The following is a 57,671-nucleotide window of genomic DNA, read 5'->3' as shown; positions in this document are numbered from 1 at the left end:
GAAGTTCGGCCAGGCCGTCAAGCGCTTCTTCAAGAACTACGTGAAGTTCAGCGGCCGCGCCTCACGCAGCGAGTTCTGGTGGGCGACACTGTTCTGCGTGCTCATTGCGCTCGTGCCTTATATTCTCTTCATCATCGGAGCTGTCATGATGGCGGTCTCAGCCTCCGCCGATCCCTACGGGGGCGGCGCGCCCTCCGGTGGCGGCGCTGCGCTGATGGGTATCGGCGGAGTCCTCTTGGGGTTGATCTTCCTTGCGACGCTCGTGCCGTCGATCTCCGTCTCCTGGCGTCGCCTCCATGATGCCGGCTTCTCCGGTCTGTTCTACCTGCTCACTCTGACCTCTATCGGCGCAATCGTCGTCATCGTCATGACGATCATGCCGCCCAAGCCCGAGGGCCAGCGCTACGACAACTGACTCCCCGGCCCTTGAATTGTTGATGGTCGGCCAGCTTTTTCATCTTCATCGTCACCGATGAGATGATCTGCTGGCCGACCATTCTGTACGCAATCACTACTGATGAAAGTCACTATGTCCTACGACGCGAACGCAGCATACAATTCCGACTCCGACGTGCCCGGCCCAGGAATGCCTGGCGGGCAGGGCTATGACGGGCTCGAGTATGGCGGATCGCCCCGCGGTGCCGCCAGTCCCGACGACCTCTCGCTTCCCCTCTACGGCGCGACCTTCGGCCAGGCCGTCAAACGTTTCTTCAAGAACTACGTGAAGTTCTCGGGACGTGCTTCACGCAGCGAGTTCTGGTTCGCTTACCTCTTCACGATCCTCGTGGGAATCATCCCCATGATTCTGGGGTTTGCCGGGTCGATGATCGCCACGCTCTCGGCATCGGGGGACTCCTACAACTCAACCCCTCCGGCTGGCGCGACTGCCCTCATGGCCACTGCCGGAATTCTGTTGCTGGTCACCTTCTTGGCCACGATCATTCCGTACATTGCAGTCTGTTGGCGACGTCTGCACGACGCAAACCTCGCCGGACCCTTCTATTTCCTCTTGCTGATTCCCTTCTTCGGCGTCATCATCTTCATCGTCCTGATGGTCATGGAGCCGAAGCCTGAAGGGCAGCGATTCGACCGCTGAGTCCGGCGCCTGAATTCAGCTGAAGCATCACGCCACGTTGCTGACAGCTCCTACAGCTGCACGACCATCACGCCCCGTTGGCTTCATCTCACACCGCTGCAACGGTATGAAATGAGGCTAGCGGGGCGTGATGCTGTCTGCGGCTCGACGTTGCGCACCGTCACCGAGGCGGCCCGACGGTGCACGCCCCACCGACGCACCGTCACCGAGGCGGTTCGACGCTGCGCACCTCACCGACGCACCGTCACCGAGGGGGTGCGGAGGGTCAGGAGCGCCGGACGGTCCGCACGAACGACGTGGCCATCGCGACGAAGACGACTGTCCACACGACCAGGCCGACCCAGAACCAGTGCAGGCCGATCCACTCGATCCCCGGCAGGCGGTCCGAGCGTCCCAGAAGTATGCTCGCCACCGCGTACATGCCCACGGGGAAGACCATGCTCCACAGTCCGGCCGAGTACCCCATCGGCAAGCGGTGGACGAAGTGCCGCCAAATTCCAGCGGCAATGAGAGCCGGGACGAGCCACGTGGCGATCGCCCACAGCAGCGTCGACGAACCACCGACGACGATGCGAGTGGCATCGATGACCGGAGAGTTCTCCAGCTCGAGGATCCGCGAACCCGCAACGATCGTGATCGCCAGAGCGCCCATCGTCACCCAGTACGGTGCATCGAGATGCTCGGGCCCGAAGCGATGCCGCAGCACCCGCACACCGATCGCGATCGCGCAGACGGCATAGAGGGCCACCCCCACGGCCCACATGACGACAGCAGTCAGAGTGAGGAACACGATGAAGCCTGCCGGGGCGGACTCGGTCCCCGCGGTCTCCAGCGCGAGGCTCGAAGCGACGACTGCGACGGACTGAGCCGCGACAACCCAGACCAGCCACGTGCCGTTGACGCCCTTCGACACTGGGCGAAGGCTCGAGCCGAGGACCGCGGTGAAGGGAATCCCGTACCCGAGCGCCAGCCACAGGACGATGCCGATGGCGAAGAGAATGAGCGCAGGTCCCACCATCCCGCGGCCGATCAGAGCTGTGGCCAACACATTCGTGCCCGCCACCGCGGTGAAGAATCCGAAGGCGCGTCGCGGATCATGAAGATCGGTGCGCACGGCGTCTCGACAGCGGACCACTCGAATGAGAGTCAGGGCGATGAAGAACAGATAGAGGGCGACGGCCAGCCAGAACAGGACGTCGCTGAGCAGATGCAGCCCCTTGAGCTGAGCGCCGATCGAAACGATCCCGGTGGCCATCACCGAGGCGAAGCACCCGGGCGCAAGAGTCGACGGACTCAGCCCCCAGGCCCTGTGCCGCTGTATGCGACCGTGTTCCGCTGTACTCATCCGCTCCTCGACCCATCTGCACCGTCGTTCATTTCAACTTTAGTACTCCAACGGGGCTGTCACTCCTGCGGGACGGTGCCGCCCGCGCAGCCTCCCGCCGGCAGCGCGATCAGTGTGCGATTGGCGACAGTCACTTTCTCCGAGGCTCGAATCCATGAGAAAATACACCAGTGTTACCTATTGGTAACTTAAGGTCCGTCTGCCTGCGTTCATGTCGCCGTTCGTCGTCGGTGGCGTAGTCTGCAGGCACATGGGCGGCGCGCTCGCACCCGGAAGATCCGAGGCGACGCGAGTGCAGGCAAGCGAACACAGACATGTGGGAACGAACGATGGGGAGCCATGGCCATGGAGAGCGCAACCGAGACTCTCGCCGAGGACGCAGGCACCGACGAGAAGTCGATCGCGGTGCACAGCTGGTCCATGTCCGGCAAGCAGGGCGAGGTCTTCGATGACGTCGACCTCGAGATCCCGGCAGGCGGACTCGCGATCGTGCGTGGACCCGCCGGCAGCGGCAAGACCTCTCTGCTCCTGTCCCTGGCTGGAAGGATGCGGGTGACGAGCGGGGAGGGCCGCCTCGGCGAACTCGATCTCCGCAAGCAGGCGCGAGCCGTGCGCGGTCGCGTCGCGGTCGGACATGTCGACGGTCTGACCGATCTCGAGAACGACTTCACCGTGGCGCAGCACGTTGCCGAACGTCAGATCATGCTGCAGCCCTGGTACAAGCCGTGGGTGTCGAAGTCATCGCTGCGTGAGGTCATCGACCTCATCCGCGAGACCCTCCAGTCGGCGACGGAGTTCATCGACGAACAGCCCGAAGGGGCGTTCTCGACCACAGATGCCCAACGTGCCGACTTCCTCATCGACGATGACGGTGAGGTCTTCGTCTCAGAGCTCAGCGAGCTGCAGAAGTTCTTCCTCGAATTCGGGCTGGCCTGCCTGAGCCGACCGCCCATCGTCGTCATCGACAATATCGACTACCTGCGCGAATCCGACGATCGAGCGCGCGCGTGGGCCGGCATCCTCATCTATCAGCAGCTGCGGAAGACTCGCGATCCGGACGATCCGCTCACGGTCATCGTCTCCTGTGAGGACTCGGGCGAATTCGACATCGCGAGCCGCTCTCTGGGATCCAATGCAGAACCGACCGCCGTGATCGAACTGGAGCTGCCGGCCGGTCACCCGCCCCATCGGCACTCCCGACATTGATGATCACCCGGCCGCCCGTGCCCTCACCGGCACCCTCGCCGAGGCTGCCGCCCCGCGGTCCGACCACGATCCCGACCGCATCCGCACCGAACGTCCCGCCCCTTGATTTCGAATCCGAGGAGATTCCCGTATGTTCTCCCTTCCCTGGTTAGAGCTCTCACGGTTCAAACGACACACGATCACGCGCCTGGCGATGATCGTCATCGCCGTCATCCCCGCCATCTACGGCGGCCTCTACCTGGCCTCGAACTGGAACCCCACCGACCACCTCGACCAGCTGCAGGCTGCAGTGGTCAACGAGGACACCGGGGCGAAGAAACCGAATTCCGATGGCGAGTCCTTGCACGCCGGTGATGAGCTCGTCGATGAGATCACTCCGAAGGGCGAAGGCGGATTCGGCTGGGCGGACGTGAGCCAAGAGGAAGCCGATGAGGGTCTGGCCGAAGGCAAGTACTTCGCGGTCCTCGAGATCCCCTCGGATTTCTCCGAGCGTTTGGTGTCCACCGGCGGCGATGATCCGGAACGGGCCGGACTGCAGCTGCGCACCGACGACGCTCACAACTTCATCGTCGGCCAGGTGGCCGGCACCGTGCTCAACGAGATCAAGTCGGGACTCAACCAAACGACCACTGCCGAGTACGTCAACGAGGTCTACCTCGGCTTCAACGACATCCACTCGCAGACGGAGAAGGCCGCTGACGGTTCGGCCGAACTGCATGACGGCACGGTCGACCTCCACGACGGCACCGGTGAACTCGTCGACGGCGCCACCGAACTCGACAAGGGCGTGGGTACGCTGCGCTCGGGACTCATCGATCTCGACAAGGGCGCAGGGGAGCTGAAGAAGGGCAGCGGCGACCTCGCCGACGGTGCCGATACCCTGGCGAAATCCACCACCGAGGCGAAGAACGGGTCGAAGAAACTCGCCGATGGCGCCGGCCAGGTCGCCGACGGCACCTCCGAGCTGCGCGATACCGCGGATGAGTCCACGAAGAAGGCTGAGGACGTCAAGCGCAAGGCCGATGACGTCGTCGACGGGGCGCGCCCTAAGCTCGAGCAGGCCGAGGGAGACTTCGACGACGCCCGCACCACCGTGCGCGGAGACATGGACGACCGGATCAAACAGCTCCAGGAGGACTATCCGGACGACCCGAATGTCAAGAAGCTCGCCGAGGATGCGGACAGCCTCGGCGACGATCTCGACAAGGCCCACCAGCGGGCTTCCGATGCGAAGGACGAGGCCAAGAGCCTCGAGGACAAACTGACAGATGCCGTCGACGGGGTGATGGAGAAGATCCGGACCGCGGATAAGAAGATCGGTCAGCTCGACGACGGAGCACAGAAGGTCGCCACCGGAGCCGATGACCTCCACTCCGGCCTGATCAAACTTGACGCCGGTGCCGGAAAACTTGCCGCGGGCGCCGGCGACCTTCATGACGGTGCCGTCCAGCTCAAGGACGGCACCGCGAAGGCCAAGAACGGAGCCGACGACCTCAAGGACGGCTCCTCGCGACTCGTCGACGGGGCGACCGAGCTCGACAAGGGGGCCGGCAAGCTCGTCGACGGTTCGGGTGAACTCGCCGACGGTCTGGAAAAGGGCCTCGAACAGATCCCGACCTATGACAAGAACGACCGCGACCATCGTTCCGATGTCGTGGCCGTGCCCGTCGACGCGGATAAGGTCAAGGACAATGCCGTCGATGCCTACGGCGAAGGTCTGGCAGCCTTCTTCGTGTCTCTGGCCCTGTGGATCGGCGGCATGATCACCTACATGGTCCTCAACGCCATTCCCTACCGTGCGCTCGCCTCATCGGCGTCGTCGACGAGAATCGCGTGGGCCGGATACGTGCCGGGTCTGCTCTTCGGAATCGCGCAGGTCGCAGTGCTCTACCTCGTGCTCACCTTTGCCCTCGACTTCTCGGCAGGGGCCTGGCTGTGGACGCTGCTGTTCTCGATCCTCGTGGCCGCGAGCTTCCACGCCGTGCACCAACTGTGTGTGGCCGCCCTCGGTGGTGTCGGCAGGCTCATCGCGCTCGTGCTGCTGATGATCCAGATCGCCTCGGCCGGAGGCACCTATCCGGTGCAGACCGCTCCGGGGATCTTCCAGATCATCTCGCCGTTCCTGCCGATGACGCATGCGGTCAACGGACTGAGGACCCTGATCGCCGGCGGGGACATGTTCATCGCCGCGCAGGCAGCGGTGGTGCTGCTGCTCATGACTCTGATCTGTCTGGCGGCGACCGTCGTCGTCTGCAGCCGCAAACGCATGGTCACGCTCACCCAGCTCCACCCGAGCCTGAGCCTGTAGGGCCGGGGGCGGGGGCCGGCCGCGCCAAGGGGTGCGGGCGCGTTCGGACCCGAATTCCCGCTCGCCCGCGACGACTCACGCTGTCCTGCAGCGTTCAGTCGAGGTAGCGCAGGTACCGGTGCGGATCGTGGAGGAACCGGCGCCAGTAGTCGACCATGTCGAGATCCTCCCACGAGGATTCGCGCAGCCCCCAGTCGCCGACTTCGACGATCTTCGCCCCTTCGGCGCGGGCGAGGATGGGGGAGTGGGTGGCCATGACGGTCTGCAGTCCTTTGCGCTGACGCTCACGGATGAGCTGGAGAAGGGCCAACGAGGCGGTGAAGGACAGCGCGCTCTCGGGCTCGTCGAGGATCCACAGTCCGAGGTCCATGAACCGGCTCGTGAGCATGTCGATGAACATCTCACCGTGCGACCGCTGGGAGTAGACGTGGCCGCGCAGGGACCCGATGTCCATGAGGTAGGCCATGTTCTCGTGCATCGTCTCGGCACGGAGGAAGAAGCCGCTCCGATTCGTCGTCGCTCCGCGCACGATCTGCAGGTGTTCGCTCAGCTCGGGGGCCGCCTCGGCGTGATCACGCACTTCCCACCCGGAGCCGCCGCCATGCGGGAGGTCCAGTGCCGTGGCGATGGCCTCGCTGAGCGTGGACTTGCCCGAACCGTTCTCCCGACGAAGACGGTCGTACGTTCGAACTCGAATCCCTCCAGGGCGTCGCGGACAGCCGGCAGTTCGCGCAGCCACGGGCTCAGCTCCGGCGGCGAGTGGGCATGTTCGGCCACCGAACGCAGCGGCAGATCGATTCGCGGATCCATGTCTGCGACGGTACCGGTCGGCACTGACGTCACTGAGGGCCGGCCGCCTCGGCGCCCGCCCTATCCGAGGGCCAACCGCACGGCGAGGATGATGAGCACGATCGCAATGATGACGTCGAGGACCTGCCACACGCGCGGGCGGGCCAGGTACCGGGAGAGCCCGCGGGCCCCGTAGCCGATGGCGAGGAACCAGCTGATCGAGCCGAGTATCGCCCCGATCGTGAACGGCCAGACATTGCCCTCACCCTGCTGATTCGCCAGATTGCCGAGCATGACGACGGTGTCGAGGTAGACGCCGGGATTGAGGAACGTCAGCGCCAGCGTGGTGAGGATGACCGACTTGAGGCTGCGCTGATGCGTGTCCGCCTCGAGCCCGGTGGCAGTGCGCGCCGACTTCAGGCTGGTCCAGGCGAACCAGAGCAGGTAAGCCACTCCCAGCCACCGCAGGATCTCCAGCGCCCAGGGTGCCAGGAGCACGATCGCCCCGATGCCCACGGTGCCCGCGCCGATGAGGAGGACGTCGGCGAGGATGCAGATGGCCACGACGACGCCGAGGTGTTCGCGTCGGATTCCCTGCCTGAGCACGAGTGCGTTCTGCGGTCCGACGGCGATGATGAGCGACCAGCCGGCGAGGATGCCGGCGATGAGATGAGTGAGCACGGGTTCAAGAGTAGAGACAGCTCGGTCATAAGAAAAACAACAGAATACGCATCTGATGCACAATTGCTTCATGAACATCGATCACGTCAAAGCACTCGCCGCCGCCGTCGATGAAGGCACCGTCGAAGGGGCGGCCTTCGTCCTCGGCATCACCGCCTCGGCAGCCAGCCAGCGCATCCGCACCCTCGAGTCCCGCCTCGGGCAGGTCCTCATCCGACGGACGAATCCGATCACCGTCACCGAGGCGGGGCAGGCGATCCTCCGCTACGCCCGGCAGGTCGAGCTCCTGGAAGCCGAGGCGCTCGACCGCCTGCACGGCATCGACGCCGACGCCTCCGGTGCCGGATCCGCCGCTGTGCGACGTGAGCCCACCGTGCTGCGGGTGGGTGTGAACGCCGATTCGATGGCGACGTGGTTCCGCCCGATCTTCGCCGAGGCGGCCGGCTGGGACGATGTCGTCCTCCGCATCGAGATGGTCGACCAGGACAAGGCGCTGCCGTTGTTGGCGTCGGGGGAGGTGCTCGGCACGATCACCTCGACGGCGACCGGCGGGTACGGGACGACGGTCGTTGAGCTCGGGGCGATGCGCTACGTCGCCGTGGCCGAACGGTCCCTGTTCGAGCGGCACTCCACCGGCACCGAGGCGGATCTGCTGCGGCTGCCGATGGTGAACTTCGGGCAGGACGACGACCTGCAGTTCGAGTTCCTCCGCCGGTGCGGGGTCGAAGGGCGGCCGCCGATGTCGGTCGTCCCGGGTTCAGCAGAGTTCGCTGCCGCGGTGGAGGCGGGTCTCGGCTGGGGGATGGTTCCGGTCATGCAGCTCGATGGGCTGGACGCCGACCTCGTCGAGATCGGTGAGAACCCGCATATCGACGTCCCGCTGTACTGGCACCACTGGACCTTGGCCTCTGACAAGCTCTCCCGACTGACACGGGCGCTGCAGACGGCGGCCGCGGCGATGCGGTGAGCGGTCGCCATCCGCGAGGTGAGTTTCGGCAGGTTTGACGAGACGAGCGTGCCGTTCAGCCGTTGATGAGCCTGTCGATCGTCCACCTGATCTGTTCATGGATCGCGTCAACGGTCGTGGTCTCCGGCTTGATGATCGCGTGCAGGCTGAGGCCGTCGATGGTGGTGAAGAGCAGGGTGGCTGCCGGTTTCACCTCGGCGGAGTTGATGCGCCCTTCGCCGGCGAGCTGATTCAGCCAGCGATGCAGGGCGTCATAGGTGACGTCGTGGGCGTGCTGGAGGAGCCGGTGGGAGACTGCGCGCTTCTCCGGGCCGAGGGCATGCAGGTGCATGCCGAACCACACTTCGAGCTGGATGTCCCGCTGCTCATGAGTCGGCAGGAACTGGGAGCAGCATTCATAGAGCCGGTCGGCAGGGTCGATCGTCGTGTCGGTGATCGAGAAGTCGTTGACGACGGTATCGAAGGCGCGTCGCGTGACGGCTTCGTGGAGGTCGGACTGCGTTGGGAAGTAGTGCCGCAGGGTGGAGGGTCCCACTCCGGCTTCCCGGGCGACGGCGCGCACACTGAGGTTCGCCTTCCCGGGCTCTGCCCCCTCGGCCAAGCGAATGGCTGCGGCGATGATGTCATCTCGCTTCGACACCCAGTCCCCCTTCGTCCTTGACAGCGCTCGTCTTTCTCACTGTATAGTACATTGTACTAGTACGGTGTGCCAGGGCGTTGAAGCGACGCGGCAGGGACAGTGTGCTCATCCGACCAGAGGACCCGAACGAAAGAAGAGAGCCCTCATGATCGACAGCCTGCAGGAATTCGCCGGAAACATCCCCGACTGGCTGCAGTGGGCGGGCATTCTGCTCGTCTCCGCCATCCCGTTCGTCGAGTCGTACTTCGGCGCGGTCATCGGAGTTGCGATCGGTCTGCATCCGGTCGTCGCGATCATCATGGCCATCATCGGCAATGTCATCTCGATGCTCGTCTTCGTCTATGGAGCCGGCGCTATCCGGGACAGGGCGACGAAGAACAAGGACGTCGAGGAGAAGCCCAAACGGCAGCGGCTCAAGCGCATGTTCGACAACTTCGGCGTACCGGGAGTCTCGCTGCTCGGCCAGACTCTCCTGCCCTCTCAGATCACGTCCTCGGCGATGGTCGGCTTCGGTGCGAACCGCAATGCCGTGGCCTTCTGGCAGGTCATTTCGATCATCCTCTGGGGCGTCCTCTTCGGAGTGCTCGCCACCCTGGGCATCGAGCTCGCTCTGCGGTGAGTCTCCGGTGGCCGGTCCGGCTGTGATGCTCCTATAGATGTCAAACTGTTTCGAGCAGATATTTTCGGTACTCATCAGCTAATTCGTCATTGCGAGTCAGTCCGCGTTCGAGCCGTGAGATCGTGGTCTCCCACGTACTGAAATACTCGGCAACTGTCTTCAGCGTTATCTTCCTCGACTTCCGCAACGGCCGCAGATCGTCAATTGTTGGCACGGCAGGTGGATCGGTGATCAGGGAATACACCTCGTTGGCGACGTATCGCTTCAGGCACCGCATGCTTTCCTTCTTTGTCTTGCCCTCTGCTATCCGACGGGCCACATACTCCTTCGTGCGCGGATCATTAGACATCCTGGACTTCACGATGTCGTACAGCGCACTGTTGGCCTGCCTGTCACCACCCCGGTTGAGCCTGTGGCGATTCGTTTTCCCCGACGAGGCTTGCAACGGACTGGTCCCGCACAGGGCCGCGAACGCAGCCTTCGACGTAATGCGCTCCGGGTTCTCGCCCGCGGTCACTAGCAACCTGGCAGCGGAGACCGGGCCGATGCCCTTCGCCGCTGCTAGTGCGGGGGCGACGTCTTTCGTGAGGGCATCGAGTTGGTCGTACGCGGTGTCGATCTCGTCGGTGAGGAACTCGATACGCAGTGACAGCCGGCGCAGGGCTATTCCGAGGTGATCATCGATGACTGGTTGGGTTGCGATGAGGGCGGCGTGGAGGTCATCACCGGTCAGTCCGGCGTATTGCTCCCGGACGACGGCTGGTGCGGTGGTGAGGAAATGGATGATCTGTGTGGTGGCGGCTGTGCGTGCCTTCATCGCGGTCGTCCGGGCCTTCAAGAGCATGCGGATGCCGTCGATGGCTCCGCCGAGGAGCTTGGGGACTGGGAGGTCATCGCCGTCGGCGGCGACGGTCTTGGCTGCGGAGTAGGCGTCGATGGGGTCAGACTTCCCGCCCCGGCGGGTTTGTCTGTTGGGACGAATGACTTCCTTGACGGTGATGTTGTGTGTGCGCAGGTAGGCGGTGATGCCGGCACCGTAGGAGGCGGTGCCTTCGATACCGATGGCGATGATGGTGCCGAAGGTGAGGACGAAGTCGAGCAGTGCTTGGTATCCGGTGCTGGTGGTGGGGAATTCTTTGTCGGCGAGTTTCTTGCCGACTTCGTTGATGATGCCGACGTGGTTCGTGTTCTGGTGGGTGTCGATACCGGCGTACACATTCGGTTGTGGTGCTGTCATGATGGTGTCTGCCTCTTCCATTGGACTGGTGGGGGTGAGGGCCAGTCGGTCGGGCAGACAGGACGTAGACGAGACTCCGTGGTCGCGGAGTCACGCTCCTATGAGGTCATGTCCCCACCGGCTGGTTCTCTTCGGTGGGTGACAAAGCTCCCGGTGGACTGATCACAGGAAAGACACCACGGGGTGGGTCAGTCAGAGCCTGGGTCACACCCGGAACCTGTCTCTAACATTCTCTACGTCAGTGCCTCCGCCTAGACTGGCCCCATGACGGAATCCACCCCGACATCCCCACCCGTTTCCGACGCAGCAGACGACTTCGCCGCCTCCGCACAGTCGATCCTCGCCGAGCTCACCGCGAACCCGAACGCACAGTTCCGCGACGGCCAGCTCGAGTCGATCCGTGACCTCGTCCAGGGCAAGAAACGCGTCCTCGTCGTCCAGCGCACCGGCTGGGGAAAGTCGGCCGTCTACTTCGTCGCCACCCGCATGCTCCGGGCCGCAGGCACCGGTCCCAGCCTCATCATCTCCCCGCTGCTGGCGCTCATGCGCGACCAGATCGCCGCCGCCGAACGCGCAGGAGTCCGCGCCGCCAGCCTCAACTCCTCGAACGTCACCGAATGGGACTCGGTCCTCGAAGACCTGCGGGCCGGCAGCCTCGACGTCCTCCTCGTCTCCCCGGAGCGGCTGAACAACCCGCAGTTCCGCGACGAAGTCCTGCCCCAGCTCCTGGCGTTCCTCGGCCTCATCGTCGTCGACGAAGCCCACTGCATCTCCGACTGGGGGCATGACTTCCGCCCCGACTACCGCCGCATCGGCCGGATCCTCTCCGAACTGCCGCACAACACCCCGGTGCTCGCGACGACGGCGACCGCGAACTCCCGCGTCGTCGCCGACGTCGCCGAACAGCTCGGCGACGACACCACCGTCGTCCGGGGCGAACTCGCCCGTGATTCGCTGCGCCTCGGAGTTCTGCCCGGACTCGACGCCAGCGCCCGCATCGCCTGGCTGGCATCCCACCTCAATGACTTCACCGGGTCCGGAATCGTCTACACACTCACCGTCTCCGCCGCCGAGGACATCACCAGGATGCTGCGCGAACAGGGCCACGAGGTCCGCGCCTACACCGGCCGGACGGATGCCGAGGAACGCGCCGAACTCGAGGGCCAGCTCAAGGACAACCGCCTCAAGGCGCTCGTGGCCACCTCGGCGCTGGGCATGGGATTCGACAAACCCGACCTGGGATTCGTCATCCACATCGGCGCGCCGTCCTCGGCCGTGGCCTACTACCAGCAGGTCGGACGCGCCGGCCGTGCCACCGATTCCGCCGATGTCCTTCTTCTGCCCGGTGCCGAGGATGAGCGGATCTGGGAGTACTTCGCGACCGCGTCGATGCCGAACCAGGACGACGCGAACGCCGTGCTCGCAGCCCTCGCCGAGGCGGACGCACCCCTGTCCGTGGCCCGCTTGGAAACGCTGGTCGGAACCAAGCGCTCCCGCCTCAACCTGCTGCTCAAGACCCTCGAGGTCGAAGACGCCGTGACCAAGGTCAAGGGCGGGTATGTGTCGACCGGGCTGGGGTGGACCTATGACCGGGACCGGTATGAGAAGGTCGCGGCCGTCCGCGCCGAAGAGGCCCAAGCCATGCTCGACTACGAAGCGACCGGGCAGTGCCGGATGGAGTTCCTCATCCGTCAGCTCGACGACCCCGATCCCCAGCCGTGCGGGCGCTGCGACAACTGCGCCGGAGTGTGGTTCTCTGCCGAGATCTCCGACGAACAGCGCCAGGCTGCGGCCGGGAACCTCCATAAGATCGGTCTGCCCATCGAACCGCGCAGCACCTGGCCCAGCGGGCTGGCCAATATCGGCGTCCCGCTCAAGGGCCGGATTCCCGCCGAAGAACTCGCCGAGGAAGGGCGTGCCATCGCCCGCCTTTCTGACCTCGGACAGGGGCAGACCCTGCGATCGTTCCTCGCCCCCGATGCCCCCGACGCTGAGGTGCCCGGCCAGATCGGCAAATGGTGCCTCGAAGTGCTGGCTCAGTGGGATTGGAAAACACGGCCCGAGGTGGTCGTGTCGATCCCGAGTGCCCGTCGTCCCGTGACCGTGCGCTCCCTGGCCGCCAATCTCGCCTCAGCCGGGCGCCTCACCGACGGTGGCGAGCTGCTGCAAGTCGGCGACCACGGCACCCCGGACGTCAACAGTGCCTTCCGCGTCAAAGACCTCTATGAGGCCTTCGTCGTTCCACCCGAGGTCGAAGAGGCCGTGGCCGGGAAGTCAGTGCTGCTCGTCGATGACGAGGTCGTCTCCCGGTGGACGATGACGGTGTGCGCACGACTGCTGCGGAGGGCGGGAGCCACCTCGGTGTTGCCGTTCGCGCTCGCGCTGCGGGCCTGAGCCGTATGGCTCACGCGCGACGAAGGTCTCGGAGCAGCCTCGGCGTCGACCACCGTCCGACCTGCCCGGCCCACACCGCCCACGGGTAGGACAAGCGGATGTGGAAGTAATTGACGTACTCTGCCACCGCGAACAGCCAGACGACCACGACGACGAAAGCGCTGACGCTCGGGCCCGGCCACGTGACGGCGATGCCGATTGCACTGCCAACAAGAACAATCGGATCGAGAATGCGCAGACCCCGATAGAGATGGGCGACCGCACGCGGAATCGGTCCGGGCAGAGAGTTCCGGGCGATGAGCCAATAGACCCCGCCCTGGACGAGCACGAAGAGCAGCGGGGACAATGCGAACCACAATGCCGACTCGGCGCCGTCGGAGGTGATGAACGGAAGAGCCGTCGGCACCACAGCAAAGACCACCGCGGCAGCGATCTCCCCGAGCCCCAGGCTGAGGAATCGCCGCCGCAGCGGTTCAAAACGATCGGTGTCGGTCACGGTCGGATCAGTGACTGCCGCAGAGCAGCCGACCGAAACAGTGCCGGGCCGCCTCGGTGTCGGTCACAGATTCTGCTGCAGCTGGAACGTTGCCCCTTCTGGATCGGTGACGGTGACGATGCGTCCATAGGGGGAGTCTTCGGGACCGTCGAGCACTGTTCCTCCGAGCTCGGTCACCTTCGCAGCCGCGGCGTCGGCATCTTCGACATTGAAGTAGGTGCGCCAGTAGGAATTCTTCGCCCACTGGCTGGCATCGCAGATCCCGGCCACGGCATCGTCGCCATCGCCGTGCGTTGAGTACGGGAAGCCGTCCATCGGAGTGATGTCGAAGGAGAAGACCTTGCCGTAGAACTCGTTCGCCGCCTGGTAGTCCGTTGTCATGAGTTCGAACCACACGGGGGTGCCCGGGGTGAGCGGAGTCGCGAAGCCGGAGAACTCACCGGGCTGCCACATGCCGATAGGCGATCCCGTCGGATCAACGACAACGGCCATCTGTCCGAGCGGACCGACAGGCATGGGACCCACGACATCGGCTGCCCCGGCGGTCAGTGCTGCCTGGTGGACGCCGGCGATGTCTCCAGTGTGCAGGTACGTCGACCAGGCTGTGGGCATCTCCGGGCTCGGGGAACCGTCCATGTTCATGGCTCGCATGGCACCGCCGACGTCGCCTCCGTCCTTACGGATCATGTGGTAGTGGCCGAAGTCCTCACCCATGTCGGTGAATTCCCAGCCGAAGAGCTGGTTGTAGAAGTTCTGGGCCGCCTCGAAATCCTGACAGACATAGTCGATCCAGATGGGCTGGCCTTCACGGGGGTTGGCAGGCATTGCTTCTCCTCTTGTGGTGGGGTGGAGGTGAGTTGCACTTGTCGGTGCCGACGGCAGGGGGATGACCCTACTGCCAGGCGCGCGTGAAATCCGCGAAACAGTCGGTCAGCGCCGCCTGCAGAAGCGGACCGAAGGTCACGCGCCCGACCCCGAGCTCAGCGAGCTGAGAGAGGTCGAGTTCTTCGGGCACCGCGCCCTTGATCGGGTGCGCGGTGACATTGAGCGGCAGAGTGATCTGCGCGAGGATCGACTTGAGCGTGCCCACATCGGGAAGCCGGACGGGGTAGACGGAGTCCGCACCCGCCTCGGTGCACAGACGAAGACGACGGACCACCTCGGCGGTGGGGTCATCGAAATCGTTCGGGTACTTGAACACATCGGTTCGGGCATTGATGACGACGTGGACCCGCTGAGCGTCGGCGGCCTGGCGCAGGCTCCAGATGTATTCGGCGTGCTCCTCGGGGCTGCGCATGCTGCCGCGGCTGTGGACGGTGTCCTCGATGTTCACCCCCACAGCACCGGCTTCGAGGAGGCCGGCGATGAGTTCGGGTGCGGGGGTGTCGTAGCCGGATTCGAGGTCGGCGGTGACGGGCACATTCACCGCCGAGGTGATGCGTGAGATCCCCTCGAGAGCCTGTTCGAGCGTCATGTTCTCCCCATCGGCGTGGCCGAGGGAATCGGCCAGCGGGTGCGAGCCGATGCTCAGGGCATTGAAGCCGACATCGACCATGGCACGGGCCGACCAGGCATCCCAGACGGTCGGCAGCACGAGGGGGTCGTCCTGATGATGTCCCTGCAGAAGAGTGAAAGCGCGTTCGGCGAGAACAGTGAAATCGACCATGGACAACACTGTTCCACCCTTGAGGCGCGACACGCCAGGAGTCGGACGGGTTCACCAGAAGGTTTCAGCCTGAAGGCGGTGATAGCGTGAACGTCATCCGAGGTTGTCTCATGGAGGGACCGAGGTGACTGGGTCCGGCAGTATCCGCGTGTCGCCCAAACCCGAACGGGTGTGGGCATTGCTCGCCATGCTCGCCGGACTGCTCGTGGTCCTCGTCGAAATCCCCGCAGCCCTCGCCTCCGAAGGCACCTATTCGTTCACGCACCAGTCGATCAGCCATCTGGGAATGACCGGGTGCGGAGACTGGGTCGACACCGACGATCCCGAAGACGTGTGCTCACCGGCCCACCCCCTCGTCAACGCCGTGTCCATTCTCTCCGGATCGATCCTCGCGGTCATCGCCTTCGTCTGGCACGACTGGATCGCCCCGACAGTCTGGGGCCGGTGCGGGTCGTTCCTCCTCGCCGCCGGCGGAATGCTCCTGGCAGCCACCGGAATGGTCCCGGCGGATATCGACCTCACTCTGCACGCGGTCTTCGGCTTCGGCGGTGCCGTGGTGCAGAATCTCGGTCTGTTGGCCGTCGGCATCGCAGTGCTGCGATGGCCGGAGAAGAGGTGGATCGGGCCGGCCGAATTCGGCGGTCTGACGCTCGGGCTGGCGGCGTTCGGACTCGCCGGAACTCTGCTCATGTCCCTCCCCGAAGGGTGGAATCTGCCGGTCGGCCTCATCGAGAGGACCGCCTCCTACCCGTTCCTCGCCTGGTTCGTCCTTGCCGGGTGGATGCAGCTGCGCGATGCCGCGCGTAGGAGGCGTGAGCTGGAAGCCGGGGCTTGAGCCGGGAAGGCTGAAGGAACTTACAGCCGCGGGGTCCGCGGCGGCACGTCACGACGGTCACCGGTGGCTTCGAAGGCTGCGGCGATCTCGATGAGGGCGGAATCGTCCCACCCTCTGCCGGCGATCGTCAGGCCCACCGGGATCCCGGTGTCGGACATCGTGCCCATCGGCACCGTCACCGACGGAATCCCCAGATGCCGGGGCACGAGGTTGCCGTTGGCCACCCAGGTGCCGTTGCGCCACCCGAGATCCGCCGACGCTTCGTTGACGTCCATGTCCGCCGGTCCCACATCGGCCATCGCCGGGAAGACCACCGCATCAAGACCGTGTTCGTCCATCCATCCCTCGAGGTCGACACGACGAGTCTCCTCGAGCCCGCGCACACCGGATTCGAGCTCCGGAATATCCGTGACCGTCGCGTACCCATTGGTCCGCACCTGCTCGGGGTAGGTGGCGATGTCATCGTCGAAACCGTCATAGCGGTCCGGCAGTGCACCGGGTGGATGGGGGAAGATCAACGCTCCGTCCACCTCGGCGAGGGTGGAAAGATTCGGGTCGCCGTTCGCGGCGAGGAAATCGTCCCACGCCCATGAGGACAGGTCGTTGATCTCCCGATCCAGGTAGTCGGCGGTGACGAAGCCGCGGGTCGCGATCGTCGGTGCACCGGGCCGGTCGCCCTCGTAGTTGCTCACCACCGGGAAGTCCGTGGCGACCACCTCGGCGCCGGCGGCTTCGAGATCGGCCCGGGCAGCCTCCCAAACCTCCATCACCGAGGCGCGGGTAACGACCGGCTGCCCCGTGGGCCCACCGATTCCGCCGTCCGGATTCGTGCCCGCCTCATCGTCGGCGTTGATGTACATCCTGGGCACACCGAGGCGCTTGCCCGCGAGCACGGACCGTGCGGCCTCATTCGATCCGGGCAGCAGCGCGGCATAGGAGTCCGGGCGCACGGCGCTGGATTTCGGGATATCCACCCACGGTTGCACACGCCAGAAATCCCCTCGGGTCTTGCCGTCGTCGGCGACGATGACGTCGAGGACCTCGGCCAGATCGGCCATCGTGCGGGTGTGGGGGACGACGACGTCCATGGTCGGAACCAACGGCCAGTTCCCGCGCACGCTGATCACCCCGCGCGAAGGAGTGTAGGCGATGAGCGCATTGTGCGAGGCCGGTGCCCGACCGGATGACCAGGTCTCCTCGCCGAGACCGAAGGCTGCGAAGCTCGCCGTCGTGGCCGTGCCGGAACCGTTCGACGACCCGGAGGCGAAGGCACTGGTGAGCCAGTCGGCGTTGTACGGGCTTTCGGCGCGCCCGTAGAGTCCGCGCTGCATGCCCCCGTTGGCCATCGGGGGCATGTTCGTCAGGCCCAAGCAGATGGCGCCGCCGGCGCGCAGCCGTTCGATCGTGAACGCATCCTTCTGCGCAATGAGGTCGGCGAACGCCGGAGAGCCCGAGGCCACGGTGAGGCCGGCGACCATGTAGCTGTCCTTCGCGGTGTACGGGATCCCGTCGAGGGGGCCCAGCGTCTGACCGGTCGCGCGTCGTTCGTCGGAGGCGGCCGCCTCGGCGAGTGACTGCGGGTTGGCCACGATCACGGAGTTGAGTTTCGTGTCGGTGTCGGGGCCGTCGTAGGCGGCGATCCGGTCCTGATAGGCCTCGACGAGCTCCACCGAGGTGGTGCTGCCGTCTTCGAGCGCGGCTCGCAGATCGGCGATGGACGCTTCGACGACATCGAACTTCGACATGATCATCCTCCGGGCACTGGGCACTGGGCTGTGGGTGGGGCACTCGGCAGTGAGTACGCGATTCGGGTGTGTTCCCGTCCAGGCTAGCGCTGATCAAGTCGCGCCGCTCTGCGGATTTCGTTGCCGACGCTTGGTGGGTGCGGCTTCTGCAGTCGGTTGGAATGGAGTCGATCGACGGTGGAAGCGGCGGATGGGCTCGGTACGATCGGGGCATGACGGTCAACGCGATCATTCTCACCGGCGGTCGTTCTCGTCGCTTCGCCGGTGTGCACAAGCCAGGCGTCGAGGTGGGCGGACAGACGACGATCTCGCGGATCCTCGGCAGCATCCGCGGCGCGGCCGCTGGGGTCGAGGTGTGGGTGGCCGGTCCCGCGGAGGGACTCGCGGAAGCGGAGCAGGAAGGCGTCCACGTCGTGCGGGAGGAACCCGCGTTCGCCGGTCCCTTGGCCGGGATCGCAGCCGCCGTTGCGGCGATGCCGACGGGGGCAGCCGATGTCACTCTCGTCCTCGCAGGGGACATGCCGATGATCACTGCGGGCCACCTCGGCGAGCTCATCCGCACCTGCCGTGAAACCGGCCGGCCGACCACGGGCACCGACGATCGGGGGAAGACGCAGTTCCTCTGCGCGGCATGGCCGACCGATCTGCTGCTCGCTCGCCTCGCCGAGATCGGCGATCCCACCGACGGTGCGGTCAAACTCCTCTTCGCGGGTCTCGAACCGGCTGTGGTCGCCGTCGACCCGGACGTGGTGAGCGATTTCGACACGACAGCCGAGCTCGAACGGATTCGAGCCCGGCTGCGGTGATTGCTGCGGCGGCCGATGCAATGGTCGTTGGGTCGGTCGTCACTGTCGCCGATTCGGGCGGCCGTCACCACGGATGGTGACGGCCGCCTCGGCGCGGGGATGCGTCAGTCGTCGATCTGCGTCTGTTCGACGGCTTCGACGGCTTCCTCGGGGGTCAGGCGGCAGGCGATGCCGACGTAGAAGACGATGATCGAGAAGATCACGGTGACGATCTCGCCGACGATGAAGCCCATGAGGTCGAGTCCGCCGCCGTAGTGGCCGATGAGGCTGAGGACGACGAGACCTGCCATCCACAGGATCATCCACCAGCCCGACCGCATCTTCAGATCCGGCAGGCGGGACTTGTCCTTGGCGAAGATGTGGTGGGCGATCATCACGACGTAGCCGATGGCCACGGCGAGGAAGAGCTTCCAGTTCGTCTCCCATCCCGTCCAGTAGACGATGAGGTTCGCGCAGACGAAGCCGATGATCGGCAGCACGTCACCGCCGGGCAGCTTGAACGGACGTTCCTGCTCGGGCAGCTGACGGCGCAGTGCCGCAACCACGACGGGTCCGGTGGCGAAGGAGAGCACCGTGCCCGAGGTGATGAACCCGACGAGCTTCGCCCACGACGGGAACGGCAGGAACATGATGCACGAGACGATGAAGACCACGAGCAGCGAGACCCACGGCACGCCGTGCTTGTTGAGCTTCGCCAGGGCGCGCGGTGCGTTGCCGACCTTCGCCTGCGAGTACGACAGGCGCGGGGCCAGGGCGGTGTAGATGAGGCCGGTGTCGGCGGGGGAGATGATCGCATCACCGTAGAGGATGATCGCCAGCCAGACGGCACCCAGCAGCAGGGAGATCTCGGCCAGCGGTCCCGCATCATTGGTGAACGCGAGGTTCGCCCAGCCGTCCTTGAGCAGGTCGGTGGGCAGGGCGCCGATGAACGCTGCCTGCAGGAGGATGTAGATGAGACCGGTGACGAGGATCGACCCGATGACGGCGAAGGGCACGTTCTTCTGCGGGTTCGTCGTCTCGCCGGCGAACTCCACGCCTTGCCGGAAGCCGAGGTAGGAGAAGACGATGCCGGCCGCGGGCAGGGCCGCGAGGATCGGGGCGACGCCGTTGGGGGCGAAGCCGCCGAACTGCTGCGAAGTGAAGTGGCCGGGGTTGAACGCCAGGGCGAAGAACACGACGATGACGAGCAGGATGACGGCGAGCTTCCACCACACGAGGACGTTGTTGAAGCGGGCGAACAGCGAGACCCCGTAGAGGTTGATGATGCTGAAGACGAGCATGAGCGCAATCGACACCGCGATGCCGGGGCCGGTGAGGACGGCGACGTCGTCGACGGTGTGCATGAGCCAGGGCAGATAGCTCGAGGCGTACTGCACGGCGGCCATGACTTCGATCGGCACCGTCGCAGCGACAGACAGCCACGTGATCCAGCCGGAGGTGAAGCTCGCGAAGGAGCCGAACGAGAAGTGCGGGAAGCGGATGACGCCGCCGGCGACGGGGAACATCACGCCGAGCTCGGCGTAGTTGAGCGCCACGAAGATCATCATCACCGCGCCCAGGGCCCACGAGATCAACGAGGCGGGTCCGACCATCACGGAGGCGTTGAAGGCTCCGAAGAGCCAACCGGATCCGATGATCGAGCCGACCCCTGTGAACAGCAGGCCGATCTTTCCGATATCTCGTTTCAGTCCCTTGTCGTTGCGGACATCGACCCTCATCGGCCTGCTCGGTCTGCCGGCACCGGAGGCCGCAGCTCCGGGTGTCGGGGGATTTATGGTGGACATCTTTGCCCCTTCGTTTGCGAAACCATTTTCGACTGTTGAAGTGTGCTCCGCTCAAACAGTGATGTCAATCACCGATTCGGCCGGATCTGGGCATTTCCGGGTGTCCTTATATACATCAGGTGACCAGCGAAAATACTCAGATTACACAGCGCTGGAATTCGATTTCCGGGATTGGATCCAATCGGATGAGGGCGCAGAGATCGTTACCGGCTTCAATGCCGAAAACACGGATATCTGCAGCAAGGAGAAATGTCTCATTGGATCCGATCGACGAGGATTCTCACAGATTTCCCTCAGCCTGGAACGGCCGCTGTGTAAGGTGATGGCCAAGGATTGCAATTGAGTTGCGATTTCCCGGACCTCCCGCGCGTCGTGCCGACGCAGACACTGGAGAAGCGGAATCTCGCGTGAGACAGGGAGGCGCGGATGACCCACGATCCGGCTCGCAGCGCCGCAATCGCGGCCGAGCTGCGGGCGCGCATCATCGGCGGTCAGCTGCCTCCCGGCGCACGCATCCGGCAGGAGGAGATCGCCGCCGAGTTCGGTGTCAGCAGGATCCCGATCCGCGAGGCGCTGCGCAGCCTTGCGGACTCGGGGCTGATCACCCTGATCCCGTCGACGGGAGCGTGGGTGACCGAGCTCAGCCTCGACGAGTGCCGCGAGGTCTATCTCATGCGCGAGCGCCTCGAACCGCTGCTGCTGTCCATGGCGATGCCCGATCACACGCCGGAAGCGATGGCCGAGTTCCTTCACCTCGCCGAGGCAGTCGAAGCCGCGAGTTCAGCCGGGGAGTTCCTCGAGTGCGACCGTGCCTTCCATCGCGCGATCATGGCAGTGCCCCATGCGACTCGTCTGACCGAGACGGTCGACCATCTGTGGAACCTCAGCCACTACTACCGCCGGCGACTGCTGACCATGGAGGCGGGCGGCCGCAAGGACGACATCTTCGCCGAACACCGGATGGTCCTCCGTGCGATCGAGATCGGAGACGCCGAGTCCGCCGAGACGACCCTGGCCGCCCATATCCGCCACACCCGTCGCCGCGTCGAAGCGGATCCGCAGCTGTTCGAACGCGGCTGAGTCGGCTGACCCTCAGCCTTGGCGGGCCTTGAACTTCGGATTCTTCTTGTTGATGACGAAGACGCGGCCGCGGCGACGGACCACCTGAGAGCCGGGCTGTGACTTCAGGGAGCGCAGGGAACGACGAACCTTCATGAGCGTGACTCCTTAGTGAGAATGAGTATCATTAACGATGATACTACGGTCTCCAGCGAAGGGAAGCGAATGCAGAAATCGTCCGAGCCTGCTTGTGGGCGGGTGGTCAAAGGGATCGAGGCGATCGCGGTCGTCGGACTCTGCGCAGCCGAGCGGCGTCGATATGCGATGCGGCTGGCAGGAGCACGCGGCTATGTCTTCGTGCCCGCGGAGCAGACCGCGCAGGGCATCGAGACCATCGACCGCCTCGTCGATCTGATCGGCCTGGCCTCTGGTGTGCACGGCTTCGTGCTCGAATACGACGATGGCACGTGCTGCGCGGAGATCATCGGAGCCTTGAGCGCCCCGGAGACGCGGGCTGTCCTCACCGATCTCGTCTGTGTGCTCGACCCCGTGTGCCTGCCCGGAGATCTTGAGAGCGAAGACCGTGCCGCGGTGCTCGTGGATCAGGTCGAATTCGCCTCGACGCTCGCTCTGCTGAAAGCCGATATCTCCGACCTGGCCGGGATCGCCGACGCCCTCGGCCTCATCGAGCACTTGGCCCCCGAGGCCGGACAGTACCTCATCGACGGAGATGACGTGCACGGGCCGTGGTGCTGGAACTTCGGCGAGGGGCCTCCGGCAGCCGGATGGACGGCGATCCTCAATTCGGAGTTTCGGCCCCCGAGCCGACCAGGGCGCGTCAGTGCCTGCCGCTTCGAACAGGCGCGGCCCTTCCATCCGCAGCGTCTGCAGGCGGTGCTCACCGCAGCGCTCGGCGAAGACTGCTGGGGTCGCATCGTACGATCGGCCGGGTTCGCCAGACTGGCGTCACGACTCTATGTGACAGCCCATTGGGACCAAGCGGTGACGCGTCTGCTCCTGTCGCCGATGCCTGCCGACCCTGTCGCGGGCGGGGGAGTGGAGCTGCTGGCCTGGGGTCAGGATCTCGCATTCATCGGCCTCGACCTCGACGAGGCGGGACTGTGCGAAGCGCTCGACCGTGCCGTTCTCACCGACGCCGAACTGCTCGCCGGACCGATGGCCTGGCTGGAATACCCCGACGAATTCCCTGCCTGGGACTCCGCACGACGGCCCGGAGGCTGACGGGCGAGCGGCCCGGCTCAACCGGCCGCGCCGGCCCGGCAGTCGGCGCACAGGCCGAAGATCTCGAAGACGTGATGCGTGATCTCGAACCCGTTCGAGTCCGCCACGGTGCGCATCCATTCCTCGCTCGGCGGGTCGATCTCGACGGCCGTGCCGCACCGTTCGCAGACGAGATGGTGGTGATGCTCGGACTGGGAGCAGGCGCGGAAGAGCTGGGTCTCGGCGATGGTGATCGTATCGGCGTCCCCGCTGCGACTGAGCGCATTGAGCTGCCGGTACACGGTGGCGAGGCCGACGCTCGCGCCGTCGTCCTCGAGCCGCCGGTGGAGCTGCTTGGCGGAGACGAAGCGGGTCTCGGATTCCAGGGCGTCGCGAATGAGGGCCTTCTGCGCGGTGCTCCGCGTCTGCTTCTGCGGGGATGCCATGGGAGCCCTCCTCGGTCGGGCGGTGGAGTCCGCATATGCGTGAGCGTGCATATGCGGGAGAAATAATGAAACACGTTACCATTAACGGGCGATTCGAGCGCGCGAGCACAGGAGGCGATATGGGCGGATCCAAGCGCAGGCCAGCGATACCGGTCATCCTGCTCACCGGCTACCTCGGTGCCGGGAAGACGAGCCTGCTCAATCACCTGCTGCGCCACCCCGATGCCCGCATCGGCGTCATCGTCAACGACTTCGGCGACCTCAATATCGATGCCGGCCTCGTCGTCGGCCAGGTCGACGAGCCGCTCTCGATCGCCGGCGGTTGCGTCTGCTGCCTGACCGATGACTCCGAGCTCGAGGATGCCCTCGTGGCGATGACGGATCCTGGTCTGCGCCTGGACGCGATCATCGTCGAAGCCAGCGGGTTCGCCGAACCGCTGACCCTGGCGCGCATGGTCACGCGCATGGGCCGGCACCGGTTCCACCTCGGTGGGGTCATCGACGTCGTCGACGCGACCATGCATTTCCGGACCGTCGACACCTCGGCCCTGCCGCCGATGCGCTACGCGGCCACGACCCTGGTCGTCGTCAACAAACTCGACCAGATCCCCGAGGCGGAGCGTGACGCCGCGGTCGCCGCCGTCCGCGACCGCGTCCACCAGCGCAACCCGCGCGTGATCGTCATCGGCACGAGCCGTGCCCGACTCGACCCCACCCTGATCTTCGACCCGGGCGAGGCCGATCGCAGATCCGCACACCCTCGCCGAGGCGGTGCCGCAGCGGGCGCGGAACCGATCCAGCCCGAACTGCCGATCAGGGAACTGATGCGTCAGGCCTACGCCGAGGCGGCCGTCGCGCAGGCGGCCGACGACGGAGCATCCGCGGAGACGCTGCCGCACCGGCACGCCCGGTCGGTCACCGTCACCGGCCGCGGATGTGCGGACCCGAATCAGGTGATGGACTTCGTCGAGGACCTGCCGCCCGGGGTCTACCGCGTGAAGGGCACCGTGCAGGTCGCCGTGGGATCCGGCCGGCGCCGCTTCGGTGTGCAGGCCGTCGGCCCGAACGTCTACGTCTCCGAAACGAACGACACCGACCGGCAGGAGGCCGACAGTGTCCTCGTCGTCATCGGTGAGGACTTCGACGCCGAGGCGGCCCGCTCCACTCTCGCCGCCGCGCTCAATCCCGCGGCCATGAGTTCCGCACGGGCCGAGCGACTCCTCCACCACGTGCGTCTGCACAGCTGAGCGCGAGGCAATCCTCCGGTTCTCCTCCGTGTTTCCTGAGGGCGGTCTGGAGGTCAGCACCCGCGCCGAGCAGCAGCGGCCGATCCTAGGGTCGAAGTGTGTTCCACCGATCGCCCGAAAGGGTCGCGGCCCAACCGGTCGAGGCCGACCGGAAGCGGCAGGGAGAAATCATTCCTTTGGGGGACACCGTTGACATCTTTCGGGTGATCCGCTGAGGCGTTTCGCTTGGAAGACTGACTGGAACGCCCTTCTCAACCCCCGAACCCGGAGGAACCCGTGTCCCTGATCACCCGGATGAGCCTGAAGAACCGCCTCATCGTCGGACTGCTCACCCTCGTGATCGCTGTCTTCGGCATCGTCGCGACGACCTCTCTCAACCAGGAGACGATGCCCTCGGTCGACCTGCCCAGCACCTCGGTGCAGGCGACCGTCCCCGGTGCCTCACCCGAGGTCGTCGAGGAGACCGTGACGAAACCCCTGGAGACCGCGCTCGAGGGGATCGGCGAGCTCGAATCGCTGACCACCTCCACCTCGTCGGGAATGATGACCGCCGAGGTCACCTGGCCCTTCGGCAAGGGCTCCGAGAAGATGACCGACTCGATCCGCTCCGCCGTGGACGGGGCGAAGGCGAACCTGCCCGACGACGCCGAGGTCGAGGTCCTGTCCTATCAGATGGATGACGTTCCGGTGTCGATGTTCGCCGTCTCCGGCGGGGATCCGACCACCCTCGGCGACCGCCTCGAGTCCGACCTCGTGCCCGAACTCCGCGCCCTCGACGGAGTCTCGAACGTCGAGGTCACCGGCCAGGACGAACAGCGGGTCACCATCACCTTCCGTCCCGAGGACGTCGCGGAGAAGAACGTCGTCGAATCCTCCGTCCCCGAAGAGCTCGAGGCCGCCGGTGCGGTCGTCCCGGCCGGTCGCAGCGCCCAGGGAGAGACCTCGATGGCCGTCGAGGTCGGCACCGAGGTCGACGCCGTCGACCAGATCGAGAAGACCCCTCTGCGCACCGCCGACGGCACAGTGCTGCTCGGTGACGTCGCCGACGTCGACCTCGACTCGATCGAGAAGACCTCACTGTCCCGCGCCGACGGCAAGGACTCCGTGACCGTATCGGTGACCAAGGACCAGGACGCCAATGTCGTCGACGTCTCCCACAAGGTCGCAGACACCCTTGACCGGGTGGGCCCGAAGCTCGGAGACGACACTGAATTCTCGACGATCTTCGACCAGGCCCCGGAGATCGAGAAGTCGATCCACGACCTCTCCGTCGAAGGCGGACTCGGCCTGATCTTCGCGATCTTCGTCATCCTCGCCTTCCTCGGCTCCTTCCGCTCGACCATCGTCGCCGCGATCTCGATCCCGATGTCGCTGCTCATCGCGATGATCGGACTCCAGATCGGCGACTACACCCTCAACATCCTCACCTTGGGTGCCCTGACGATCGCCGTCGGTCGCGTCGTCGACGACTCCATCGTCGTCATCGAGAACATCAGGAGGCGCCAGGGCACGAGCGACCTGAGCGTCGAGGACATCGTCGCTAGCGTCAAACAGGTTGCCGGGGCCATCACCGCCTCGACTCTGACCACTGTCGCGGTGTTCCTGCCCATCGCCTTCGTCGACGGCATCGCCGGACAGCTCTTCCGACCCTTCTCCGTCACCGTCTCCCTCGCGCTGCTCGCCTCCCTCGTCGTCGCACTGACGATCGTCCCGGTCTTCAGCTACTGGGTGCTGCGCCGCAGCCCCAAACCGCTCTCACCCAAACGGCAGGCGGCAACCGACCGCAGCTTCGAACTCTGGGCCGCCAAACAGCACCGGCGGTCCGTGGCGCGTGCCGAACGCCGGCAGAAGACGATCGAGAAGAAGAACGCCAAACGCGGCGCCAAGGGCAAGGATCTGCTGCCGGATGCGACTGTCGAACCCGTCGTCTCACCGGCACCGGGTGACGGTGAGGCCTCCGGGCGGGTCGACCGTCTCCAGCAGCGCAGCCTGCCTGCGATTCTCTCCGCCCTGCACCACCCTTGGCGGACCATCGCTTTCTCCGTCGTCATCTTCATCGTCACGATGATGGGCGCGACCTTCCTCAAGACCGACCTGCTCGGTTCCGCCGGAGCCAACTCGCTCTACATCACCCAGACCCTGCCGGCGGGCGCCTCGCTCGAAGCCGGAGATAAGGCCGCGAAGCGCATCGAAGCCGTCCTCGCCGACGACCCGGACGTCGAAACGTACTCGACGACGGTCAACGGACCCGAAGCCGGGGCCGAGAACCAGTTCAACATCACCCTGGCTGAGGATTCCGAGGCCGAGGTCGCGACGAACCGGATCCGGACTCAGCTGGAGGACCTCGGAAAGGACGCCGGTGACATCGACGTTCAGGACGCCGGCGGATCCGTCAGCGAAGATGTCGAGGTCACGCTCTCGGGAACCGATCTCGGCGCGCTGCGCAAAGCCGCCGACGAGGTGACGAAGACGATGGCGGACACGAACGGAGTCCAGACCGCGCGCAATGACCTCGCCGCCGACCAGCCGGTCATCGAAGTCGACGTCGACCGGGAGAAGGCCGCCGACTACGGCTTTAGCCAGGCCGAGGTCGGTCAGGCCGTCGCCGCGGCACTGCATGGCACCGAGGCGGGAACGCTGACACTCGAAGGCAAGGAACGCGACATCTTCCTCGCCCCGACCCACCGGAATGCGACCCCGGACGAGATCCGCGCCCTCGAACTGCCCGTCACCGAGGTGCAGACGCAGAACGCGCAGGAAGACGCCACCGACCGGGTCGAGGAGAAGACCGAAGCCCGCGCCGAGGAGGCCAAACGCAAGGCCGCAGACGAATCGGCAGAGCAGCTCGAGTCTGCCCGCGATGCCCGTGACGATGCCGCTGACCAGCTCGAAGAAGCCCGCAAGGCGCTGCGCGATGCCCAGAACCCGCCACCTGCCCCGAGCCCCGATGAGATGGCGGCCGACCAGGTGGAGCAGGCCCGCGAAGGCGTCGAACAGGCCGAGAAGGGACTGAAAGAGGCCAACGACGCCATCGATGACCTCGTCGACGGTCAGCGTGAACAGGAGCAGAGCCAGGAGGAGGAAGAGAGCCTCGCCGACGAGCAGGCTGCCATCCCCGACATCAAGGGTGAACCGATCACCGTCGATGAGATCGCGACGGTGAAGAAGACCGAGACCCCGGCGACGATCGACCGTGCCGATGGGGATCGGAAGGTCACGGTGTTCGCAACCCCGGCCGACGGACAGTTGGAGACCGTGACCGCCGCGGCCACCGACCTGACCGAGTCCATGGATCTGCCCGACGGCGTCAGCTTCGACGTCGGCGGAGCCAGCCAGGAGCAGGCGGAGTCCTTCGGCCAGCTCGGGGCGGCCATGGCCGTGGCGATCGTGCTCGTGTTCCTCGTGATGATCGCGACGTTCCGCAGCTTCGTCCAGCCGCTCATCCTGCTCGTGTCGATCCCCTTCGCAGCGACAGGAGCCGTGCTGCTCCTGCTGGCGACCGGCACACCGTTGGGCATTCCCTCGCTCATCGGTCTGCTCATGCTCATCGGCATCGTCGTGACCAACGCGATCGTGCTCATCGACCTCATCAACAAGCTGCGTGAGGACGGTTTGGAACTGATGGACGCGATCGTCCACGGCACCCGACTGCGCCTGCGCCCGATCCTCATGACCGCCGCCGCAACGATCTTCGCCCTCGTGCCGATGTCGCTGGGGCTCACCGGTGGGGGAGTCTTCATCTCGCAGCCGCTGGCCATCGTCGTCATCGGCGGGCTCACCTCATCGACGGTCCTCACCCTCATCCTCGTCCCCGCCCTCTACCTCCTCGTCGAACGACGCAAGGAGACCCGGGCAGCCCACCGGGAGGAGAAGCGTGCGAAGAAGCGTGCGGCCGATGCGGACAGGATCGAAGCCGAAACCGCCGAGGTGGCCCAGCGCCCCGAAAAGAAGTGACCCCTCACCTGCTACCTGACGGCGCCCCAGCAACCTGGCGCCAAGTTGCTGGGGACCCGTCAGGTAGTAAGTAGGGAGTGGTTAGGCTTCGGTGAGGCCGGGAAGTGCCGCGGCGGCGAACCGGATGTGCTCCTCGGTCACCCGGGCCGCTTCCTCTGTGTCACCGGCGACGATCGCCTCCATGATCTGGTGGTGCTGAGCCTGCAGCTGGGACATGAGCACCTGCGGATCGTCGACTCTGTTGAATGAGTCGAAGATCGACGTGCGCATCGAGGTGCGGATCGCTCCCGTGAGGTCGGAGAACAGCTGGTTGCCCGCCGCCTGTGCGATGGCGACGTGGAACGCGGTGTCCGCATCGTTGAAGACTTCGAGGCTGACGCCGGGGGTGTCCATCATGGCGAGCTGAGCATTGATGGCGGCCAGAGAGTCCTTGTCGGCACGCGTGGCCGCAAGGATCGAGCTCGAGCGCTCCAATTGGATGCGCGTCTCCGTCACATCGTCGAGGCTGAAGTTCGCCAAGGCGACGTGAAGGCGGAGGAAGCGGGTGAGGGCGGCCGAGGGCATCGCGGCGATGAAGGTGCCGGCGCCGCGGCCCGACCCTCCAGAGGAGCGGACGACGCCGAGGCTCTCGAGCACCCGCAGGGCCTCGCGGACGCTGGCCCGGCTGACGCCGAGCTTCGTCGCCAGATCGCGTTCGGCGGGCAGGGGGTCACCGACGGTGAGCGAGCCGGCCATGATCTGCTCTTCGATGGCGTCGATGACGAGCTCATAGGTGCTCGGCCGGTTCACGGGCTTCCACGGTGTGCCCTTGTCCTCGGTCATGGTCTCCTCCATCGGATCATCATTTCACGTCCTCTTCGCTCATCCGCCCGCTGCCCGGTCGAGCATCCGCCGTCAGCCTGGTCGCACGTCAGCCCGCTGCCTGCACCACCGTTCGGCCGCCTCGTCGAGGATTTCCTGACCGTGTGCTTGACGCAGATCACATTGCGGTCCTATGCTCAGATTAATGGTCTGACCTCATAAAGGCCATACTGAACAATTCGATCATTCGAGTTCGGAGCGCGTTCACAGGGGAACGGACCCACCGTGGGCAAGCCCGGCTGTGTTGGAGAAACCATGTACACACCCGAAATCGCGCCGGTGGCCGACAGCCTTCTGTGGTCGTCGCTCCTGGCGATCCTGCCGCTGCTGACGATCTTCATCACCCTCGGCGCACTGAAATGGAAGGCCCACTGGGCCGGTCTGACCGCGGTCGGCGTCGCCCTCGTCGTGGCCATCGCCGCGTACGGAATGCCCGTCGGCCTCGCCGCGCTGTCGGCGACGCAGGGATTCGCCTTCGGCCTGTTCCCGATCATGTGGATCGTCATCACCGCGATCTGGCTCTACGAACTCACCGTGCGCTCGGGGCACTTCGAAGACCTGCGACTGGTCATCAACGTCATCTCCGATGACCCGCGCATCCAGGCCATCATTATCGCCTTCTGCTTCGGCGGCCTCCTCGAGGCACTCGCAGGGTTCGGCGCCCCGGTGGCGATCACCGGTGTCATGCTCGTGGCCGTGGGCTTCACCGCCATGCGCGCCGCGGTCGTCGTCCTCGTCGCGAACACCGCTCCCGTGGCCTTCGGCGCCATCGCCATCCCGATCCTCACCGCCGGCACACTCACCGGCATCGACTATCAGGACATCGGTGCGATGGTCGGTCACCAGACCCCGTTCCTCGCCGCGGTCGTCCCGCTCTTCCTCGTCATGCTCGTCGACGGTCGTCGCGGACTCCGTCAGATCTGGCCGCTCGCCCTGGTCGTCGGCATCGTCTTCGGTGCCGCACAGTACGTGTCGTCGAACTTCCTCTCCGTCGAACTCACCGACATCATCGCCTCCCTCGTCGGCCTCGCCGCCGTCGTCATCATGCTCCGGTTCTGGAAGCCCAAGGGCGGACAGGACGCACTCGGCCGTATGGCCGACGAGCGTGAGCACGAAGGCGCTGACGCTCCTGACGCCGGCAGCGCATCGGCGGCAGTGGCCACCGATGTGAAGAAGGAGACCGCGCCGCTGACCGGGCCCCGGGTGTTCCTCGCGCTCTTCCCCTACCTGCTCGTCATCGTGATCTTCTCCGTGGCGAAGCTCGTGCCGGCGCTCAACAATTGGCTGGCATCGACCGATGTGAAGATCCCCTGGCCGGGATTGGACGGGAACATCCTCAATGCCGCCGGCGAGGTGTCGGAGAGCACGATCTACAACTTCCAGTGGCTGTCCTCGCCGGGCACGCTGCTGCTCATCTCCGGCATCATCGTCGCCATCGTCTACAAGATGACGGCCAAGGAGGCCCTCGATGTCCTCATCGTCAATGTCGTGAAGATGCGGTTCTCGATCCTCACGGTCGGTTCGGTGCTCGCCTTGGCCTATGTCATGAACCTGTCGGGGCAGACGATCACCATCGGCACGTGGATCGCCGGCACCGGCGCCTTCTTCGCCTTCCTCTCACCGATCCTCGGCTGGTTGGGCACCGCAGTCACCGGTTCGGACACCTCGGCCAACGCGCTGTTCGCCACGTTGCAGCAGACTGCGGCGCATGAGGCCGGGCTTGACCCGCTGCTCCTCGTGGCCGCGAACAGCTCCGGCGGCGTCCTGGGCAAGATGGTCAGCCCGCAGAACCTCACGATCGCTGCCACCGCTGTCGGTCTGCTGGGCAGGGAAGCGTCGATCTTCCGCCGGGTCATCGGCTGGTCGCTGGGGCTGCTGGTCGTCATGTGTCTGCTCGTCGGTCTCCAGTCCACCGTCCTGTCGTGGATGATTCCCTCGTCCTGACACCGGCGGCACCCGACCACCCCCACCCCGACCAGCCCCAACCCACCCGCATCGCATCCCCGGCAACACCAGCTCTTCAGCTACAGAAAGGACCGACAGACATGGTCAAGAGACAGATTCCGCAGCCTGCCGAGATCTTCGAACTCATGAAGTTCAAGAAGTTCGAGCTCGACCCGAAGAAGCGCCGTCTGGAGAACGCCCTGACGATCGAGGACCTGCGCGCGATCGCGAAGCGTCGGACCCCGGCCGCGGCCTTCGACTACACCGACGGGGCCGCCGAAGGCGAGATCTCGATGGAGCGGTCGGTGCAGTCGTTCCGCGATATCGAGTTCCACCCCTCGATCCTCAAAGACGTCACACACGTCGACACCTCCACCCAGATCATGGGCGGCAGCTCGGCGATGCCCTTCGGCATCGCCCCGACCGGCTTCACCCGACTCATGCAGACCGAGGGTGAGACCGCCGGTGCCGGTGCCGCCGGCGCCGCAGGCATCCCGTTCACTCTCTCGACCTTGGGCACGACCTCGATCGAGGACGTGAAGACGGCCAATCCGCACGGACGCAACTGGTTCCAGCTCTACGTGATGAAGCAGCGCGACATCTCCTACGGTCTCGTCGAGCGGGCGAAGAATGCCGGCTTCGACACGCTGTTCTTCACCGTCGATGCTCCCGTGGCCGGGGCTCGTCTGCGCGATACGCGCAACGGGTTCTCCATTCCGCCGCAGCTGACTCCGCAGACGATTCTCAACGCGATCCCGCGTCCCTGGTGGTGGTGGGACTTCCTGACCACCCCGAAGCTCGAGTTCGCCTCCCTGTCGGAGACCGGCGGCACCGTCGGAGAGCTCCTCGATTCCGCGATGGACCCGTCGATCGACTTCGACGATCTCGCCGAGATCCGCGCCATGTGGCCCGGGAAGTTCTCCGTCAAGGGCGTGCAGACGCTCGAGGACGCGAAGAAGCTCGCCGACCTCGGTGTCGACTCGATCGTCCTGTCCAATCACGGCGGACGTCAGCTCGACCGGGCACCCGTGCCCTTCGAACTCCTCCCCGAGGTGGCTCGTGAGGTCGGCAAGGACGTGGAGATCATCATCGACACCGGCATCCGCAACGGCGCCGACATCGTCGCCTCGCTCGCCCTCGGCGCCGACTTCACCCTCATCGGCCGTGCCTACCTCTTCGGGCTCATGGCCGGCGGTCGAGCAGGTGTGGATCGGACGATCGAGATCCTCGGTGAGCAGGTCGAGCGCACCATGCGCCTGCTCCAGGTGGCCGACGTCTCCGAGCTCAACCCGGGACATGTCACCCAGTTGCGTCAATTCAACCGAGACGAGCGTGCGGAGATCATCAGCTCCCGTCCGGCCAAGGGCTGATTCGCCGAGGCGGCCCCGCCGGGGGCGCCCAGATCACCGAGGCGGCCCCGCCGGGGTCGCCCGGATGGCTCCATAGGCAGAGAACGGACGGCCGGCAGCGAGAAGTATCGTCGTTGCCGGCCGTTCGTTCCGGGCTCAGGTGATCACTTGCCGAATTCGTCCTCGATGCGGTCGAGGACGTTCGTGGCGGAGTAGTAATCGAGGCGGAATGAGTCGAGGCCCATCGGGTAGACGGCATCGTTCTTCACCGCCGGTGTGCTCTCGACCAGCGAGTCTTTCGCGTACGACGCGGCGGTCTTCTCGTTGGCGTTGAACAGGAACACGGATTCGCCGGTGACGGCCTTCGACAGGTTCTCACCGGTGACTTCGACGATATCGGCACGTTTGCCCATTTCTCCTTGGCCGGCTGTGCCTTCGGGGACCTCGGCGAGTTCGAAGCCGACTTCTTGGAGGAGCTTGCCCTGAGCGGATTCCGGTGTCCAGATGTTCGCGCTGGCCCCGGATCCTCCGCCCTTGGCCTTCTCGTTGAAGATCATGCCGGTGACCGGCTGCTTCGGGGCGTCGATGGCGGACTTGACCTCCTCGGCGCGGGAACCGAATTCGTCGTTGACCTTCTTCGCCTCATCCTCGTGGCCGGTGATCTCACCGAGCTTGGTGGTGACCTCCTGCCAGTCCTTGTCGCCGTAGTCGATGACGACGGTCGGGGCGATGTCGCTGAGCTGATCGTAGATGGCGTTCGCCGAGTCCTGGCCGGTCTTCGAGACCACGATGAGGTCGGGTTCTTCGGCGAGCACGGCCTCGACATCGGGGTCGCCCTGGTAGAGGGCCTTGACGTCCTTCTCCTTCGCGACGTCGCTCCACTGCGTGAAGAAGCCTTGGTCGTCGGCAACGGGGGAATTTGGCATGGTGGCACCGGAGGCGGTGACCGGTGCGTCGACGGCGAGGAGGCTGCCGGTGAGAGTCACCGAGGTGGAGACGACCGATTCGGGCGCCTCGTCGATGGTCACTTCGTGGCCGGCGTCGTCCGTGATCGTCAGCGGCCATTGACCGTCGGCAGCGGCGTCGCCATTGCCGGGTTCGGAGGAGCCGGACCCTCCGCAGGCGCTGAGGCTGAGAGCGGTGGCGACGGCGACGGCGGCAAGGGCGCTTCTGCTGTCGAGTGTGATGCGGGACATAGGGGCCTTTCGAGAATGTTCGCTTGTGAAGATGAGCCTAACCTAAGTAGTCCGAGGAAACTGCATTCGTGGTGAGATTTTGCGGACGGTGCGGTGTGTCGAGCGGGAGTGAACACTTAGGGTAGGCTCATCTTCGTGAAATCGACTCTGAAGAATCGGGCGGTCGCTGTGGCCGCCTCAGCTCTGACCATTGCCCTGCTCGCTGTCGGCTGTGCCGCTGATGAGGACAAAGGGTCCGGGGGCGAGACCGGGAACAAGGACGTCGCCACCGGCGGCGAGGCCTTCGGCACTGCTGATGAGGAGACTGCGAAGCTCGGCAGCGATGCCGAGGCCGGGGTCTTCCCGCGGACGGTCAAGCATGCCAATGGCACGACGGAGATCGAGAAGAAGCCTGAGCGCGTCGTCGTCCTCGATACGGGAGAGCTCGACGATGTCCTGTCGCTGGGCATCACACCCGTCGGCATGGTGACGACCGAAGGTGCCAGCCCGGTGCCGAGCTACCTCGAAGACCAGGTCAAGGGAGTCGAGACGGTCGGCACGATTCAGGAGCTTGATCTCGAGAAGATCGCCTCACTCGAACCCGACCTCATCCTCGGCAGTCAGCTGCGCGCCGACAAACTCTATGACGAACTCGACTCCATTGCTCCGACGGTGTTCTCGATCCGGCCCGGGTTCCCGTGGAAGGAGAACTTCCGCCTCGTCGGTGAGGCGATGGGCATGGAGAAGGAGACCGATGCGGCACTGACAGACTATGCCGAGGAGGCGAAGAGCCTCAACGAGTCCGTCGACGGCGACCCCACGATCTCACTCGTGCGCTTCATGCCCGAGCGTCTGCGGCTGTACGCGAATCAGTCGCTCATCGGCGTCATCCTCCACGATGCCGGGTTCAAGCGCCCGACGAACCAGGACGTCGACGAGCTCGCCGTCGAGATCTCTCCGGAGAACCTCGATCAGGCCGGAGGCGACTTCATCTTCTTTACCAGCTACGGCGATCCGGAGGCGACGGGGGAGAAGAAGGCCCTCGCGTCGAGCCAATGGAAGGGTCTCGAAGCGGTCAAGGACGGCAAGGCCATCCGCGTCAATGACGATGTCTGGTTCCTCGGCCTCGGCCCGACCGGGGCCGGTCAGATCCTCGATGATCTGGAGGACCACCTCGGCGAGTGAATCTCCGAGAGATTTCGCAGTGACGGCGAAGAAATCGCCTCTATGCTGACTCTCATCATCTGACTCGGAGAGGTCACCATGGGATCAGCAGCCCCTGCGAGAGGCGACGACGGGTGCGTCGGGGAACTCGACCGGAATTTCAAAAGGCGCGAAAGCGGCCCATCGGGCAGTGCTGCGGTCACTCCTCTCGTTGTCATCGCCGGGGTGCCCGGGGCGGGCAAGACCGAAGCGCTCAGAGCATTGCGGGGCCGATCGCCTCGGGTGCGGTCGGCGGACCCGGAGAACATTCGACCTCGGCTGCGTCAGTGGATGCCGTGGTTGCCGTACGCGCTCGTTCGACCGATTCTTCACACGATTGCCCACCTCCGCATGCTTGGGCTCATGCTCAACAAGGGTGGCGGACCGCTGGTCGTCCATGATCCGGGCACTCGCCGATGGAGTCGCCGGCTCATTGTGAGCCTTGCAGGAATTCTCGGATATCGACCGATGATTGTCTTCATCGATACGGATCGAGATTCCGCGCTTCGCGGTCAGGCGCAGCGGAAGAGGCTTGTCAGGCGACGCGCCTTCGACCGACATTGGAGGCGCTGGGTCAATCTGCGCGAACGCATCTTTCGTGGTGACAGCCTCGGTGACGGTGAGTCCTGGGTTCGTGTCGTGCTGTCGCATCGGGACGCTGTTGTCGATGATGTTCTCGGCCTGCTCGACACCGCAGCAGCCCTCTGAAAAGAATTTCTCTCCGTCCGGAATAAAGTCGGCCTCACCAAAGTTGAGTCTAGTGTACGCAACTTTGATGAGGTCGACTTGACGGTCGAAACCTCGAAGAGAATACTTGAGTCCAGTTGGCTCAATGTGTGCGGTCGAGTGGTTCTGCTCGTGAACGGAGCCGCCCGATCGCACACATTCGAGTCGAAGGAACTCACGAACAAAGGAGAGAACGCTATGGCACGTGCAGTTGGAATCGACCTCGGAACCACGAACTCCGTCGTCACTGTCCTCGAAGGCGGTGACCCCAAGGTCATCGCGAACGCGGAAGGCGGTCGTACGACCCCGTCCGTCGTCGCAGTCAACAAGAACGGCGACTCCCTCGTCGGCGAGATCGCCAAGCGCCAGGCTGTCACGAACATCAAGAACACCGTCGCCTCGGTCAAGCGCCACATGGGCACCGACTGGTCCACCGAGATCGGCGGCAAGAAGATGACGGCCCCCGAAGTCTCGGCCCGCATCCTCCAGAAGCTCAAGCACGACGCTGAAGAGTACCTGCAGGAGAAGGTCACCGACGCGGTGATCACCGTTCCCGCATACTTCAACGACGCCGAGCGTCAGGCCACGAAGGACGCCGGTGAGATCGCCGGACTCAACGTCTCGCGCATCATCAACGAGCCCACCGCCGCTGCTCTGGCCTACGGCCTCGAGCGCGGCAAGGAAGATGAGCTCATCCTCGTCTTCGACCTCGGCGGCGGCACCTTCGACGTGTCCCTGCTCGAAGTCGGCAAGGACGAAGACGACTTCTCCACCATTCAGGTCCGTGCGACCTCCGGTGACAACCGCCTCGGCGGTGACGACTGGGACCAGCGCATCGTCGACTGGCTCGTCGAGCAGGTCAAGAACAACTACGGTGTGGACCTGACCAAGGACGCCACCGCTCTCCAGCGCCTCAAGGAAGCTTCGGAGCAGGCCAAGAAGGAACTGTCCTCGGCCACCAGCACGAACATCTCGCTGCAGTACCTGTCGATGAGCGAGAACGGACCCATCCACCTGGATGAGAGCCTCACCCGCGCGAAGTTCGAGGACCTGACCAAGGACCTCCTCGAGCGCACCAAGGCTCCGTTCCACGCAGTCATGAAGGACGCAGGCGTGTCCGTCTCGGACATCGACCACGTCGTCCTCGTCGGCGGCTCGACCCGCATGCCCGGCGTATCCGCAGTCGTCACCGAACTCACCGGCGGCAAGGAGCCCAACAAGGGCGTCAACCCCGATGAGGTCGTCGCGATCGGTGCCGCCGTGCAGGCCGGTGTCCTCGTGGGTGAGCGCAAGGACGTCCTGCTCATCGACGTCACCCCGCTCTCGCTCGGACTCGAGACCAAGGGCGGCGTGATGACCAAGCTCATCGAGCGCAACACCCCGATCCCGACCAAGCGTTCGGAGACCTTCACCACCGCTGAGGACAACCAGCCCTCCGTGTCGATCCAGGTCTTCCAGGGTGAGCGCGAGTTCACTCGCGACAACAAGAACCTCGGCACCTTCGAGCTGACCGGCATCGCTCCGGCTCCGCGCGGTGTGCCGCAGATCGAGGTCGCCTTCGACATCGACGCCAACGGCATCGTCCACGTGTCGGCCACCGACAAGGGCACCGGCACTGAGCAGTCGATGACGATCACCGGCGGTTCCGCACTGCCGAAGGAAGACATCGACCGCATGGTCCGTGAGGCCGAGGAGCACGCAGAAGAGGACAAGAAGCGCCGTGAGGCCGCCGACGTCCGCAACAATGCGGAGAACCTCGCCTACCAGACCGAGAAGCTGCTGACCGACAACGCGGACAAGCTGCCCGAAGAGGTCAAGACCGAGATGCAGGGCGATGTCGACGCCGTCAAGGAAGCCCTCAAGGGTGAAGACGACGATGCAGTGAAGACCGCCTACGACAAGCTCGTCGAGAACCAGCAGAAGATCGGCGAAGCCATCTACAACCAGCAGGGCGGTGCCGAAGGCGCCGAGGCTGCCGGTGAGGGTGCAGCCGATGCGAGCGCCGATGACGATGTCGTCGACGCCGAGGTTGTCGACGAAGAGGATGAGGAGAAGAAGTAATGACTTCTGAGGGCAACGATCAGTCGTCCGAGGAGCCAGGCTTCACTTTCAGTGACAAGCGCCGGGTCGACCCGAACACCGGCGAGGTCCGTCCCGAGGCCGACGCTCAGTCGGCCTCGGCCGAGGCCGGCGAGGAGCCGACCGTGGATCCGAACCTGGATCCGAACGCCGAGCAAGCGGAAGAATCCGCAGCCGATGCCAGCGACCTCGGTGTCGACATCCCCGCCGATGCTTCGGGCCTCGAAGACACGGAGCCGGCGGCCGAGCCCGAACCGGGTTCGGAGGCCGCAGCGTACCTGGCCGACCTCAAGCGCATCAACGCTGAGTACGCGGCCTACCGGATGCGTGCCGATCGGGAACGTGAGCGTGCGGCCCTCGGCGGCACGATCAAGGTCGTCGAGGCGCTCATCCCCGTGCTCGACGAGGTCAAGCTCGCGCAGGAGAACGGCGATGTCAGCGGGCCTTTCGAGACCCACGTGAACAAGCTCGTCGACTCGCTGAACAAGCTCGGCGTCGAACAGTACGGAGAAGTCGGCGATGAGTTCGACCCGAACGTCCACGAGGCGCTCATGCAGCAGCCTTCGGACGAGGTCGAGACCCCGACGCTCTTCCTGGTCATGCAGCCGGGATACCGGATCGGGGAGCGCATCATCCGCGCCGCCCGCGTCGGTGTCCAGCAGCCGGAGGACTGAAAGACCATGATCGCCGAGGCGGCTCCCGGTCCCGTACGTCAGTGAACTGACGTACGGGGGTGCGGGGCCACCTCGGCGGCGGTCCGGATCTTCGGGGCACTGACCCCGGGGATGCGGATTGTGAGGAGACAAGTGAATACAGTGCTGACAAGATTGTTTGGAAGGGAAGGAGGTGCCAGGTGAATACCGGACCTCAGAATGATTGGTTCGACAAGGACTTCTACAAGACCCTCGGCGTCTCCAAGGATGCTTCTGACGCCGAGATCAAGAAGGCCTATCGCAAGCTCGCGCGCAAGTATCACCCGGATGCCAACCCCGGTGATGAGAAGGCCGAGGAGAAGTTCAAAGAGATCGGGCAGGCGCATCAGGTGCTGTCCGACAAGGAATCGCGTGCCCAGTACGACCAGGTCCGCGCCATGGGCGGCGGTGCCCGGTTCAGTGCCGGCGCCGGCGGACCCGGCGGTGCTGGCGGCGGTGGATTCGACGACGTGTTCTCCGACCTCTTCGGAGGCGGCGGACGCACCCGGACCCGCACGACCTACGGCGGCGGGGGCGACGTGCCTCCGGACCTGGCGGATCTGCTCGGCGGATTCGGCGGCGGAGGCTTCGGCGGTGGCGGATACGGCGGCTACCAGCCTCCGGTCAAGGGTGGAGACATCAAGTCGACCACGACGCTGTCGTTCACCGAAGCGATCGATGGCGCCTCGGTGAAGCTGAACATGCCCAGCGGAAAACCGCTGACGGTGCGCACCCCGATCGGAGTCAAGGACGGGCAGAAGATCCGTCTGGCCGGCAAGGGCAAACCGAGCCCGAACGGCGGTGACGCCGGCGACGTGATCCTGACGGTGAACGTGAAACCGCACCCCGTGTTCACCCGCGACGGTGACAACCTGCGCATGGAACTGCCTGTCAGCTTCGACGAGGCGGCCCTCGGCGCAGAGATCAAGGTGCCGACCCTGGGCGGAATGCCGGTCAAGGTCAAGGTCGCCGCAGGGACGCCTTCGGGCCGGACGTTGCGAGTGCGCGGCAAGGGTGTGAAGACGAAGAAGGGCACCGGTGATCTGCTGGCGACAGTCGAGATCGTGGCGCCGAAGAATCTGTCCGACGAGGCGAAGGCGGCGGTCGAGTCGTTCAAGGCTGCGACAGAGGGTGAGGATCCTCGAGCCGGTCTGCTGGATCGGGCGAAGGCCAGTTGAGGTGGTGAAGCACAATGCACATTTCGTCGAGTGCGGCGGTGTATGTCATCTCGGTGGCCGCGGAACTGGCGGGGATGCACCCGCAGACGCTGCGGCAATATGACCGTCTGGGTCTCGTCACTCCCGAACGCACTGCGGGTCGGGGGCGACGCTACTCCGGGAGAGACATCGCCAAGCTGCGACTGATCCAACAGCTGTCCCAGGACGAGGGAGTCAACCTCGTCGGGATCAAGAAAATCATTGATCTGCAGAATCAGGTCGATGCGCTCAAACACCGCAATGAGGAGCTCGAGGCCGAGGTCCGATCGCGGATGACTGCGCAGGAACGCGAAGCTCGCGTCTTCGCCGCCGGCACTGTGGGTGGCGACGTCGTCTCGATCTCGCGCGGGCGGCGTCCGCAGGGGCGGCCCGAACCAGGGGCCCTGGTGCTGTACAACAGGTACCGACGCGGCTGAGCCGGTGGCAACCGACCAGATAGAGCAGACACAACGCCAAGATGGAGCGCGAACCCTTTCGGGTTCGCGCTCCGTCCGTCTGTTCTGAAGTTCGACGATTGCTTCTCAACGTGGTCCAGAGAATCGCAGATGTTGTGCGACACTGATTTCTGTGAACGAGAATGAGAAGGTCAGACAAGTCGCCGACAGCGCTGATGCTGCGGCACAAGAGGCCGCCGACAGCCGTTGGTTCGAGCGCGTAGCCCGCGCGGGCTTCATCGCCAATGGATTGGTCCACAGCATCCTCGGCGCGACGGCTGTGGCCATCGGACTCGGTCAAGGCGGTGGCGAAGCTGATCAGGCCGGTGCCATCGGACAGATCGCTGCGCAGCCGTTCGGCATGGTGCTCATCATCATCTGCTCCCTCGGCTGTGCGCTGATGGCCCTGTGGTGCCTGGTCAACGCCTTCTTCGGCTCGGCGTCGCTGCGTGGTGCAGGGACTCGGGACCCGCAGCATAAGCAGGGGCGGAGGCAGTGGATCGATTTCTTCAAAATGGTCGGTTCAGCCATCGCCTACGTGGTGGTTGCGGCGACCTTCTCCCAATTCGTCTTCGGTGGGGGAGCGGACTCGGGCAAGTCGAGTGCCCAGGCATCAACGACTGTGGCGAAGGCGCCTGGCGGGCTGTTCATTCTCATGGCCGTCGGTGCTGTGATTGCGATCATCGGCATCGCATTCTGTGTCAACGGTCTGCGCCGGAAGTGGAAAGATGAGCTGCGTCGGCCGCGAGGTGCTCTCACCCGCTTCCTCGTCGGATTCACCGGGGTCGTGGGATACCTGGGCAAGGGAGTGACCCTGCTGGCGGTAGGCATCCTCGTCGTGGTCTCGGCGGCTACCGGGGACCCTGAGGAATTCACCGGCATCGATGGGGCCCTGAAGGGGATGCGCGATCAGCCGTTCGGACCGTATCTGCTCCTGGCTGTGGGCATCGGCCTCGTGCTCTACGGGATCTTCCTCGCACTGCGTTCCCGCTACGACAGAATGGACTGATTCGGGTTACTCGGCGATCGGGGGGCGCACGGCCCGGATGGGCCGACAATAGGCGCACGGCGGGGCGATCACGGCATACCGGTGGAGACGAGAAGAGCGCGGACCCGATCGGGTCCGCGCTCTTCTCAGTTCGCGCCGAGCTCAGCAGAGCCCAGAGGATCGCTCTCAGATCTCTGCGGGATCCTGGGCGACCTTCTTGCGACGCATCGTCATTGCGACTGCGACTCCGCCGATGAGCAGGAGCCCGGCGCCGCCGACGAGGCCGGTCAGCTCGGTACCGGTGCGGGGCAGGTCGCCGCCGCCGTTGCCGTTGTCGCCATCGTCGTTTCCGCCGTTGCCGTCGTCGTTTCCGTCCTCGTCACCGTCGCCGCCACCGGCGTTCGGGTCCTTCTCAACCGCGAACTCGCCGGTCAGCTCGTCATCTCCGCAGGTGACGGTGACATCGTAGTCGCCGATGTAGGCCGAGGCGTTGGAGGCGCTGGTGCCGTAGACGTTGACGTTGGCCTTGCCCTCGTCGTCAGCCTTGACAGTCTTGTCGAAGGCGGTGACGTTCGACTCGCCCTTGGGGTTGACGAGGAAGCGGACGTCCTCGCCCGGCTCGCAGTTTTCGACGGCGAGAGTGACGCCCTTGTCTTCCTTGACGAAGTCGGCCGGTGTGATGGTCTCGGGGGAGACGCTCAGCTTGGCTTCGGCCGCAGGAGTGGTGGGGTCCTCGGTCTCTTCTTCCTCGGTGAGGGTGAAGGTCTGAGGCTCGGAGTTGGTGTCGGACTCCTGGTCGACGCCCCAGACGGAGTATTCGCCGGCCGGCAGGTCGCCTTCGCCCTCGAACTTCAGGGTTGCGGAGACCTTTCCTTCGTCGTCGGCGGTGACTTCTTCGGTGGCGAAGGCTGACTGGGCGCCTCCGCCGACGACGGTGACCTTGCCGCCGGGGGTGAAGCCTTCGCCGGTGACCTCGATGCCGTTCTTGTTGAAGTCGCTCTGCGAGATCTTGTCGGTGTTGAGCGAGACCTTCGGATCGACGGCAGGGGTCGAGGGCTCGTCGGTGTCGTCGACGACGGTGAAGCTCAGTCCGTCGTAAGTTTCCTCTTCGCCATCGCGAGTGATCGTGACGGAGAAGTCGACCTTACCGTTCTGGATGTCTTCGGCCGGCTGAGTGGAGTAGATGTTGTATTCGAAGGTATCGCCCTCAGCAACTCCGGCTTCGCCGGTGAGCGAATCCGAAATCTTGTCTCCGGCTTCAAGGCCGGTGACCGTGACTACGACTCCCTTTTCCTTATTGGCGAGGTCCCCGGCGGTGATCTCCTTGGGAGAGGTCGTCACCTTCGCTTCGATGGCCTGCGCCTCGGTCTCAGGTGATTCCGTCGAGGTGCTCTCCTGGGAGTCGCCGGAGTTCTTGACGACAGAGTGCGCGTAGCTGACCGAGGCGGGGGCCTCGGGGGCAGCGATAACTGGGGATGCGGCCAGGCCGGTGATGGCGATGGCCACCGCGGGTGCGAGGGCGAGCTTCTTCATGTATTTCCTTCGAAAATTACAGCTGGGTGTGAAGTATTACGAATGTAACGGTAATGCAACATTCACCACACACATAGTTGTGGTCATTTTGTTCACTACTGAAGTCGGCGAGCCGTCAGAGTTCATTCGCCATTCACCGTGAACGATTCTTTCGACGCGAACATCAGGACAGAAGGAAGGGCGGCTCAGCGTCTGCTGAGCCGCCCTTCCCTTGCCGACCTAGGCTATCGCCCTGTCTCGATCAGAAGCTCGTCGGAGTCTGGCCGAACTTGTTCTTGCGGCCGGTCAGAGCGATAGCTGCTCCACCGACGAGGAGGAGCATCGCTCCTGTTGTCAGCCCGCCGAGATCGGCACCGGTGCGAGGCAGCTGGCTGCCGTCGTCGCCGCTTCCGTTTCCGGCGTTGCCGTTGTCGCCGCCGTCAGAGCCGCCGCCGTTGGCACCTTCGGTGACCGTGAAGGAGTCCTTCATGGTGTCGTCGCCGCAGGTGGCTGTCGCGGTGTAGGCACCGACGTAGGCCGAGGCGTCCGAGGAGGTGCCGAAGACGTTGACCGAAGCGCGGCCTTCGTCATCGGCCTTGACGGTGTTCTCGTAGGCCGTGACGTTGATGCCCTTCGGGTTGACCTCGAAGTGGACGTCCTGACCGGGTTCGCAGTTCTCGACGGCGAGGGTGACGCCCTTCTTCTCGTTGGCGAAGTCTGCGGCTTCGATCTTCTTCGGCGATACCTTGAGGGTCGCCTCGGCGGGCGCCTCCGGGTTGTCCCCGTCGCCGTCGTCGCCGTCCTCGGCGACGATGTTGATGTTGCCGTTGAGAGTCTCGGACTCGGTTCCTTCGCGGTCGATGGTGACCGTGAACGGAACCTTGCCTTCTTCGAGGCTGTCGGGGTTGCCTTCGTACCAGAGGTGGAGCTTGTAGTCTCCGTCGGCGTCAGCGGTTTCGGTCTTCCCGGTGAGGGAGTCCTTGATCTTGTCGCCCTTCTTCACGCCCGTGACGGTGACGGTCACGCCTTTGTCCTTGTTGGCGAGATCCTCGGCGGTGATCTCCTTGGGATCGACCTTGAGGGATGCGTCGATCGGATCGACGGCGTCATCCTCGGTGAGGGTGAAGGTCTGAGGATCGGAGTTGGTGTCGGACTCCTGGTCGACGCCCCAGACGGAGTAGTCGCCGGCCGGAAGGTCGCCTTCGCCCTCGAACTTCAGGGTTGCGGAGACCTTTCCTTCGTCGTCGGCGGTGACTTCTTCGGTGGCGAAGGCTGACTGGGCGCCTCCGCCGACGACGGTGACCTTGCCGCCGGGGGTGAAGCCTTCGCCGGTGACCTTGATGCCGTTCTTGTTGAAGTCGCTCTGCGAGATCTTGTCGGTGTTGAGCGAGACCTTCGGATCGGCCTCGGTGACCTCGTCGACGACGTTGATGTTGCCGTTGAGGGTCTCCGACTCTCCTTCGCGGTCGATGGTGACCGTGAACGGAACCTTGCCTTCTTCGAGGCTGTCGGGGTTGCCCTCGTACCAGAGGTGGAGTTTGTGGCTGCCGTCGGCTTCTGCGGTCTCGGTCTTCCCGGTGAGGGAGTCCTTGATCTCGTCGCCTTCTTCAATGCCGGTGACAGTGACGTCGACGCCCTTGTCCTTGTTGGCGAGGTCCTCAGCGGTGATCTCCTTGGGATCGACCTTGAGGGATGCGTCGATCGGATCAACGGCGTCGTCGGCGAGGACGTTGATCGAGCTTGTCTTGGTGACCGACTGTGTGTCTGCACGCTGCACCTGGACGGCGAACGACACAGAGTCCTGGCTGAGTTCCTTCGCGGAGCGCAGCTTCAGAGTGGCGGTCGAACCCTGGGCAGTTGCCGACGGGCCGGTCAGTCCGGACTTCGCCGAGACTTTGTCGCCCTTCTCCAGGCCGGTGACCTTGACGGTCACGCCATCTTCGTGGAGCTCCTCGGCGGTGACATCACCTGAGACGACCTGCACCGAAGCATTGATCGGATTGACCTTGTCCTCGGACTTGTCGTCGTCCTTCGCGTCCTTGTCCTCGTCCTTGGGGGCAGGAGCGGGCTTCGGATCGACCTTCTTCGGCGGCTTGGCGTCGCCCTTCTTGTCCGCCTTGTCTTCGGCGGCCTTCTTCTCATCCGCCTTCTTCTTTGCGGCGGCCTTGGCGTCCTTGGCCTTCTTGTCAGCGGCAGCCTTCTTCTCCGCCGCAGCCTTTTCCTCGGCCTTCTTCTCGGCTTCGGCCTTCTTCGCAGCCGCTTCCTTCTCAGCCTTCTTCTTGGCCTCTTCCTTCTTGGCCTTCTCGGCCTCTGCCTGCTTCTGCTCGGCAGACTTCGAGGCGGCCGACTGCGGGGCGGGGGATTCCGCGGCGGCGACCGGGCTGGCGATGAGGCCAGTGAATGCGAGGGCGACTGCCGGCGCGAGGATGATCTTCTTCATTGGAGTGCCTTCAATCTCTGTGACGAGGGGTGTGATACGGCACTCATCCTAGGTTCTGAGGATTCTCTAAACTATTTCTGTACGTTTTGTTCAGGTGTAATTGCTGTAACGCTTCGGTGAATTTCCGTAATCGCGCTGTGACCTACCAATTGGTAATTGAATTATGGTCACGGAAAGCGGCGGCAGAACCTCAGACCGGCCAGGCTTCGGCCCGGATCTGCTTGCGCTGCTCCACCGTGGGAACGCGGACGGTCAGAGCCGAAGGCATGACCTCCATCGCGAGATACGACGACTGCCCGAGCGGATCCCCATCGAGCTGAACGTCGAGCTCCTCGCCCGCCTCGATGACGACCTTCTGGCACTTGCGCGTATTCGTATGCAGTCCGCGCGAGACTCTCCGACCCGCGATCGACGCGAGGACGCCGAGCCACTGGCCGAGGTTCTTCGGGCTGACGATGAGCACATCGAGCATGCCGTCGTCGATGACCGCCTGCGGCAGCAGCTGGATGCCGCCCTGCAGCCGTCCGCAGTTGCCGCCGAGCACCGACCGCACCCGCGCCGAAATCCGATAGTCATCGTCGAAAGTGACCTTGACCTGACTCGGTTTGCCCGCAAGCTTCCGCGACCCGGCCTCGACATACGCCAGCCAGCCGAGGCGGCTCTTCAGCTCATCGCTGGTATCGGCCATGACCGCGGCATCGAAGCCGAGTCCGGTCATCACCGTGAAGATGTGGGTGTCGCCATCCTCGGCGATCTTCGCTGTGCCCACGTCGATCTCCCGGTTGCGTCCCCACAGCGCGATCCGCAGGGCCCATTCGGTCTTGTCGAGGACGAGATCGATGTTGCGGGCGAGCAGGTTCCCCGTGCCCAGCGGCACTATCCCCATCGGGGTCGACGTGCCGGCCAGCGCCGAGGCGACAGCGCGGATGGTCCCGTCCCCGCCGGCGGCGATGACGACGTCGACCCCCTCGTCGAGGGCCCGGACCGTCGCTCCTTCGCCGGAGTCGTCGACCGTGGTCTCGATGACGAGGGGAGGATTCCATCCCTCGAAACGACAGATCGCCTCGGCGGTCGAAGCCAGGCGGCGCACGTCGGTCTTCGTCGGATTGACGATGAGGGCGGCACGATATCTGGCGGAATCGTCGACCTCGCCGTCCGAGAGGTTCGCCGGATGGGCGTACTGCCGCACCCGCGACAGGGCGCGCTGTGCCCCGGTCCGGCGACCCAGGAAGAACACCGCCACGAGCACGACGAGTGCGCCGAGGACGATGAGCCAGGTCATCAGGGGATCGAACTCGATGATCATGTCTCAAATCTACAGTGCCGAACTCGTGTGCAAGCTGAGCACCGAATGTCGAAAACAGGCCCGGGCCGTTAAGCTGAGAGGGTGATCGATCTAGCGCTTCTCAGAGAAAACCCGGCCCTGTTCAAGGCATCACAGGAGGCCCGCGGGGAATCCGTCGAGCTCATCGACGAGGTCCTCGCCGCCGATTCCGCACGCCGCGCGGCCATCACGGCCTTCGAAGACGCTCGTGCCGATCAGAAGTCCTTCTCCTCCCAGATCGCCAAGGCGCCGAAAGAGGACAAGCCTGCGCTCATCGCCGAGGGCAAGGCGAAGTCCGAGGCCGTGAAGTCGCTGTCGGCCGAGTCCGACGAGGCGAGCTTCGCCTTCGACCAGCTCGTGTCCAAGGTCCCGAACCTCATCATCGACGGCATCCCCGCCGGTGGCGAAGAGAACTTCGTGACGCTGAAGACCGTCGGCACTCCCCGCGACTTCGGCCCCGACGGCTTCGAACCGCTCGACCACCTCGAGATCGGTGAGAAGCTCAAGGCCATCGACACCACCCGCGGAACGAAGGTCTCCGGGTCGCGGTTCCACTACCTCACCGGATTCGGCGCGAAGCTCGAGATGGCGCTGCTCAACCTCGCCCGCGACGTCGCCGAGGAGGCCGGATTCAACCCGACCATCACCCCGACGCTGGTGCGCCCCGAGGTCATGCGCGGCACCGGGTTCCTCGGCGAGCACGCCGATGAGGTCTACCGACTCGAAGCCGACGACCTCTTCCTCGTCGGCACCTCCGAAGTCCCGCTGGCCGGGTTCCACATGGACGAGATCATCGACCTGTCCGACGGTCCGCTGCGCTATGCCGGAATCTCGTCCTGCTACCGCCGCGAAGCCGGCTCCTACGGCAAGGACACCCGCGGCATCATCCGCGTCCACCAGTTCCAGAAGGTCGAGATGTTCGCCTACGTCCCCGTCGAGGACGCCGAAGCCGAACACGAGCGGATGCTGTCCCTGCAGGAGAAGATGCTCGGCCTGTGCGAACTGCCCTACCGCGTCATCGACACCGCCGCCGGCGACCTCGGCGATTCGGCCGCCCGCAAGTTCGACTGCGAAGCCTGGGTGCCGACGCAGGGCACCTACCGGGAACTGACGTCGACGTCGAACTGCACGACGTTCCAGGCCCGCCGCCTCCAGATCCGCGAACGCCACGACGGGGCGACCCGTCCGGTCGCCACCCTCAACGGGACCATGGCCAACACACGCTGGTTGGTGCCGATCCTCGAGAACCATCAGCAGGCGGACGGCTCGGTCACGGTGCCCGCGGCACTGCGGCCCTACCTCGGCGGGATGACCGCCCAGGGACCGGAGGGACCGCGCTACTGAGCCTGCGCTCGGTCGCGGGGCGTGACCGGACGGCGGAACCCGAGCTCGGTTCGACCGCCTCGGCGCCGGCGAGAACGACCACAAGATAACTTACGCATACGTTGGGAGACACATTGACCCCGCACCTCATCGCACTCGATGTCGACGGCACGATCGTCGACTACGACGGATCCCTGTCGGAGTCGGTGAGGCAGGTGCTCGACCGGCTCGTCGAGGACGGCCACCACCTCGTGATCTCGACCGGCCGTGCCCTGCCCGGCGCGCTCGAAGTCGTCCACGCGCTCGATCTCAAGCACGGATTCGTCGTGTGCTCGAACGGATCCGTCGTCGTCCGCCTCGACCCGGAGCTGCCCTTGGGGTGGGAGATGCACCATGTGGTGTCGTTCGACCCGAAGGATGCGCTGGAGAAGATGCACAAGGCGCTGCCGACGGCACTGTTCCTCGTCGAAGATCCGGACCTGCACCGGTGGGCGTCAGGGGCGTTCCCGGTAGGGGAGCTCGCCGAGTCGGACACTCTCGACATCGTCGACTTCGACGAGCTGCTGACCAAGCGGGCCACCCGCATCGTCATGCGCGAGGTCAACGGCACCGCCGAAGAGTTCGCGGCCGCTGTGGATTCGCTCGGACTGCACGAGGTCAGCTACTCGGTGGGCTGGAGCAACTGGCTCGACATCGCTCCCGACGGAGTGTCGAAGGCCAGCGGCCTGGCGCTCGTGGCCAGTGAGCTGGGCGTCGAGCATGTGCACACCGTGGGCGCCGGAGACGGGCTCAACGACATCGAGATGATCGAGTGGGCCGAGCACGCGATCGTCATGGGTCAGGCGAAGGACGAGCTCAAGGTGCTCGCCACCGTCGTCACCGATCCGGTCGACGATGACGGCCTGGCCGTGGCGCTCATCGACTACTTCGACCTCGACGAGTCTCTGCTGGAAGCCACCGGCACCACCAACACCCGCCCCTAACTGCTACCTGACGGCGCCCCAGCAACGTGGCGCCAGGGTGCTGGGGCGCCGTCAGGTAGCAAATGGGGTCTCAGAGTCGGCGGGCGTCCAAGACTGCGTCGAGGTAGCGGGCGACTCCGTCGTCATCGACGGCCTCGGTGACGGCCGCTGCGATCGCCTTGACCGAACCCAGTGCGTTGCCCATGGCCACGCCGTGTCCGGCCCACGAGAGCATCTCGATGTCATTGGGCATGTCCCCGAACGCCATCACCTGCGACTGCGCCACACCGAAGTGGTCGCACAGATCCGACAGCGTCTTCGCCTTCGTGATCCCTGCCGGCGCGAGCTCGACGAGCCCGTTGTCCGGTTCGGAGAACGACGCATGGCAGGTGCCCTCGACGAGCGGGTCGATGAGGTCGTGCATCGCCTGCGAATCGCTCGTATCCAGTCGCACGAGCACCTTGACGACGTCCTCGCCGGCAAGCTCGGAGACATCGTCGATCATCCGCGCCTCACGAGGCCGGCCGGTGACGAACTCCCTGTCGATGAAACCGCCGTTGAGGGTCTCGTAGGCGAACCGGGCCTCGGGATGGTCGGCCCGCACCGCAGTGGTGATCTCCGCGATCGTCTGCGCATCGATGCTGTGGGCGGAGACGACGGACTGTGAGGCGATGTCATAGACGACGGCGCCGTTGAGGCACACGACCCGGCCGAGGTCGGGGATCTGTTCAGCGATCGGTGCGAGCCAGCGGATCGGCCGGCCGGTGACGAGGACGAACGGGATGCCGGCGTCCTGGCAGCGGTGGATCGCGTCGATCGTCGCCGTCGAGATCGGCTTCCAATTCAGCAGCAGCGTTCCGTCGATGTCGCTGGCCACGAGCCCGAGTTCGAAATCGGCCGGAGGCAGGCGGTCGGGACTGAGAGGAGGAATCATGATGATCCCAGCCTAGCGAGGTTCTCCCGCGCCCGCCCCAGCAGCTCCTCGGCATCGCCGATGAACCGCGCACTCGCCTGCGCGCTCGAGTCGATCGGCCGCCCGGCCGCCTCGCTGCGTGCCATGGACGCGGCGAGCACCGCCTCCCCGACCTTCGACGAGGCCTTCGTCAGCAGCTCGGGTACGTCGCCGACCGCGCTGCGGACCGATCCGGGCACGATCTGCCCGCTGACGGGATACCGGGAGTGAAGGTCTGCGGTGATGGCGTCGACGACCTCGACGAGGGCATTGAGCCGGTGGGTGCCGTCGACGATGACGTCGACCGGATCCTTGCCCGCTGTGCCGGTTTCATCCGTCGCCGAGGTGGTCGTGCCGACCTCGTCGGCGCTGCCGTTCGCATCGTCCCCCGCCGAGGCGGCCCCGGAGGGCCGTGCCTCATGGAGGGCGACGGCCGTGGCGTAGTAGCGGTCGACGGCGCGGAGGAAACGGTCACGGTTGTGCCGCCACAGCCCGGTGCCGAAACGCTCATCGTCGCCACCGGTCTTGGCCGCCTTCTTGCGCAGTCCGGAGAAGAGTCGCTTCACAGGTAGTTGCCGGTGCCGTGGTCGTTCCGATTCGGCTCCGATGACTCGTTCTGCTGCCCGTCGGCGCCGGGCTGAGGCATTCCCGGGGCGACCATCCCCGGCGGCAGCTGACCGCGTGCTGCGAGCTGCTGGGCCATCGCCTGCTGCGCGGCGATGGCCGTCTGAATGCCGTGGAAGAGTCCTTCGAGCCAGCCGACGAGCTGAGCCTGAGCGATGCGCAGCTCAGAGGTCGTCGGTGGGCCGTCGGCAGAGTCGAAGGGCAGGTCGAGGCGTTCGAGCTCGTCGATGAGCTCCTTCGACAATCCGTCTTCGAGCTCGTCGATGGAGCGACGGTGAATCTCGGCGAGCCGCTGCCGCCCCTTCTCGTCGAGTTCGGTGCCGCGAACCTCTTCGAGCAGCTGTTTGACCATGGTGCCGATTCGCATCACCTTCGCCGGTGAGGAGACATCGGCTTCGTCCTTCTTCGCCCGGGCGAGCCCGTCAGCGGTGCTGGTCTCACCGGTGCCGCTTTCTTCGCGGTCGGGATTTTCGGTCATGGTCGGCTTCCTTCCTCATCGACGATGAGCAGAACCTTGCCGATGTTCGTCCCGTCCTCCAGGGCCTGGTGAGCACGAGTCGCCTCGGCGATCGGCAGGGTCTCATGGATGATCGGGCGGATGTCACCGGAGATCACGGCCGGCCAGAGACGGTCGGCCACCTCGGTGACGATGCCGATCTTCTGTTCCTTCGGCCGGGCCCGCAGCGTCGTCGCGGATACGGTCTTCCGCGGCTGCATGAGCCAGCCGAGGTTGATCTCGGTCTTCGTCCCGCCCTGCATTCCGATGATGACGAGGCGACCGTCGGTGTTCAGCGCCTTGATATTGCGTTCGAGGTACTTCGCGCCGATGATGTCAAGGATGACATCGGCACCGGTGGAACCGTCCTCATGGGTGCAGATCTCGTGGACGCGGTCGACGAAGTCCTCGTCGCGGTAGTTGATGATCGCGTCGGCGCCGAGTTCGCGGCAGAATTCGGCTTTCCGCTCGGATCCGACGGTGACGGCGATCTTCACACCGAGGTGGTTCGCGACCTGGATCGCGGCCGTGCCGATGCCCGATCCTCCGCCGTGGACGAGCAGCCATTCGCCGGCTTCGACGCGTCCGCGGCCGACGATGTTCGACCAGACGGTTGAGAGCACCTCCGGCAGGGCGGCCGCCTCGGTGAGGTCGAAGTCCTCGGGGACGGGAAGGAGCTGACCTGCGGGCACGGGAACGAACTCGGCGTAGCCGCCGCCGGACAGCAGGGCTGCGACTCGGTCGCCGACGGACCAGCCGGTGACCTCGGAACCGAGCTTCTCGATCGTGCCGGACACCTCGAGGCCGGGGATCAGGGTGGCTCCTGGTGGTGGATCGTAGAACCCGCGGCGCTGGAGCAGATCGGCGCGGTTCACACCGGCGGCGTGGACGCGGACGAGCACCTCATCGGCGGTGATGTCCGGTGTCGGTTCGTCGGTGAGCTGCAGAACCTCGGGCTCACCGGGGGAGGAGATCGTGATTGCGCGCATGCTCCCACTGTAGTGGCTGGGTGCGCGGGAGGGCAGGGGCGTTCGCGAGGTGGGGTTCGGGGGAGGGCCACTCGGGATGAGGCGAGGCGGCACAGGATGCAGGGCGGCTCGAATTTGGGTCGCTATCGGATACTGGCCCTCGAATTTGGGTCGCTATCGGATACTTCTGGAGCTCGAAAGTATCCGATAGCGACCTGAATTCGGCAGCGAAGCCCCTCAGGCGAAGAGGCGGAACATCGGCGAGTTCTGGTGCACCCGCTCGACCTCGATCGACGAGGCCTCCATCCGCTCGAGCAGATTCGGCAGGTCCTCGGCGTAGCCGAGCTGGATGCCGACGAAGGCCGGACCGGTCTCCCTGTCGGAGCGTTTGACGTACTCGAACATCGCGATGTCGTCCTCGGGTCCGAGCACCTCGTTGAGGAAGCGGCGCAGGGCACCGGGCTCCTGCGGGAAGTCGACGATGAAGTAGTGCTTGAGGCCTTCGTGGACGAGCGAGCGTTCGAGGATCTCCGGGTAGCGGGAGATGTCGTTGTTGCCGCCGGAGACAAGGCACACCACGGTCGAACCGGGTTCGATGGTGATCGGTTTGCCGGAGTCCGGGCCGCCGATCCCTGCCGAGGCCAGAGCCCCGGACGGTTCGGCGATGATGCCGTCGACCTGGTACATGTCGAGCATTTCGGTGGCCACCGCACCTTCGGCGACGGGGCGCACGTCGAGGCCGAGTTCGTTGACGACCTCGAAGGTCAGCGCACCGGCCCGTTTGACGGCGGTGCCGTCGGCGAAGCGGTCGATGTTCTCCAAGGTCACGGGGTGGCCGGCCTTGAGCGCGGCGATCATCGAGGCGGCACCGGCGGGTTCGGCGCCGATGATCTTCGTGTTCGGCATCCGCTCGGCAGCGTAGGCGGCGATGCCCGCGATGACTCCGCCACCGCCGACGGGCACGATGATGTAGTCGGGGTCGGTGTCGAGCTGGGCGTGGATCTCGGCGGCGACGGTTCCCTGGCCGGCGATGGTGCGGCGGTCGTCGAAGGCCGACACGAGGAGGGCGTCATTGCGGTCGGCGAACCGGTGGGCCAAGGCGGAGGCGTCGTCGTAGGTGGATCCGGCGATCTCGATCGTCACCTGGTCACCGCCGAAGTGGCGGACGCGTTCGATCTTCTGCTTCGGGGTGGTCTTGGGCACGAAGATCGTGCCCTGGATGCCCAGTTCCTTGCAGGCGCGAGCGAAGCCCTGGGCGTGGTTGCCCGCCGAGGCGCACACGACTCCGCGGGCCCGTTCGTCCTCATCGAGCTGGAGCATGAAGTTGAAGGCTCCGCGGATCTTGTAGGACCGCACCGTCTGCAGGTCCTCGCGCTTGAGGTAGATGGTCGAACCGGTCGCGGCCGTCAGCCGCTCGCAGATCTGCAGTGGCGACAAGATGACAGAGTCGGCAATTCGCGACGCGGCCGCTTCGACCTCGTCGGCAAGTGTGAGCTTCTGGGATGTCATGTCTGTTTCAACCACCAGACTATTGTGCGCCCTCTGTCTTGCCATTTGGCAACTCGTATCGACATGAGGACATTATGAGCGCAGTGCGCGAACCCCGTCCACGCGCGCATCCTTTCACGTCCGCGTCCCGTCCACACCCCGTCCACGCGCGCATCCCGTCCCCGTCCACGCCCTCACCCCGCCGCACTTCTGGCACCGACTTCACGGTTTCTGGTGCGCCCTGATCCGCGAATGCCTCTTAACATGATTGGATGGAAGGTGCCCGTATTCCCGCCTAGGAGTCGTCATGGCCATCAGCAGTGAGCTCGAACAACTGTTAGCCAGCTGGATACCTCGTCAGCCGTGGTTCCCCAAGCTCGCCGCAGACTTCGGCACCGACCCCGACATCACCCCCATGTCGGTGGCCCGCGCGTTCACCTACACCGCCGAGGAGCTCGGCGGATTCGTCGGCCTCGTCACCGTCATCTCCGTCGGCGATGGCCCGACCCTGCGACGTCTCAACATTCCGCTGACCCTCCGCGGGGCCGAGGACATGCACCTGCGCCACGCCCTCATCGGCCGGGTCGATGACCTGGCGCTGGGCACCGTCTACGTCTACGACGGCGCCGCCGATCCCGTGTTCGTCAACCTCATGGCCGATGCCATCACGAAACGCAAGATCTTCGACGGCGGGCAGCTCTCGACCGAATCCCTGCGTCATTCGCAGGAGAAGTCCGACGCCCGGGACCGAGCATCGGTGCCGTTCCCGGTGACCGCGAACGGGGAGTCCGCCTCGGCGAACGGATCGACGAACACCGGCGCCGAGGCGGTCCCGCCGAAGCCGTCGAAGGGTGACCTCGAGGTGGGGGAGAACGATGTTCTGCCCGTGGAGATCCGCCCGATCGAGGTCGCGGACTCCGGTCCGCACAAGTCGACCATCATCATCCACGACGAATACGAGCCCATGGAGCTCTCGTTCTTCCGTGTGCTCGAGAACGGGATGCCGTCATCGCTGACGATTCCCGTGCTCCTCACCGAGGCGGGTTCGCGCAGCGTGCCCGAGGTCATCGGCTGGGGATCGGGCCGGTGGTACGACATGTTCGAGGTCCAGGAGATGGAGGCGCCGATGGCGCTGCTCTCCCACGTCGACGTCGATGCCGAACCGGCCTGGCGGGAAGCCGTGAACACCGTGTGCGCGGTGGACTCCGGGTCGATCGGAGCCTACAACGCCCACGCCGCTGAGATGGGCCGGCGCATCGGGGAGCTCCATGCGGATATGGCCGCGGAGTTCGGCATCGTCGAAGGCGCCGGCGTGCCGACGAAGCAGCTTGTGCAGAAGTGGGTCGAACGCATCGATTGGGCCCTGGGCCGGGCACCGCTGGCCCTGGATTCCCTGGTCCCTGAGCTGCGCACCCACCGTGCGCGGGTGCAGAGCCTGGAGACCATCGGCACCCTGCAGAAGATCCACGGCGAGCTCACGCTCGACCATGTGGTCAGCTCGTCGACGGACGGCTACTCGGTCGTGAAGTTCACGGATTCGACGAATTCGGATCCGAAGCCCGCCGCCTTCGACCTCGTGGCCCTGCTGCGCAGCATCGACTACGCGGCCGGGTTCGCGCGGCTGCAGCGCACGGATGCACTGGACTCCGAAGACGGATCCTTGGTCGTCAGCGGCTTCGGCAACGATCCCGCGGCCCTGCGCGCGATCTTCGATTCGCCCGAATACCTGTGGGCCTCGCAGGTGCAGAACTCGCTGCTGTCCGGCTACTCCCGCGCTCGCGGCGACAGCATCGGCTTGAATGATCCGGTGCTGCGGGCCGCACTGATCGATCGCCTGCTCGTCGAGGTCGTCACCGAGCTGCGCAACCGTCCGAATTGGCTGTCCGTGCCCCTGGCGACACTCACGCTCGTGCTCAAGGGCAAGCCCGCCCGCGCCGAGGAGGCCCCCGCCGAGAGCGCATCCGCCGAAGACGTTCCGGCCTGGGCGAGGTCGTCCGAACCCACGGCCGCCGACGACAGCTCGACCGACGATGCGGCTGCTTCCGCAGAGGGCACTGCAACTGACGCTGGGACAGTGGCTGGCAGGGAATCTGCGTCTGGCTCTGCCGATTTGGATGATTCGTTCGCCGTGGCGGCACCTGCCGACGAAAGAACGGCCGCCGATTCGGAATCGGTCGCAGCAGCGCCCCGCGGAACATCGGGAACCGTCGCCGCGGCAATCGCGAACTCGGGTGCCGAAGACAACCCGGACACCGAAGACTCGGATACCGAGAACTCGGACGAAACATCCGCGGCAGAGCCCGAAGCCGATGAGGTCGAGGTCGCCGATACCGCAGAGAACACCGTTGAGGCAGTCACGGATCCCGACATCGACGACGTCGAGGACTCCACCGTGGTTCCGCCTCAGGACGATGATCTCGAGGCGGCTCCGGCTGAAGACGAGGAATTCATCGAGGAAGAAGAGCCGGAGGTCCCGGTTCGACGAGTACCGGCATCGTTCGCGGCTCGCGGAGCCGCGGCGGAGGACTCGGACAGCACCGACCGAGAATCGCAGCCGACCAAGCCGAAGGATGCGCCGAAGCTCGGCAAGACGTGGAGCGAGCGTTCGCAGGAATCCAGTGGAGATCGTGGAACCTTCGGCGAGCCGCTCTCCGAACGATCGGACAAGAGCCGCGAAGGGTCAGCGGGACAGCCCGGCACCTCAACGGGACAGCCTGACACCTCATCGAGCCGGACCGACACCTCGGCGAACCGTTCCGACACCTCGTCGGACCGCTCCGGCGACGATTCGAAACCTGCCGGCGGCTCAGTCTTCGATGACCTGCTGGGCACTGAACGCAAGCGCAACCGGATGAAGAAGCGCAAGAAGGACTGACCGCGATTGCGGCGCGACCGCCTCGGTGCTGGTCAAGGGCCGAACGGTCAATTGGCAGATGCCGTTGCGGTTGTGAGAAACTATGGTGGCTCGGCCTCGTGCCGGGCAGGCCGGGTTCACTCCGCTGCTGTCACAGGCAGAGGAAGAACCGAGGGAAGCGTGTCCGAGCGGCCGAAGGAGACGGTCTTGAAAACCGTTGTGCGGCAACCCCGCACCGTGGGTTCGAATCCCACCGCTTCCGCTCAACAGTAAAGCCCCCGAACCCATCGCGGTCAGCGATGAGCTCGGGGGCTTTCGCATACCAGGGACGACGTGTCAGCACTCGCGGGTTCAAAAGTCATACGCACTGATCGCGATCACCACATATGAATTCTGAAGCCGCTCATGCACACCAGTCGACCGAGAGCGCGCCCCGTTGCCGAAGCATCAGTCCCGGACTGGTGCCTGTGGTCCGGGTGCCCCTGGTTCGGGTGCTCCCGGTTCCGGAGCTTCGGGAGTCTCCGACATCTCCGGTTCGGACATCTCGGCGTCGGCCTCGGGGTCGTCGAAGCTGCGCACCGAGCGGCGGAAGCCGCGGGTGAGTACGGCCAGGTACACGATACCGAGGGTCAGCCAGATGATGCCGCCGATGAGGGCCGTCTTGTGCAGGCTCACCCACAGGACTCCTGTGAGGATCGCGCCGATGGCCGGCATGATGACGAAGCTGAACGTCGTCCTGAAGTCCACGACCTGCTTGGTTCGGAACGCATAGTGCGCGATGACCGTGAGGTTGACGAAGGTGAAGGCGATGAGTGCGCCGAAGTTGATGAGCGCGGAGATGAGCTCGAGACTGAACGACATCGCCAGCAGGCACACCGCTCCGACGAGCACGATGTTGAACACCGGGGTGTGGGTCTTCGGGTTGATGTAGCCGAAGGCCTTCCGCGGCAGCACACCATTGCGTCCCATGACCAGCAGCATGCGTGACACGGATGCATGCGAGGCCAGTCCCGAGGCGATCGTGGCGGCGAAGGCTGCGGCGAGGAAGAAGCCCTGGAAGACGTGTCCGCCGGTGAGGAAGCCGATCTCCGGCAGCGGGTCATCGACGAGGGTGAACTGCGAGTTGTCCGGGAAGAGCAGCTGCGCGAAGTAGCTGGCGACCAGGAAGATCGCGCCGCCGGCGATGACGGTGAGCATGATCGCCTTCGGCATGAGGTTCACGTGCTTCGCCTCGTTCGTGTACATCGTCACGGCGTCGAAGCCGATGAACGAGAAGCACACGACCGTGGCGCCGGTGAGCAGCGCAGAGAGCCTCACTCCCTCATGGACGAAGGGTTCGGGGCTGAAGACCACTCCGGCTCCGTCGCCGTTGGTGAGGTTGACGATCGCGAAGATGCAGAAGAGCGTGACCATCGTGACGGCGAAGATGAGCAGAACGGCGTTGAAGTTCGCCGTGCCGCGCATCGACGAGGTGACGATGCCCGTCATGACGACGGTGTAGACGACCACCCACACCCAG

The 57,671-nt window shown here is 65.1% G+C and carries 48 protein-coding genes and 1 tRNA gene (2 of these 49 running past the window's edge); 26 read left to right on the top strand and 23 right to left on the bottom strand.

Annotated elements, in window-relative coordinates; translation table 11 throughout:
* On the top strand, positions 1-415 hold the 3' portion of the coding sequence (locus L1F31_RS16555; RefSeq protein WP_265418328.1) for a DUF805 domain-containing protein. The gene continues 167 nt to the left of window position 1, outside the view; the window shows 415 of its 582 coding nt (coding positions 168-582); the start codon falls outside the window, past its left edge; it ends in the stop codon at positions 413-415.
* A 102-nt stretch (positions 416-517) separates the two neighbouring features.
* Positions 518-1,096, top strand: coding sequence for a DUF805 domain-containing protein (locus tag L1F31_RS16550; protein WP_265418327.1), 579 nt, complete (start codon positions 518-520; stop codon positions 1,094-1,096).
* Between the two features lie 265 nt (positions 1,097-1,361).
* Here L1F31_RS16550 and L1F31_RS16545 read toward each other — a convergent pair whose 3' ends face one another.
* A complete protein-coding gene (locus L1F31_RS16545; RefSeq protein ID WP_265418326.1) occupies positions 1,362-2,441 on the bottom strand; it encodes a tellurite resistance/C4-dicarboxylate transporter family protein in 1,080 nt (359 codons plus the stop codon).
* A 345-nt stretch (positions 2,442-2,786) separates the two neighbouring features.
* Between L1F31_RS16545 and L1F31_RS16540 the strand changes: the two genes are divergently transcribed.
* Positions 2,787-3,647, top strand: a complete 861-nt coding sequence (locus tag L1F31_RS16540) for an ATP-binding cassette domain-containing protein (protein ID WP_265418325.1) — start codon at positions 2,787-2,789, stop codon at positions 3,645-3,647.
* A gap of 130 nt (positions 3,648-3,777) precedes the next feature.
* Positions 3,778-5,955, top strand: coding sequence for a YhgE/Pip domain-containing protein (locus L1F31_RS16535; protein WP_265418324.1), 2,178 nt, complete (start codon positions 3,778-3,780; stop codon positions 5,953-5,955).
* Positions 5,956-6,049: 94 nt separating this feature from the next.
* Here the strand turns inward: L1F31_RS16535 and L1F31_RS16530 are convergent, their stop codons facing one another.
* Both L1F31_RS16530 and L1F31_RS16525 read right to left on the bottom strand, forming a co-directional pair.
* A complete protein-coding gene (locus L1F31_RS16530; protein WP_265418323.1) occupies positions 6,050-6,694 on the bottom strand; it encodes an AAA family ATPase in 645 nt (214 codons plus the stop codon).
* A gap of 131 nt (positions 6,695-6,825) precedes the next feature.
* Positions 6,826-7,425 carry a LysE/ArgO family amino acid transporter gene (locus tag L1F31_RS16525; protein ID WP_265418322.1) on the bottom strand — a complete coding sequence of 200 codons (600 nt, stop codon included), beginning with the start codon at positions 7,423-7,425 and terminating at the stop codon, positions 6,826-6,828.
* A 70-nt stretch (positions 7,426-7,495) separates the two neighbouring features.
* Between L1F31_RS16525 and L1F31_RS16520 the strand changes: the two genes are divergently transcribed.
* Positions 7,496-8,392 (top strand): ArgP/LysG family DNA-binding transcriptional regulator, encoded by an 897-nt coding sequence (locus L1F31_RS16520; protein ID WP_265418321.1) that lies wholly within the window; start codon positions 7,496-7,498, stop codon positions 8,390-8,392.
* Positions 8,393-8,447: 55 nt separating this feature from the next.
* On the opposite strand, the gene L1F31_RS16515 is transcribed toward L1F31_RS16520, so the two are convergent.
* Positions 8,448-9,032, bottom strand: a complete 585-nt coding sequence (locus tag L1F31_RS16515) for a TetR/AcrR family transcriptional regulator (RefSeq protein ID WP_265418320.1) — start codon at positions 9,030-9,032, stop codon at positions 8,448-8,450.
* 145 nt (positions 9,033-9,177) lie between these two features.
* Here L1F31_RS16515 and L1F31_RS16510 point away from each other — a divergent pair, with 145 nt between their 5' ends.
* On the top strand, positions 9,178-9,651 hold the full coding sequence (locus L1F31_RS16510) for a hypothetical protein (RefSeq protein WP_265418319.1): 474 nt from the start codon (positions 9,178-9,180) through the stop codon (positions 9,649-9,651).
* 40 nt (positions 9,652-9,691) lie between these two features.
* Here L1F31_RS16510 and L1F31_RS16505 read toward each other — a convergent pair whose 3' ends face one another.
* Positions 9,692-10,888, bottom strand: a complete 1,197-nt coding sequence (locus L1F31_RS16505; protein WP_265418152.1) for an IS110 family RNA-guided transposase — start codon at positions 10,886-10,888, stop codon at positions 9,692-9,694.
* A 264-nt stretch (positions 10,889-11,152) separates the two neighbouring features.
* On the opposite strand from L1F31_RS16505, the gene L1F31_RS16500 reads away from it, so the two are divergent.
* The gene (locus L1F31_RS16500) at positions 11,153-13,282 is read left to right on the top strand and encodes a RecQ family ATP-dependent DNA helicase (RefSeq protein ID WP_265418318.1); all 2,130 of its coding nucleotides are present in this window, start codon (positions 11,153-11,155) and stop codon (positions 13,280-13,282) included.
* 10 nt (positions 13,283-13,292) lie between these two features.
* On the opposite strand, the gene L1F31_RS16495 is transcribed toward L1F31_RS16500, so the two are convergent.
* The 3 genes from L1F31_RS16495 to L1F31_RS16485 form a co-directional block, all read right to left on the bottom strand.
* On the bottom strand, positions 13,293-13,778 hold the full coding sequence (locus L1F31_RS16495; protein WP_265418317.1) for a hypothetical protein: 486 nt from the start codon (positions 13,776-13,778) through the stop codon (positions 13,293-13,295).
* A 63-nt stretch (positions 13,779-13,841) separates the two neighbouring features.
* A complete protein-coding gene (locus tag L1F31_RS16490; protein WP_265418316.1) occupies positions 13,842-14,603 on the bottom strand; it encodes a VOC family protein in 762 nt (253 codons plus the stop codon).
* 67 nt (positions 14,604-14,670) lie between these two features.
* Entirely contained in the window at positions 14,671-15,444 is a 774-nt protein-coding gene (locus L1F31_RS16485; protein ID WP_265418315.1) for an isocitrate lyase/PEP mutase family protein, read from the bottom strand.
* A 124-nt stretch (positions 15,445-15,568) separates the two neighbouring features.
* Here L1F31_RS16485 and L1F31_RS16480 point away from each other — a divergent pair, with 124 nt between their 5' ends.
* Positions 15,569-16,279, top strand: coding sequence for a DUF998 domain-containing protein (locus tag L1F31_RS16480; protein WP_265418314.1), 711 nt, complete (start codon positions 15,569-15,571; stop codon positions 16,277-16,279).
* Positions 16,280-16,299: 20 nt separating this feature from the next.
* On the opposite strand, the gene L1F31_RS16475 is transcribed toward L1F31_RS16480, so the two are convergent.
* Positions 16,300-18,024: an amidase gene (locus L1F31_RS16475; RefSeq protein ID WP_265418313.1), complete on the bottom strand. Its 1,725-nt coding sequence runs from the start codon at positions 18,022-18,024 to the stop codon at positions 16,300-16,302.
* 212 nt (positions 18,025-18,236) lie between these two features.
* Here L1F31_RS16475 and mobA point away from each other — a divergent pair, with 212 nt between their 5' ends.
* A complete protein-coding gene (gene mobA / locus L1F31_RS16470; protein ID WP_265418312.1) occupies positions 18,237-18,830 on the top strand; it encodes a molybdenum cofactor guanylyltransferase in 594 nt (197 codons plus the stop codon).
* 104 nt (positions 18,831-18,934) lie between these two features.
* Here the strand turns inward: mobA and L1F31_RS16465 are convergent, their stop codons facing one another.
* On the bottom strand, positions 18,935-20,614 hold the full coding sequence (locus L1F31_RS16465; RefSeq protein WP_265418311.1) for an APC family permease: 1,680 nt from the start codon (positions 20,612-20,614) through the stop codon (positions 18,935-18,937).
* A 426-nt stretch (positions 20,615-21,040) separates the two neighbouring features.
* Here L1F31_RS16465 and L1F31_RS16460 point away from each other — a divergent pair, with 426 nt between their 5' ends.
* Positions 21,041-21,694: a GntR family transcriptional regulator gene (locus L1F31_RS16460; protein ID WP_265418310.1), complete on the top strand. Its 654-nt coding sequence runs from the start codon at positions 21,041-21,043 to the stop codon at positions 21,692-21,694.
* 12 nt (positions 21,695-21,706) lie between these two features.
* Here the strand turns inward: L1F31_RS16460 and ykgO are convergent, their stop codons facing one another.
* Positions 21,707-21,829, bottom strand: coding sequence for a type B 50S ribosomal protein L36 (gene ykgO, locus L1F31_RS16455; protein WP_265418309.1), 123 nt, complete (start codon positions 21,827-21,829; stop codon positions 21,707-21,709).
* A 69-nt stretch (positions 21,830-21,898) separates the two neighbouring features.
* Here ykgO and L1F31_RS16450 point away from each other — a divergent pair, with 69 nt between their 5' ends.
* Positions 21,899-22,915: a GTP-binding protein gene (locus tag L1F31_RS16450; protein WP_265418308.1), complete on the top strand. Its 1,017-nt coding sequence runs from the start codon at positions 21,899-21,901 to the stop codon at positions 22,913-22,915.
* Positions 22,916-22,932: 17 nt separating this feature from the next.
* On the opposite strand, the gene L1F31_RS16445 is transcribed toward L1F31_RS16450, so the two are convergent.
* Positions 22,933-23,340 (bottom strand): Fur family transcriptional regulator, encoded by a 408-nt coding sequence (locus L1F31_RS16445; protein ID WP_265418307.1) that lies wholly within the window; start codon positions 23,338-23,340, stop codon positions 22,933-22,935.
* A gap of 119 nt (positions 23,341-23,459) precedes the next feature.
* On the opposite strand from L1F31_RS16445, the gene L1F31_RS16440 reads away from it, so the two are divergent.
* Complete coding sequence (locus tag L1F31_RS16440) at positions 23,460-24,587, top strand: CobW family GTP-binding protein (protein ID WP_265418306.1); 1,128 nt, start codon at positions 23,460-23,462, stop codon at positions 24,585-24,587.
* Positions 24,588-24,881: 294 nt separating this feature from the next.
* On the top strand, positions 24,882-28,541 hold the full coding sequence (locus L1F31_RS16435; RefSeq protein WP_429860974.1) for an efflux RND transporter permease subunit: 3,660 nt from the start codon (positions 24,882-24,884) through the stop codon (positions 28,539-28,541).
* Between the two features lie 81 nt (positions 28,542-28,622).
* Here the strand turns inward: L1F31_RS16435 and L1F31_RS16430 are convergent, their stop codons facing one another.
* Positions 28,623-29,375, bottom strand: a complete 753-nt coding sequence (locus L1F31_RS16430; protein WP_265418304.1) for a FadR/GntR family transcriptional regulator — start codon at positions 29,373-29,375, stop codon at positions 28,623-28,625.
* A 282-nt stretch (positions 29,376-29,657) separates the two neighbouring features.
* Here L1F31_RS16430 and L1F31_RS16425 point away from each other — a divergent pair, with 282 nt between their 5' ends.
* Both L1F31_RS16425 and L1F31_RS16420 read left to right on the top strand, forming a co-directional pair.
* On the top strand, positions 29,658-31,346 hold the full coding sequence (locus L1F31_RS16425) for an L-lactate permease (RefSeq protein WP_265418303.1): 1,689 nt from the start codon (positions 29,658-29,660) through the stop codon (positions 31,344-31,346).
* A 101-nt stretch (positions 31,347-31,447) separates the two neighbouring features.
* Positions 31,448-32,716 carry an alpha-hydroxy acid oxidase gene (locus L1F31_RS16420; RefSeq protein ID WP_265418302.1) on the top strand — a complete coding sequence of 423 codons (1,269 nt, stop codon included), beginning with the start codon at positions 31,448-31,450 and terminating at the stop codon, positions 32,714-32,716.
* 143 nt (positions 32,717-32,859) lie between these two features.
* Here the strand turns inward: L1F31_RS16420 and fepB are convergent, their stop codons facing one another.
* Positions 32,860-33,891 carry a Fe2+-enterobactin ABC transporter substrate-binding protein gene (gene fepB, locus L1F31_RS16415; protein ID WP_265418301.1) on the bottom strand — a complete coding sequence of 344 codons (1,032 nt, stop codon included), beginning with the start codon at positions 33,889-33,891 and terminating at the stop codon, positions 32,860-32,862.
* Positions 33,892-34,026: 135 nt separating this feature from the next.
* Between fepB and L1F31_RS16410 the strand changes: the two genes are divergently transcribed.
* From L1F31_RS16410 to L1F31_RS16380, 7 genes are all read left to right on the top strand, one after another.
* Entirely contained in the window at positions 34,027-35,055 is a 1,029-nt protein-coding gene (locus L1F31_RS16410; protein WP_265418300.1) for an ABC transporter substrate-binding protein, read from the top strand.
* A 78-nt stretch (positions 35,056-35,133) separates the two neighbouring features.
* Positions 35,134-35,781 carry an AAA family ATPase gene (locus L1F31_RS19060; protein WP_429860932.1) on the top strand — a complete coding sequence of 216 codons (648 nt, stop codon included), beginning with the start codon at positions 35,134-35,136 and terminating at the stop codon, positions 35,779-35,781.
* A 216-nt stretch (positions 35,782-35,997) separates the two neighbouring features.
* The gene (gene dnaK, locus L1F31_RS16400; protein ID WP_265418298.1) at positions 35,998-37,860 is read left to right on the top strand and encodes a molecular chaperone DnaK; all 1,863 of its coding nucleotides are present in this window, start codon (positions 35,998-36,000) and stop codon (positions 37,858-37,860) included.
* Positions 37,860-38,552, top strand: a complete 693-nt coding sequence (locus L1F31_RS16395) for a nucleotide exchange factor GrpE (protein ID WP_265418297.1) — start codon at positions 37,860-37,862, stop codon at positions 38,550-38,552. The genes dnaK and L1F31_RS16395 overlap by 1 nt, the downstream gene beginning before the upstream one ends.
* Before the next feature lie 179 nt (positions 38,553-38,731).
* Entirely contained in the window at positions 38,732-39,748 is a 1,017-nt protein-coding gene (locus tag L1F31_RS16390; RefSeq protein WP_265418296.1) for a DnaJ C-terminal domain-containing protein, read from the top strand.
* A 14-nt stretch (positions 39,749-39,762) separates the two neighbouring features.
* Positions 39,763-40,203 (top strand): heat shock protein transcriptional repressor HspR, encoded by a 441-nt coding sequence (locus L1F31_RS16385; RefSeq protein ID WP_265418295.1) that lies wholly within the window; start codon positions 39,763-39,765, stop codon positions 40,201-40,203.
* 151 nt (positions 40,204-40,354) lie between these two features.
* Positions 40,355-41,230, top strand: coding sequence for a DUF1206 domain-containing protein (locus L1F31_RS16380; RefSeq protein ID WP_265418294.1), 876 nt, complete (start codon positions 40,355-40,357; stop codon positions 41,228-41,230).
* 165 nt (positions 41,231-41,395) lie between these two features.
* Here L1F31_RS16380 and L1F31_RS16375 read toward each other — a convergent pair whose 3' ends face one another.
* The 3 genes from L1F31_RS16375 to L1F31_RS16365 form a co-directional block, all read right to left on the bottom strand.
* On the bottom strand, positions 41,396-42,742 hold the full coding sequence (locus L1F31_RS16375; RefSeq protein ID WP_265418293.1) for an LPXTG cell wall anchor domain-containing protein: 1,347 nt from the start codon (positions 42,740-42,742) through the stop codon (positions 41,396-41,398).
* A 241-nt stretch (positions 42,743-42,983) separates the two neighbouring features.
* Positions 42,984-45,161 (bottom strand): hypothetical protein, encoded by a 2,178-nt coding sequence (locus tag L1F31_RS16370; RefSeq protein WP_265418292.1) that lies wholly within the window; start codon positions 45,159-45,161, stop codon positions 42,984-42,986.
* A 190-nt stretch (positions 45,162-45,351) separates the two neighbouring features.
* The gene (locus tag L1F31_RS16365) at positions 45,352-46,467 is read right to left on the bottom strand and encodes a diacylglycerol/lipid kinase family protein (protein ID WP_265418291.1); all 1,116 of its coding nucleotides are present in this window, start codon (positions 46,465-46,467) and stop codon (positions 45,352-45,354) included.
* Positions 46,468-46,548: 81 nt separating this feature from the next.
* Here L1F31_RS16365 and serS point away from each other — a divergent pair, with 81 nt between their 5' ends.
* Both serS and L1F31_RS16355 read left to right on the top strand, forming a co-directional pair.
* Positions 46,549-47,829, top strand: a complete 1,281-nt coding sequence (gene serS, locus L1F31_RS16360; protein WP_265418290.1) for a serine--tRNA ligase — start codon at positions 46,549-46,551, stop codon at positions 47,827-47,829.
* Between the two features lie 113 nt (positions 47,830-47,942).
* Positions 47,943-48,791 (top strand): HAD family hydrolase, encoded by an 849-nt coding sequence (locus L1F31_RS16355; RefSeq protein WP_265418289.1) that lies wholly within the window; start codon positions 47,943-47,945, stop codon positions 48,789-48,791.
* 70 nt (positions 48,792-48,861) lie between these two features.
* Here the strand turns inward: L1F31_RS16355 and L1F31_RS16350 are convergent, their stop codons facing one another.
* The 5 genes from L1F31_RS16350 to ilvA form a co-directional block, all read right to left on the bottom strand.
* Positions 48,862-49,704, bottom strand: coding sequence for an HAD family hydrolase (locus tag L1F31_RS16350; RefSeq protein ID WP_265418288.1), 843 nt, complete (start codon positions 49,702-49,704; stop codon positions 48,862-48,864).
* Positions 49,701-50,288: a hypothetical protein gene (locus tag L1F31_RS16345; RefSeq protein ID WP_265418287.1), complete on the bottom strand. Its 588-nt coding sequence runs from the start codon at positions 50,286-50,288 to the stop codon at positions 49,701-49,703. The genes L1F31_RS16350 and L1F31_RS16345 overlap by 4 nt, the downstream gene beginning before the upstream one ends.
* On the bottom strand, positions 50,285-50,824 hold the full coding sequence (locus L1F31_RS16340; RefSeq protein ID WP_283255778.1) for a proteasome activator: 540 nt from the start codon (positions 50,822-50,824) through the stop codon (positions 50,285-50,287). Before L1F31_RS16340 ends, L1F31_RS16345 begins: the two co-directional genes overlap by 4 nt.
* Positions 50,821-51,831: an NAD(P)H-quinone oxidoreductase gene (locus L1F31_RS16335; RefSeq protein ID WP_265418286.1), complete on the bottom strand. Its 1,011-nt coding sequence runs from the start codon at positions 51,829-51,831 to the stop codon at positions 50,821-50,823. Before L1F31_RS16335 ends, L1F31_RS16340 begins: the two co-directional genes overlap by 4 nt.
* A gap of 216 nt (positions 51,832-52,047) precedes the next feature.
* Positions 52,048-53,319, bottom strand: coding sequence for a threonine ammonia-lyase IlvA (gene ilvA / locus L1F31_RS16330; protein ID WP_265420458.1), 1,272 nt, complete (start codon positions 53,317-53,319; stop codon positions 52,048-52,050).
* A 286-nt stretch (positions 53,320-53,605) separates the two neighbouring features.
* Here ilvA and L1F31_RS16325 point away from each other — a divergent pair, with 286 nt between their 5' ends.
* Complete coding sequence (locus L1F31_RS16325; RefSeq protein ID WP_265418285.1) at positions 53,606-56,173, top strand: maltokinase N-terminal cap-like domain-containing protein; 2,568 nt, start codon at positions 53,606-53,608, stop codon at positions 56,171-56,173.
* A 153-nt stretch (positions 56,174-56,326) separates the two neighbouring features.
* Positions 56,327-56,414: transfer RNA gene (locus L1F31_RS16320), tRNA-Ser, on the top strand.
* Between the two features lie 185 nt (positions 56,415-56,599).
* Here L1F31_RS16320 and L1F31_RS16315 read toward each other — a convergent pair.
* Positions 56,600-57,671, bottom strand: partial view of an APC family permease gene (locus L1F31_RS16315; RefSeq protein ID WP_265418284.1) — the 3' portion only. Its footprint extends 368 nt past the window's final position; 1,072 of the gene's 1,440 nt are visible here — the last part of the coding sequence; its start codon lies beyond the right edge, outside the window; its stop codon occupies positions 56,600-56,602.

The sequence above is a fragment of the Brevibacterium spongiae genome (assembly GCF_026168515.1).
In the GTDB taxonomy this organism is placed as follows: Bacteria; Actinomycetota; Actinomycetes; order Actinomycetales; family Brevibacteriaceae; genus Brevibacterium; species Brevibacterium spongiae.
Note: the sequence above shows the minus strand (reverse complement) of the source record. Positions and strands in the feature narration are given on the sequence as shown.

Excerpts from the sequence above, each read along its gene's own strand:
- L1F31_RS16550 (WP_265418327.1), top strand. The coding sequence starts at position 518 with ATGAAAGTCACTATGTCCTACGACGCGAACGCAGCATACAATTCCGAC.
- L1F31_RS16545 (WP_265418326.1), bottom strand. The coding sequence starts at position 2,441 with ATGAGTACAGCGGAACACGGTCGCATACAGCGGCACAGGGCCTGGGGG.
- L1F31_RS16540 (WP_265418325.1), top strand. The coding sequence starts at position 2,787 with ATGGAGAGCGCAACCGAGACTCTCGCCGAGGACGCAGGCACCGACGAG.
- L1F31_RS16535 (WP_265418324.1), top strand. The coding sequence starts at position 3,778 with ATGTTCTCCCTTCCCTGGTTAGAGCTCTCACGGTTCAAACGACACACG.
- L1F31_RS16520 (WP_265418321.1), top strand. The coding sequence starts at position 7,496 with ATGAACATCGATCACGTCAAAGCACTCGCCGCCGCCGTCGATGAAGGC.
- L1F31_RS16510 (WP_265418319.1), top strand. The coding sequence starts at position 9,178 with ATGATCGACAGCCTGCAGGAATTCGCCGGAAACATCCCCGACTGGCTG.
- L1F31_RS16505 (WP_265418152.1), bottom strand. The coding sequence starts at position 10,888 with ATGACAGCACCACAACCGAATGTGTACGCCGGTATCGACACCCACCAG.
- L1F31_RS16500 (WP_265418318.1), top strand. The coding sequence starts at position 11,153 with ATGACGGAATCCACCCCGACATCCCCACCCGTTTCCGACGCAGCAGAC.
- L1F31_RS16490 (WP_265418316.1), bottom strand. The coding sequence starts at position 14,603 with ATGCCTGCCAACCCCCGTGAAGGCCAGCCCATCTGGATCGACTATGTC.
- L1F31_RS16485 (WP_265418315.1), bottom strand. The coding sequence starts at position 15,444 with ATGGTCGATTTCACTGTTCTCGCCGAACGCGCTTTCACTCTTCTGCAG.
- L1F31_RS16475 (WP_265418313.1), bottom strand. The coding sequence starts at position 18,024 with ATGTCGAAGTTCGATGTCGTCGAAGCGTCCATCGCCGATCTGCGAGCC.
- mobA (WP_265418312.1), top strand. The coding sequence starts at position 18,237 with ATGACGGTCAACGCGATCATTCTCACCGGCGGTCGTTCTCGTCGCTTC.
- L1F31_RS16465 (WP_265418311.1), bottom strand. The coding sequence starts at position 20,614 with ATGTCCACCATAAATCCCCCGACACCCGGAGCTGCGGCCTCCGGTGCC.
- L1F31_RS16460 (WP_265418310.1), top strand. The coding sequence starts at position 21,041 with ATGACCCACGATCCGGCTCGCAGCGCCGCAATCGCGGCCGAGCTGCGG.
- ykgO (WP_265418309.1), bottom strand. The coding sequence starts at position 21,829 with ATGAAGGTTCGTCGTTCCCTGCGCTCCCTGAAGTCACAGCCCGGCTCT.
- L1F31_RS16450 (WP_265418308.1), top strand. The coding sequence starts at position 21,899 with ATGCAGAAATCGTCCGAGCCTGCTTGTGGGCGGGTGGTCAAAGGGATC.
- L1F31_RS16445 (WP_265418307.1), bottom strand. The coding sequence starts at position 23,340 with ATGGCATCCCCGCAGAAGCAGACGCGGAGCACCGCGCAGAAGGCCCTC.
- L1F31_RS16440 (WP_265418306.1), top strand. The coding sequence starts at position 23,460 with ATGGGCGGATCCAAGCGCAGGCCAGCGATACCGGTCATCCTGCTCACC.
- L1F31_RS16435 (WP_429860974.1), top strand. The coding sequence starts at position 24,882 with ATGAGCCTGAAGAACCGCCTCATCGTCGGACTGCTCACCCTCGTGATC.
- L1F31_RS16430 (WP_265418304.1), bottom strand. The coding sequence starts at position 29,375 with ATGGAGGAGACCATGACCGAGGACAAGGGCACACCGTGGAAGCCCGTG.
- L1F31_RS16425 (WP_265418303.1), top strand. The coding sequence starts at position 29,658 with ATGTACACACCCGAAATCGCGCCGGTGGCCGACAGCCTTCTGTGGTCG.
- L1F31_RS16420 (WP_265418302.1), top strand. The coding sequence starts at position 31,448 with ATGGTCAAGAGACAGATTCCGCAGCCTGCCGAGATCTTCGAACTCATG.
- fepB (WP_265418301.1), bottom strand. The coding sequence starts at position 33,891 with ATGTCCCGCATCACACTCGACAGCAGAAGCGCCCTTGCCGCCGTCGCC.
- L1F31_RS19060 (WP_429860932.1), top strand. The coding sequence starts at position 35,134 with ATGGGATCAGCAGCCCCTGCGAGAGGCGACGACGGGTGCGTCGGGGAA.
- dnaK (WP_265418298.1), top strand. The coding sequence starts at position 35,998 with ATGGCACGTGCAGTTGGAATCGACCTCGGAACCACGAACTCCGTCGTC.
- L1F31_RS16395 (WP_265418297.1), top strand. The coding sequence starts at position 37,860 with ATGACTTCTGAGGGCAACGATCAGTCGTCCGAGGAGCCAGGCTTCACT.
- L1F31_RS16385 (WP_265418295.1), top strand. The coding sequence starts at position 39,763 with ATGCACATTTCGTCGAGTGCGGCGGTGTATGTCATCTCGGTGGCCGCG.
- L1F31_RS16375 (WP_265418293.1), bottom strand. The coding sequence starts at position 42,742 with ATGAAGAAGCTCGCCCTCGCACCCGCGGTGGCCATCGCCATCACCGGC.
- L1F31_RS16370 (WP_265418292.1), bottom strand. The coding sequence starts at position 45,161 with ATGAAGAAGATCATCCTCGCGCCGGCAGTCGCCCTCGCATTCACTGGC.
- L1F31_RS16365 (WP_265418291.1), bottom strand. The coding sequence starts at position 46,467 with ATGATCATCGAGTTCGATCCCCTGATGACCTGGCTCATCGTCCTCGGC.
- L1F31_RS16350 (WP_265418288.1), bottom strand. The coding sequence starts at position 49,704 with ATGATTCCTCCTCTCAGTCCCGACCGCCTGCCTCCGGCCGATTTCGAA.
- L1F31_RS16340 (WP_283255778.1), bottom strand. The coding sequence starts at position 50,824 with ATGACCGAAAATCCCGACCGCGAAGAAAGCGGCACCGGTGAGACCAGC.
- L1F31_RS16335 (WP_265418286.1), bottom strand. The coding sequence starts at position 51,831 with ATGCGCGCAATCACGATCTCCTCCCCCGGTGAGCCCGAGGTTCTGCAG.
- ilvA (WP_265420458.1), bottom strand. The coding sequence starts at position 53,319 with ATGACATCCCAGAAGCTCACACTTGCCGACGAGGTCGAAGCGGCCGCG.
- L1F31_RS16325 (WP_265418285.1), top strand. The coding sequence starts at position 53,606 with ATGGCCATCAGCAGTGAGCTCGAACAACTGTTAGCCAGCTGGATACCT.